Origin of the sequence: Arthrobacter sp. 131MFCol6.1, assembly GCF_000374925.1 — a bacterium.
Taxonomy (GTDB): domain Bacteria; phylum Actinomycetota; class Actinomycetes; order Actinomycetales; family Micrococcaceae; genus Arthrobacter.
Genome location: NZ_KB895547.1, coordinates 1 through 57,541 on the forward strand (window position 1 = coordinate 1; position 57,541 = coordinate 57,541).

The following is a 57,541-nucleotide window of genomic DNA, read 5'->3' on the forward strand; positions in this document are numbered from 1 at the left end:
CAAGAATCTCGGCATAATCCGGGGACATCCGGTGCGGAATGATCTCGCCGGTCTGCGCGTCCAGGGCGCATCCGGCAACAGAACGGGCATGGACATCCAGGCCGACGCTTGTACGCTCAAACATAGCTGGAACCTCCAATTTCAAATGTGGCTCTACCTGTTCGCCAAGTGTGGCAGGCAACCCACGTCCCGCTTTGAAAAGGAGGTTCCAGCCCGAAAAACCCGGCTACCTCATATCGTCTAGCAGCGCTTTAGTCGCGCTGCCAGGGGCGCGTTGGCTTGGTTCAGCCTTCGGTGTCGCTGCCCTCGTCCGGTGTGAGGCGGCGTTTGGCCATCAGGCCCAGGGCCACCAGGATGCCGACCCCGACGGCGACGAAGACCATGACGCTCCAGGGAAACTGCTGCGACCCGGCCGGCGCAGGGGCGGGCGCCGGTGTGGTGCCCGGCTGGGCGGTGCCCATCGTGGGGACGCTGGCAGCCGCCGTCGGGCCCGCTGCCGCCGCCGTCGCGGTGAAGGTGAAGCTGCCCTCGATCGGGTGGCCGTCGGAACTGGCCACCCGCCAGTGCACGGTGTACTGCCCTTTAGGGGCGCCGGACTTCAGCTTCTGCGCAGCGACGTTGTCCACGATCTGCACCGGGCCGTCCGACCAGTTGGCGCCCGTGGCGTCGTTGACCAGGATCTGCGAGCCCAGGGCGAGCGGATTATGGTTGAACGTGACCGAGACCTGCTCCGGCGGTGCCGCGACGGTTGCTCCGGCGGCCGGGCTGGTGGACTCCGCAGTGTCGTGCGCCGACGCCGGGCTCACTGCTCCGAGCAGGACTGCCACGAGGACGACGGCGCCCAGCAGGGCACTGCGAAGCTGGCGGATACGGCGCATGGGCAGGCTACTCCTAGTGTTGGCTTCCTTACAGACTAGGCGAAAACGCAGGGTTGGCCGTTGGACGCCAAATAGGATTAAGGCAACACACATCACTCCCGGAGGACTAATGCAAGACCTAATGCTCAAGCAAGGCTCCGCACTCGACCGGTATTTCAAGATATCCGAGCGGGGGTCGAACGTCTCGCGCGAGATCCGCGGAGGGTTCGCCACGTTCTTCGCCATGAGCTACATCGTGGTGCTGAATCCCCTCATCCTCTCCGGGCCTGATTCCACGGGCGCAACGCTCGGTTTCCCCGCCGTCGCTGCCGTCACGGCCTTCGTGGCCGGCATCCTCACCATCCTCATGGGCGCGTGGGCCAAGCATCCCTTCGCCCTGGCCACCGGGCTCGGCGTCAACGCGTTCGTCGCCGTCACGGTGGCCACGAACCCCGGCCTGACCTGGCCGGACATGATGGGCCTGGTGGTGCTCTCGGGCATCACCATGCTGATCCTGGTCCTCACCGGCTTCCGGACGGCTGTGTTCAAGGCCGTTCCCGAGGGACTGAAGACCGCGATCGTGGTGGGCATCGGCCTGTTCATCGCCCTGATCGGTCTCGTCAACGCGGGCTTCGTGCGCCGCATCCCGGATGTCGCCGGCACCACCGTCCCGGTCGGCCTGGGCTTCGACGGCAAACTCCTGGGCTGGCCCACGTTCGTGTTCGTCTTCGGCCTGGTCCTGACCATCGCGCTGGTGGTCCGCAAGGTCAAGGGCGCCATCCTGATCGGCATCGTCGCCTCGACCGTCCTGTCCGTGATCCTGGAATCCATCCTGCACATCGGGCCCAGCTTTGACGGCAAGAACCACAACCCGCAGGGCTGGTCCCTCGTGGCCCCGACGTTCTCCGAGTGGGCGGCCCCGGACCTGTCCCTGATCGGCAAGGCCAACCCCTTTGGCGCCTTTGAGCACCTCGGCTTCGTCGCCGCAACCCTGCTGGCGTTCGTGATCCTGCTCAGCATCTTCTTCGATGCCATGGGCACGATGGTGGGCTTGGCCACCGAGGCCGGCACCATCGACAAGGACGGCAACATCCCGAACGTCGACCGCGTGCTGCAGGTCGACGCCCTGGGCGCGATCATCGGCGGCGGCGCCTCCGTCTCCTCGAACCAGATCTACGTCGAATCCGGTGCCGGCATCGGCGAAGGCGCACGCACCGGCCTGGCATCCGTCGTCACCGGCCTGCTGTTCCTCGTGGCCATGTTCTTCACCCCGCTGATCAACCTCGTGCCGTTCGAGGCCGTGGCCCCCGCGCTGGTGATCGTCGGCTTCATGATGGTCTCCCAGGTGGGCAAGATCGACTGGCAGGACTGGGGCATCGCGATCCCGGCCTTCCTGACCTTCACCCTCATGCCGTTTACCTACTCGATCGCCAACGGCCTGGGCGCCGGCTTCATCAGCTTCGTGCTGATCCGGCTGTTCCAGGGCCGGGCCCGCGAGGTGCACCCGCTCATGTGGGCCGTGGCCGCCGCGTTCCTGCTGTTCTTCGCGATCGGACCGATCGAGGCCGCCCTCGGGATCCACTAACGCCGCTCCCCCGGTCCGGCGGCGTTTAAGCCCAGTTTCCGGGATTCCGGACAGTCCGACGGCTGCGCCGCTGGTTTTCCGGCCCGGGCTGCGGTGAGCTAGGGGCATGGTTTCTCCCGCGCTCCCCGTTGATGTCACGCCCCTGCCCTGGACCGGCAGGTTCGACGGCGACGGCGACGAGCACCGGCGCTGGTGGCAGGCGGTGACCCCCTACGCTCCCCGCACGGTTCCGGCAGGTTCCCCCGCTGCCCGCTCCGCCGTCATCCTCGGCTTCGGCAGCGACGCCGGAGTGCGGCGCAACAAGGGCCGGACCGGCGCCGCGGCCGCCCCCGCCGCCATCCGGGCCGCGCTCGGGCCGCTCGCGTTCCACCTGACGCGGGCCGTGCACGACGCCGGTGACGTCACCGTGGCCGGGGACTCGCTGGAGGCGGGGCAGGCACGTGCCGGGCTCGCGATCACCGGGCTGCTCGACGCCGGCCGGCTTCCCGTGGTGCTGGGCGGCGGCCACGAGACCGCCTTTGCCAGCTATCTCGGCGTGGCGGGGTCGGCGGCCGTGCGCGAGGGCCTGAGCGTCGGCGTGCTGAACCTCGACGCGCACTTCGACCTCCGCGATGAGCCGGTGCCCAGTTCCGGCACGCCGTTCCTCCAGATGGCCCGCGCGGAAGCCGCCGCCGGCCGCGAACTGCGCTACGCCGTCGTCGGGATCTCCGAGCCGAACAACACCCGTACGCTGTTCCGGACGGCAGAGGAGCTCGGCGTGGACTACCTGCTCGACGAGGACTGCTCGGCGGACGCCGCGCAGTCGTTTGTGGCGGCCTTCCTGGCCCAGGTGGACGCGGTGTACCTGACCATCGATCTGGACGTGCTGCCGGCCTCTGTGGCCCCCGGGGTGAGCGCGCCTGCGGCCTTTGGTGTGCCGCTGCCGGTGATCAGCGCCGTGTGCCGTCAGGTGGCTGCGAGCGGGAAGCTCCTGCATCTGGATATCGCCGAGCTGAACCCGGAGTTCGATATCGACGGCCGCACCGCCAAAGTGGCCGCCCGGCTGGTCAATACGCTGCTGGGATAGGTGGCGGTGGCGGGCAAGGCACGCTGCCGACTCAGATAGGCGTTTTCGGCGCCTTACCCTCGTCGCCATGCTGCTGCGCAGCCTTCCGTTCGCGGAGCCGGTCCAGCCGGTTCATGACGGGAGCGGTCGTCGCCCCGTGCAGCACGATGGACATTCCCACCACCAGGCCGATGAACGCCCACAATTCCTCGGCCTGGGCGTTGAAGTCGCCCTTGCTGAGCGCGTAGGCGAGATAGTAGAGCGAGCCGATGCCGCGGATGCCAAAAAAGGCAATGGCGATCCGTTCCCGCGGGCCGGTCTTACCCCGGGCCAGGCCAATCCAGCCGGCCAGCGGACGGACGAGCAGCAGGAACGCCAGCGCCACGAGGACCTCGGCCCAGCCAATGCCTGCCAGCAGGCCCCGCGCAATCGCGCCGCCCAGCAGCACCAGGATGATCACGGTCATGAGGCGTTCGAGCTGCTCCACGTAGGAGTGCATGACGCGGTGAAACCCATGCGTGCGTTCAGCGGCCCGAATGGTCACGGCGCATACAAAGACGGCGATGAACCCGTAGCCTTCCAGCATTTCCGTCACCCCGTATGCGAGGAACGTCGCCGCCAGCGCCACGAAGCCCTCGGAGTGGTTGGACAGCCGGACGCTGTCACGGGCGGAGAAGAACAGCCGGCTCAACGCTTTCCCTGCCAGCCATCCGACGAGCAGCCCCATGCCGATCCGCCACAGGACATCGGTGAGGAACCAGGGAAGCAACCACTCGGACGGCGCAGAACCGAACAGGCTGATGGCGATGGCCAGGTAGACAAACGGGAAGGCCAGCCCGTCATTCAGCCCTGCCTCGGAGGTGAGCCCGAAACGGATCTCGTCTTCGCCGCGCTCGGTTTCTTGCTCGTCGTCGGCTGGCTCGCCCACCTGCACCTCAGAGGCCAGCACCGGGTCGGTCGGTGCGAGCGCGGCTGCGACCAGCAGCGCCGCTCCGAGACCTAGCCCCAGCGCCCAGAGTCCCAGCAGTGTCAGGGCAACAATGCAGACCGGCATGGCGATCCCCAACATCCGCCAGGTGGTGGACCATTCGCGTCGTCCTACGGGACGGTCGAGTGCGAGGCCGGCGCCCATCAACGAGATGATGACGCAAACTTCCGTCAGGTGGGTGGTGAACTCCCCGTATTGCAGGGGGTCCGGGTCCGGCAGTCCGGGGATGAAGGAAAAGGCAAGCATGCCGGCTGCCAGGAAGACCATCGGCATGGACAGCGGCGCGTTGCGCAGCAGCTTGGGTAAGAGTGCGGCGGCAAAGACGGCAATGCCTGCCGCCGCAAAGACGATGCTGGGAGCCTCGAACATTGCTTATTCCTCCCGCCGGGGCCCCGATGCCCGGGGATGAAGAGGGGCGCCGTCCCTGCGGAACGGCGCCCCTCTCACCAAGATACTCGCGTGCGGCGTGAAAACGGTCAGCCTAGCTGCGGCGGACCTGCACGCCGTCGGACTGCAGGAAGAGCTGCGTCTCGGACGGCCCGGCGGGGACCAGCCAGAGCACATTTCCGCTCACTGAGACTTCTTCGACCTCACCGGCCGCAATGACCTGTGCGTGCTTGACAATTTCGACTCGTTCGCCGACCCGGAGGCCGCTCCAGTCGGAAACCGTAGCTGCGGATGCAAGGCGCCTGGACAGTACCGTGCCGCGTGCTTTCATAGAACTTTTACCCCTTTGTATGTGTTCTTTGCCACAACTTCGTTGGTGTGGACTCTCCATTTGTACTACAGTTCCCGGGCCCCCGCCGTCCGTGTCGCCAAAGATTTCGGGGACGCCGGGAATTGTTCAGCCGCCGTGCATTTTGTTTCTTCTCAGGCGAGATTTCCGACGGCCGATTCGGCCGCCGCCCGGACCCTGCCCGACGCCACCAGGGCATCCGCCGCTTCGAGCTCCGGCGACAGGAACCTGTCGGTGCCCGGACCGTCGACGACGTCGCGCAGCGCGGCGATCACGGCCGCGCCCGCAGGTCCCGGCGTGAGTTCGCCGCCGGAAAGCTGGGTGCGGATGTCCAGTGCCCGGGCCGAGGTCACCAGTTCGATCGCCAGGACCCGGCGCAGGTTCTCCACCGCGCGGCGGAGCTTGCGGGCAGCGTGCCATCCCATGGAGACGTGGTCCTCCTGCATCGCCGAGCTCGGGATCGAGTCCACCGACGCCGGGACGGCCAGCCGCTTGTTGTCCGAGACCAGGCCGGCCTGCGTGTACTGGGCGATCATGAGGCCCGAGTCGACGCCGGGGTCCGAGGCCAGGAAGGCGGGCAGCCCGTGCGAGCGGGCCGGGTCCAGCATCCGGTCGGTCCGGCGCTCGGCGATGGAGCTCAGGTCCGCGACGGCGATCGCGAGGAAGTCCAGCACGTAGGCCACCGGGGCGCCGTGGAAGTTGCCGTTGGAGCTGACCCGGCCGTCGGGCAGGACCACCGGGTTGTCGATCGCGGCGGCCAGTTCGCGGGAGGCGACCAGGGCGGCATGGTCCACGGTGTCGCGGACGGCGCCGGCCACCTGGGGGGCGCAGCGCAGCGAGTAGGCGTCCTGGACCTTGGTGTCGTTGATCCGGTGCGAGGCCACGATCGGGGAGTTGGACAGCACGCGGAGCATGTTGTCCGCGGCGGCGGCCTGGCCCGGGTGCGGGCGCAGCGCCGCGTGCAGCTCCGGCAGGAACACCTGGTCCGTGCCGAGCAGCGCCTCGACGCTGAGCGCGGCGGTGATGTCCGCCGTCGTGAGCAGCTGGCGGATGTCCGCGATGGCCATCAGCAGCATGCCGAGCATGCCCTCGGTGCCATTGACGAGGGCCAGGCCCTCCTTTTCGGCCAGCGTGACGGGCTCGATGCCGTGCGCGGCGAGGAGCTCAGCCACCGGGCGGGCATCCTTGCCCCCGTACAGTGTGCCGTCGGGGCCTGTCGCTTCGCCTTCGCCCATCAGGACCAGGGCGCAGTGGGACAGCGGCGCGAGGTCGCCCGAGCAGCCGAGCGAGCCGAATTCGCGGACCACCGGGGTGATGCCGGCGTTGAGCACGTCCACCATGGTCTGCAGCACCACCGGGCGGACGCCGGTGCGGCCGGAGGCCAGGGTCTTGGCGCGCAGGAACATGATGCCGCGGACCACTTCGCGTTCCACGGCCGGGCCCATGCCGGCGGCGTGGCTGCGGATCAGGGATTTCTGCAGCTGGGTGCGCAGCTCGTTGGGGATGTGCCGGTTGGCCAGCGCCCCGAAGCCGGTGGAGATCCCGTAGGCCGGGACCTCGCTGTGGGCGAGGTCGTCGATGTGGGCGCGGACCTTGGCGACGGCGTCCAGGGCGTCCTGGGAAATGGTGACGTGGGCGTCATGGCGGGCGACGGCGACGACGTCCTCGGGGGTGACACCGCTGGAGCCGAGGGTGACGGTGAGCGGCGAGTGGGTGGTGGTGGTCATGGTGTTCCTTCAATCTCATCGACTGCTCCGTAAGCGCCCTTTTGGTGGCTCAAAACGGCAGTTACGGAGCAATCGATGTGGGGTTGGGACCTTGGTTAGCGGGTTTCTGACATGGGGATGCGGACGCCGCGTTCCTTGGCGACCTCGACGGCGCGGTCGTAGCCGGCGTCGGCGTGGCGGATGACGCCCATGCCGGGATCGGTGGTCAGGAGGCGCGCGAGCTTTTCCGCGGCGAGGTCGGTGCCGTCGGCGACGGAGACCTGGCCGGCGTGGATGGAGCGGCCGATGCCGACGCCGCCGCCGTGGTGGATGGAGACCCAGGTGGCGCCGGAGGCGGTGTTGAGCAGGGCGTTGAGCAGCGGCCAGTCGGCGATCGCGTCGGAGCCGTCGGCCATGGCCTCGGTCTCGCGGTACGGGGAGGCGACGGAGCCGGAGTCGAGGTGGTCGCGGCCGATCACGATGGGCGCCTTGACCTTGCCCTCCTTGACGAGCTGGTTGAACAGCAGGCCGGCCTTGGCGCGTTCGCCGTAGCCGAGCCAGCAGATGCGGGCCGGCAGGCCCTCGAACTCGACCCGTTCCTGCGCGGCGTCGATCCAGCGGTGCAGGTGCTTGTTCTCGGGGAAGAGCTCTTTGATGGCGGCATCCGTGACCGCGATGTCCTCGGGGTCGCCGGAGAGGGCCACCCAGCGGAACGGGCCGAGGCCCTCGCAGAACAGCGGCCGGATGTAGGCCGGGACGAAGCCGGGGAATTCGAAGGCGCGGTTGTAGCCGCCCTTGCGGGCCTCGTCGCGGATGGAGTTGCCGTAGTCGAAGACCTCGGCGCCGGCGTCCTGGAACTCGACCATGGCCTGGACGTGCTTGGCCATCGAGGCCTGGGCCTTCTTGGTGAAGCCTTCGGGATCCGCGGCGGCCTCGGTGTGCCATTCCTCGACCGTGATGCCCTCGGGCAGGTAGCTCAGGGGGTCGTGCGCGGAGGTCTGGTCCGTGACGATGTCGACGGTGAGCTCGCCGGCGTTGTGGCGGCGCAGGATCTCGGGGAAGACGGCGGCGGCGTTGCCGACGTAGCCCACGGACCAGCCGCGGCGTTCTTCCTTGGCCTTGAGGACCTTGGCGATCGCGGTGTCGAGGTCCGTTTCGACCTCGTCGAGGTAGCGCTTGCCGGCGCGGCGGCGCAGGCGGGTCTCGTCGACGTCGACAATCAGGCAGGCGCCGTCGTTCAGGGTGACGGCGAGCGGCTGGGCGCCGCCCATGCCGCCGCAGCCGCCGGTGAGGGTCAGGGTGCCGGCGAGGGTGCCGTTCTCGTCCCCGGTGAGCTTGCGGGCGATCGCGGCGAAGGTCTCGAAGGTGCCCTGCAGGATGCCCTGGGTGCCGATGTAGATCCAGGACCCGGCGGTCATCTGGCCGTACATCATCAGGCCCTCGGCCTCGAGCCGGCGGAACTCGGGCCAGTTCGCCCAGTCGCCGACGAGGTTGGAGTTGGCCAGCAGCACGCGCGGCGCCCATTCGTTGGTGCGGAAGACGCCGACCGGCTTGCCGGACTGGACCAGCAAGGTCTCGTCCTTTTCCATGGTTTCCAGGGTGCGGGTGATGGCGTCGAACGCGGCCCACGACCGGACGGCGCGGCCGGTGCCGCCGTAGACCACCAGGTCATCGGGGCGCTCGGCCACCTCGGGGTCGAGGTTGTTCATGAGCATGCGCAGCGGGGCTTCCGTCTGCCAGCTCTTGGCGGTGAGCTCGGTGCCGCGGGCTGCTTTGACCGGGCGGGCACCGGTGGTGAAATCGGCGGGTGCCATGAGGGTCTCCTTTGTCGCTGGATATGTGGCCGGATGATGCCTGTTCGGACTGGTGTCCAGGTGTATCCGGAGGAATGAGGTTCTGTATCAACTAAAGCCCCTTCGCGGCCGCGGAAACAGACCCAGCGGAGGGGTGCTGTCCGGGATTCCAGACCCTACCCCTCCCCCGTTGCGCTATCACTTTCGGTTGCCAAAAGGGCCGGATGGCAGCCGTAAGTGATAGCGCAACCTGGGGGTTATGGGGGGGTGCGGGTGGTGGGGGCAACCGGTCAGGCGGGGCGGCCGTGGATCCGGACCGAGAGTTCGTCGGCGACCTTCTGGACCCGGGCGGCCAGGACCGGCCACTGGTCCGCGGGCAGCTTGTCCTCGAGGAAGGTCACGGCGACGGCGGCGGTGGGCCACCCCACGTGGTCGGTCACGGCGGCAGCGATCGATCCGAATCCGGGTGTAACCTCGCCGTGTTCGGTGGCGTAGCCGCGCTGCCGGACCTGGTCCAGATGCGAGGACAGCGCGGAGTACTTCATGATGGGCGATTCGGTTTCATGCCGGGCCGTGAAGGCGGCAGCGTTCGGGTACAGCGCCCGCACCTGCGACTTCGGCAGCGCGGCCAGGATGGCCCGCCCGCTGGCGGTGAGATGGCTGGGCAACCGGACGCCGACGTCGGTCACCAGGGACGGCCGGTTCTTGGCCCGCTCCTCCACGATGTAGAGCACGTCCCGGCCGTGCAGCACCGCCAGGTGCGCGCTTTCGCCGATCACGTCCACGAGCGAGGCGAGCATCGGCCGGCCCAGCCGGGACAGCGGCTCCTGCCGGGAATAGGCCGAGCTGAGTTCGAAGGCGCTGATGCCCAGGCCGTAGCGCTGCTCCTCGTGCAGGTGGAGCACGAAGCCGTTCGCCTCCATCACCCCGAGCAGGTGGTAGACGCTGGAGCGCGGCAGTCCCAGCGCGGTGGCAATGTTCGACGCCGCCATCGGCCCCCGCCGGGAGGCCAGCAGCTTGAGGATGCGCAGGGTGTTCTCGGCGGCCGGCACCTTCGACGCCGCCTTGGTGCCGGCGGTCCTGTGGACGGTCTTGGGCGCGGGCGCGTCAGGCGCTGCGGACAAAGTCGCGGCGGCGGGGCTCACGGCGGTGCTGGTGGGTGGCATCTATCCTCTTCAGGGTCGGGCGGTGTCCGGTATCCCGTACTTAAGCATGCGCCCCGCGACGGTCAACCGACAGACTCCCGCAGGAACGGCTGTCTGGAATGCCGGACAACTTCCGGAAGGCGGTGCCGGGCCTTCCCCCTGGCCCGGCACTGCCCCCGGTGTGCCGATGAACATGGGCGCCGGCTTCCCGGCGGGTCCCCGGCCACCGGCACCAGCCCGTCGCCGCCTGCAGCGGCGGACATCCGGCAGCTCCGGTTCACGGACAACGGGCGGCAGGACGGACTACGATCGGGTTCATGAAGCACACGTGGGAAGCTTCCGCGGAGGGCATCATGGCCCTTCCGTCCGGCCGGCTCATCCGTGGCCGCGGCCTGCACTACCCGCTTCCGGCCGGGCCGTTTCCCGAGTTCGGCGTGTACCTGCTGGGCAAGCAGCCGCCGCCCGTGGGGTGGGAGTCCCGCTGGGTGCCCTGGCCCGACCTTCGGCTGCCGATCGACCAGCCGGATGCCCTCGAGGCGTTCCGGGAGGTGTGGCGCCGGGCCGAGGCGGAACGGGTTGAAGTGGCCTGCTGGCGCGGCATCGGCAGGACCGGCACCGCGCTGGCCTGCATCGCGATCCTCGACGGAGTCCCGCCCGGCCAGGCGGTGTCCTACGTCCGCCGCCAATACCGGCGCCGGACAGTGGAAACCCCGTGGCAGCGGCAGTACGTCGCCCGCTTCCCGGCCGGGGCACCGTAGGCGGCGCAGGCCAGACCGCGACGGCGCACAAACGGCCCAGGCTCAAATGGTGACGACGGCCTTCCCGCGGAGTTGGCCTGCGCGCAGGTCACGGATGGCCGCCGGCGCGTCCGCCAGGGCATAGCTCTTGCCGATGACGGGGGTCACCGCGCCGGCCTCGATCAGCCCGGTCAGGAACCGGAGGTCCTCCGCCCGTTCTGCGGACATGACGCCCGTGAGCCGCTGGCCGACAAACACGGAGAGCAGCCCGGCGCCGAGCGAGCGTCCAATGCCCCCGGCCAGCCGCCCGCCACCTTCCCCGCCGACGATCGCGAGCGTTCCCTTCGGCTTGAGCGCCCGCCGCAGCACGGTGAGCGGGCGGTTGCCGGCGGTGTCCACAATGAGGTCGAAGTGCCGGGATCCGTCCGCGAAATCGTCATGTTTGTAGTCGATGACGTGGTCCGCGCCGATCGAGCGGACCAGATCGGTTTTCGCGGTGCTGCACACCCCCGTCACCTGCGCCCCGAACGCCTTGGCGAGCTGCACCGCGTACGTGCCGACACCGCCGGCCGCGCCGATGACGAGGACCTCCTGCCCGGCCTGGACCCTGCCGGCGTCCCGGAGTGCCTGCAGGGCCGTGACGGCCGAGATCGGGACGGCGGCGGCCTGCTCGAAGCTGAGGTTTTTCGGCTTCAGCGCGAGCCGGCCTTCCTTCGCGCACGCGTATTCGGCGAAGGATCCCTCGCAGGTGCCGTACACCTCATCCCCGGTCCGGAAGCCGACGACATTCCGGCCGACAGCCTCCACCAGGCCGGCCACGGCCCGGCCCCGGATGCGGGTCTTCGGCTTCCTGAGCCCGTAGCCAACCACACGGGTCAGGTACGGAAGGCCCGTCATGAGGTGCCAGACGCCCTGGTCGACGCCGGCGGCCCGGACCCGGATCAGCACGTCGTCGTCGCCGGGCACGGGGGCGTCGACGTCGCTCAGTGCCAGCACCTCAACGGAACCGTAAACATCCTGGACGATCGCTTTCATGGTGCGTCTCCTCTGGGTCAGCTCGCCATTGTGTAACCGCAGGCGCCGGACGACACCTCGAATGTGAGGAAATCCTGACATGTTGTCAAGCTCTTTCGCCGCTCCCCCGCCGGTCGGAGTTTGACGACGGCGGCGGCCGGCGCCCCGCGCGGGGCGCCGCACAGTCTGAAATCAAAGACACCAAGTTCCCGTGAAACTCATCACAGCAAGGCCGGACATGGTCTGCTGGATAGCGATCCCCCTCCCAATGACGAGAAGGTATTCGCATGCAACAAGCCCAAACCGCCACGAAACCGGCGCCCGCCGAAGCAGGCACCGGCAACGCCGTCACCGCCGTCGGCGCAGCAGTCGACTCCGTACTCAGCCGGGGACTCAACGTCCGCCACATCCGTTTCATGGCGCTGGGCTCGGCGATCGGCACGGGGCTGTTCTACGGCTCCGCCTCCGCCATCCAGAAGGCCGGGCCGGCCGTCCTGCTGGCCTACATGATCGGCGGCGCCGCGGTCTTCATGGTGATGCGCGCCCTCGGCGAAATGGCGGTGCGGCATCCGGTGTCCGGTTCCTTCGGCCAATACGCGAGCCGCTACCTGGGCCCGCTGGCAGGGTTCGTGACGGGCTGGACCTATGTCTTCGAGATGGCGATCGTGGCCATCGCGGATGTCACGGCGTTCAGCATCTACATGGGATTCTGGTTCCCCGGCGTGGAACGCTGGGTCTGGATCCTGGCCATCATCTTCTTCCTGGCGGCACTGAACCTGCTCAGCGTCAAGGTCTTCGGCGAGCTGGAATTCTGGTTCTCCCTGATCAAGGTTGCGGCCATCATCGCCATGATCGCGGGCGGGGCGGCGATCATCGTCTTCGGCTTCCAGGCCGGCGGCGCCACCGTGGCGCCAGGGCTCGGCAACCTCGTGGACCACGGGGGCCTGTTCCCCAACGGGTTCGAAGGGCTCCTCGCTTCCTTCGCCGTGGTGATGTTCGCGTTTGGCGGCGTCGAGACCCTCGGCATCACCGCCGGTGAAGCCGCCGATCCGAAAACGGTCATCCCCAAGGCCGTCAACACCGTCCCCGTCCGGGTCCTGCTGTTCTACGTGCTGACCCTCGGCGTGCTGATGAGCCTGTTCCCGTGGGACGAAATTGGCAGCAACGGCAGCCCCTTCGTGCAGATCTTCAGCGGCCTGGGGATCCCGGCCGCGCCGCACATCCTCAACGCCGTGGTGATCACGGCGGCGCTCTCGGCGGTCAACAGTGACATTTTCGGCGCCGGCCGGATCCTCTTCGGCCTGGCCCGGCAGGGCCACGCCCCGGCGAGCTTCGGCAAGGTTTCCCGTCACGGGGTGCCGTGGATGACCGTGGTGATGATGACCGGCATCCTGCTGGTGGGCGTGGTGCTGAACGCCGTGATCCCTGAGGACGTCTTCCTGCTGATCGCCTCGATCGCCACCTTCGCCACCGTGTGGGTCTGGGCCATGATCCTGGCCTCCCATGTCGCCATGAAACGCGAGATCGCCCGCAAGGGCCTGCCGGCGTCGGAGTTCCCCTCACCGTGGTGGCCCGCCGCCTCCATACTGACCATCGCATTCATGGCCCTGGTGATCGTGATTCTGGGCGCATTCGAGGACACCCGGGTGGCGCTGTACGTGGGCGCCGTTTGGCTCGGCCTCCTGGTGCTCGCCTACCGCTTCTGGGTCCGCGGCCACGGCCGGGCGCGGGCGGAACTGGTCGACGAGACCGCCCAGCTCCCCCAGGTTCCCGCCGGGCGGTAATGGTACCCGCCCCTCACAGGGCACTCCCGGGCGCGCCCTCACGGGGTTAAGATCAGGCATGGTTCCCGCCGCCAACCTCCTGGCTTTTGCCCTTGCCGCCCTCGTGCTCATCGCCGTCCCGGGGCCCAGCGTGCTGTTCGTGATCGGACGGACGTTGGCCCTGGGACGCAGGGGCGGGCTGCTGAGCGTCCTGGGCAACGCGGCCGGCGAGGTGGTGCAGATCGCCGCCGTGGCCCTGGGCGTCGGCGTGGTGCTGGCCCAGTCCCTGCTGTTGTTCAGCGTGGTGAAATTCGCCGGCGCCGCCTATCTGGTCTACCTCGGGATCCAGGCGATCCGGCACCGCGGCGGCGGGCCGGCGACGGCGTCGTCCTCGAACCCGACCTCGACTGCCCGCGTGCTCCGGGAGGGCTTCATCGTCGGCGCGACCAACCCCAAGTCGATTGTGTTCTTCGTGGCGGTGCTTCCCCAGTTCGTGGACTACTCGGCCGGAGCGATTCCCGTGCAGCTCGCTACCTTGGGGGCGGTCTTCCTGCTCATTGCCCTGGTCTCGGACAGCACGTGGTCCCTCGCGGCCGGAACGGCCCGGCACTGGTTTGCCCGCTCGCCCCGGCGGATCGCCGCTCTGAGCACCACCGGCGGCGTGATGATGATCGGACTCGGCGGCACCCTCGCGCTGGTGGGCAACTCCGCGGAGTTCCAGGCGGGCGACTAGCCGGACAGCCCGGCCGGCGGCCCGGTCAACCGACGCCGGCAGCCCGGCCAACCGACGCCGGCGGCCCGGCCGGCGGCCGGGTTACCGCGCGGACCAGCCGCCGTCCATCGTGTAGCTGGCGCCGGTGACCATGCCGGCGTCGTCGGAAGCAAGCCACGCCACCAGGGACGCCACTTCCTCGGGCTCCACGAGCCGCTTGACCGCTGATTCGGTCAGCATGATCTTGGCGAGCACCTCGGACTCCGGGATGCCATGCACCTTCGCCTGGTCCGCGATCTGCGATTCGACCAGGGGCGTGCGGACGTAGCCGGGGTTGATGCAGTTGGACGTGACGCCGTGCGCCCCGCCTTCGAGGGCCGTCACCTTGCTCAGGCCCTCGAGCCCGTGCTTGGCCGAAACGTAGGCGCTCTTGAACGGCGAGGCCCGGAGCCCGTGCACGGAGGACAAGTTGATGACGCGGCCGAAGTTGTTGGCGTACATGTGCGGCAACGCGGCCCGGATCAGCAGGAACGGCGCCTCCAGCATGAGGGTGATGATGCGGCGGAAGTCGGCCGGATCGAAGTCCTCGATGGGGCTGATGCGCTGGATTCCGGCGTTGTTCACCAGGATGTCGCAGTCCAGGCTGAGCGTCTGGAGGGATTCGACGTCGAGCAGGTTGACGGCCCACGCGGTGCCGCCGACCTCGTCGGCGAGCGCGGCCGCCGCGGACTCGTCCCTATCCGCGATCACAACTTTGGCCCCGCGTGCCGCCAGCGCCCGGACGCTGGCCGCGCCGATCCCGCCGGCGCCGCCGGTGACCAGGGCCTTGCGCCCGTTCAGCGTGTTTTCCATAACTCAGCCTTCCATGTCAAAAGTTTCGATGAGGCGGCCGGCTCCAGCATGGCTGGAGCCGGCCCAAACTCAGGCAGCTCAGCGGGTGGCTGCCACGGGGAGGCCTTCGCGTTCGGCGTCGGCCCGGTCCACGTCCTCCAGCGCGATGCCCTTGGTTTCCTTCAGGCTCAGCACTGCCACGGTGGTGATGGCGCAGGCGACCAGCAGGTAGATCGCGGTCGGCAGCCAGGAGCCGGTGTCCTTGAGCCACTGGGTGGCCAGGAGCGGCGCCAGCGAACCGGCGAAGATCGAGGTGACCTGCGAGCCGAGGGAGACGCCGGCGTAGCGCATCCGGGTCGGGAACAGCTCCGACATGAGGGCCGGCTGGCCGGCATACATGAAGGCGTGCAGGCACAGGCCGATCGTGACCGCCAGGACGATGATTACCGGGTTGCGGGTATCGAACATCGGGAAGGCGAAGAACGGCCAGGTGGCGCCGGTGACGGCACCGACGAGGTAGACCGGCTTCCGGCCCCAGCTGTCCACGAGGCGCCCGACCTGCGGGATGACGAGGAAGTGGACGACGTGGGCGATCAGCAGGGCCAGCAGCAGCGACGAGGTGTCGTACTTGTGCACGGACTTCAGGTAGACGATCGCGAAGCTGACCACGAGGTAGTACATGATGTTTTCCGCGAACCGGAGCCCCATGGCCTGCAGGATGCCCTTGGGGTATTTGCGGATGACTTCGCGGACGCCGTAGCTGGCGGACTGATCCTCTTCCAGTTGGGCCTTGGCCTCGAGGAAGATGGGCGATTCGGAGACGTGGGTGCGGATGTAGTAACCGACGAACACGATCACGGCGGAAAGCCAGAACGCCACCCGCCAGCCCCAGCTGAGGAAGTCGGCGGAGCTGAGCACGTTGGACATGATGAACAGGACCAGGGTGGCGAGCAGGTTGCCCACGGGAACGGCGGCCTGGGGCCAGCTGGACCAGAAGCCACGCGACTTGTTGGGGCTGTGCTCGGCGACGAGCAGGACCGCGCCGCCCCATTCACCGCCGAGGGCGAAGCCCTGGATGAACCGCAGGAAAACCAGCAGCGCCGGCGCCAGGTAGCCGAGGGTGGCGAAGCCCGGGAGGCAGCCCATAAGGAAGGTGGAGACACCGATGATGATGATGGTGAGCTGCAGGGTGGGCTTGCGGCCGAGCTTGTCGCCGATCTGGCCGAAGACGATGCCGCCCAGCGGGCGGGCCACGAAACCGACGGCGTAGGTCAGGAACGCCTGGATGATGCCGTCCAGTTCGTTGCCCGTGGCGGGGAAGAAGTACTTGCCGAACACCAGGGTCGCGGCGGTGGCGTAGAGGAAGAATTCGTACCACTCGACGACGGTTCCCACCATCGATGCTGCGACGATTTTCTTGAGCCCGGAACCCTTGGATGCGGGTGCTACGGGGGTTGTTGCAGAGCGTTCGTTTACGCTCATCTGGTTCTCCTTAGTGTCCACGGTGACACGCGCTGTGACGCACAGCACTGAAATGGCTCCATTGAGTATTGCCGCACATCCACGGCGATTCAATGGCCAAACCGGCACCCTATATGTGCAGAATTGCAGATATGAACGCCAATCCCGATGACCTGTTGGTCCTGCTCGCGGTGTCCCGTTCGGCGAAATTTACGACGGCGGCCCAGGCGCTCGGACTGAACCACACCACCGTCTCCCGGCGGATCGCGGCGCTGGAGAAGGCGCTGGGCGGCCGCGTGCTCTCGCGCGCCTCCGGCGGCTGGGAGCTCACCGAGCTCGGTGCCGAGGCCGTGCGGGTGGCCGAGCAGGTCGAGAGTGCCGTGCGCACCTTGGAACAGCCCGGGCACACGCCGGACCCCATCACCGGCGTCGTACGGATGACCGCGACGGACGGTTTCAGCGCCTACATCGCCGCCCCGGCCGTGGCCCGGCTCCGCCGCGACCATCCCGGCCTCAGCGTCGAGATCATCACCGTGACGCGCCGGGCGCTCCAGCAGCGGTCCGGCCTGGACATCGAGGTGGTGGTCGGCGAGCCGCAGGTGCACCGGGCAGAGGCCGCGCGGCTCGGCGAGTACATGCTGGGAATGTATGCCTCCCGCGGCTACCTCGCCGAGTACGGCACCCCCGCGACCGTGGAGGAACTGACGGCCCACTCGCTGGTCTATTTTGTCGATTCGATGCTTCAGGTGGACGATCTGGACGCCCCGCGGCGGCTGGTGCCCACCATGCGGGACGGCCTCAGCTCTACCAACGTCTTCGTCCATGTGGAGGCCACCCGGGCCGGCGCCGGGATCGGGTTCCTGCCCTGTTTCGCGGCCGACCTGCATCCGGACCTCGTCCGGCTCCTGCCGGAGGAATTCGCGGAGCTGCTCCCCTACTGGATGGTGCTCCGGCCCGATTCGATGCGCCGGCCGGCAGTGGCCGCGCTCGTGCAGGCGCTGCGGGAGCAGACCGCGGCGCACCGCGATGCCCTGCTGGGGCGGGGAGCAACCACATCGATTGCTCCGTAACCGCCGTTATGGTGCCGTAAAAGGGCCGCTATGGAGCAGTCGGCGTCCCTGCGCGGGGCCCAGCCGGGGGCTCGACGGGCGGCTCCACGAGAACGGGCGTCTTCGGGTCATGCCGGACGGCGGCGCCGGCCGCGAACGCCCGCACCTTTTCGTCGTTCCAGATGTGAGCCGGCACCGCACCGCCGAGCAGGCGCCGCGCGAGGCCGGGGTCGTCGTCGAACGGGACATCGCTGCCGGCCATGACCATGTTGCCGTAGCGCCGGCCCTTCAGCATGGCCGGATCCGCGATGATCACGGTGTACGCGAAGGCGTCGGCGATGGTGGCGGCGTCCTCGCGGGCATTCTTGAGGTCCGGGGCGTCGCCGGAGTTGACCACATATATCCCGCCCGGCGCCAGGACGCGCCTGGCGTGCCCGATGAATTCCCGGGTGGTCAGCGGCCGCGGGGTCAGCGAGCCGGCGAAGACGTCGCGGATGATCAGGTCCCGGGTCTGCGGGGTCAGGCCCTCCGTGACCTCGCGGGCCTCCCCCACGCGCAGGCGCAGCAGCGGTGCCTTGGGCAGGTCGAACCAGCCCCGGACGTAGTCGGCAAGCTTGCCGTCCAGCTCCACCACCACCTGGCGGGCGTCCGGATAGGAGGCGTGGAAATAGCGCGCCAGCGAGCATGCTCCCCCGCCGAGGTGCAGGGCGCGCAACCTGGGCCCAGGCTCCCGCGGCCAGCGCGACTCCACCAGGGCTGCGATCCAGCGCATGTACTCGAAGTCCAGGAACAACGGGTCCGCGAGGTCAATGTGCGAGCTCATGACGCCGTTGATGCGCAGGAGCCAGCCGGTGGAATTGTCCTGGTCCGGGATCAGCTCGCAGTCCCCGGTATCGATGTAATACACCCCGGCCACAGGACCGGCCGGGCGGGAACCCTTGGGCACTTCCACCACTCCCGGCCCGGCGGTTTGGGCGCCCCGCCCTTTGCCCCGCTTGGCCATCAGCTTTCCCCCGCATTGTGCATGCTTCAACCCTAGTTCACCGGCAGCCCCGCCCCGGGCCCAGGGAACCGGGGAACCGGGACCCGGGTCCGGGTCCGGGTCCGGGACCGTGCCCAGGGGCCGGGTGGCACCGCACCGCAGGCCGCGGGCAGCCCGCGGGACCAAAGCCCCTAGCCATTCCCGGGCCGCAGGGTTCTACTGGGGCTGCACAGAGTGCCGGGCGAAGGGGTGCGTCCGCCGAGCCGGGAGGGAAAATGTCGGCACCCACAGGGCAACAGGGCGGCACCGTGGCGGTCGGCTACGGCGGGTCCGGGGCCGCCCAACTCGCCGTTCGCTGGGCGGCCGAATACGCGGCCGCGGCCGGGCTGAACCTCCTGGTGGTCCATGCCTGGGTGTGGCCGGTATTCACCAAGAACCTGGGCCCCGTCAAAGGGGTGGCCGGCAGCGGGCTGCGGCACTCCGCGGAAGCCATCCTCGCCGAGGGCGTTGAACTGGCCCGCAAGGCCGTCCTCGAAGCAGCCGGAGCCGCGCCGCCGGGCCTCGAGCCAACCGTTTCCGAGAATGGGCCGGAACGCCCGGGCCCCGCCGTCGACGGGCTCATGGAGGCCGGGCTCGCGGCACCCGTGCTGCGCGACGCCGCCCGGGACGCACGGCTGCTGGTAGTCGGCAGCCGGGGCCTCGGCGCCGTCCTGGGCCAGGTGGCCGGCTCGGTCTGCATTGATCTGGCCGGCTCGGCACCCTGCCCGGTGATGATCATCCGGCGCCCGCGCCGCCGTGCCCACCCCGTCGTGGTGGGAGTCGATGCCTCGCCCCGCAGCCCGGCCACGGTGGCCGAGGCCGTCCGCCTGGCCAAAGTCCTGGGCGCCCCGCTGCACCTCGTCCACGTCGAGCCGCTGCGCGGCGGGGCGCGGGAAGAGCACGGCCGCCACGCCATGCTCCAGGGCCAAGAGCTGCTCGACCGCGCCATCGACGAGGCCCGCGGGCTGGCGCCAGGGCTGGAGGTTTCCGGCGTCCTGCGCGAGGGCCATGGCGCCCGGGAGCTCCTCGACGCCGCGGACGACGCCGACGTCCTGGTGCTCGGGACCCACAACCCCGCGGCCGGAGCCGGCAACACGGTCTCCGCCGTGCTGCACAAGGCGCGCTGCAACGTGCTGGTCACCCGCTAGCCGCCGCGAACGTAACCGATGCGGACCTGCACAGGCTGCAGAGAAGGAGGCCGCGGTGCGCGCCTGGCAAGTTGGACGTCCGGGGCCCATGTCCAGCGGGCCCCTCGTGGCCGCCGACCACCCGGACCCTGTGCCGGGACGCGGAGAGGTCCTGCTGAAAGTGCGGGTCTGCGGTGTGTGCCGCACGGACTTGCACCTGGCCGAGGGCGACCTCCCGCCGCGGCACCCCGGGATTATCCCGGGACACGAGGTAGTGGGCGAGGTGATCGGGCAGGGCCCGGGGGCCGCCAGGTTCGGCCTTGGCGAACGGGTGGGCGTGGCCTGGCTGGGCGGTACCTGCGGCGCCTGCCGGTTCTGCCTGCGCGGCCAGGAAAACCTCTGCCTGTCGCCCACGTTTACCGGCTGGGACCGCGACGGCGGGTACGCCGAGCTCATCACGGTGGCGGAGAACTTCGCCTACCGGATCCCGGAGACGTTTAGCGATGAGGAGGCCGCACCGCTCCTGTGCGCAGGCATCATCGGCTACCGTGCCCTGACCCGGGCCGAACTGCCGATCGGCGGGCGGCTGGGCATCTACGGGTTCGGCGGCTCAGCGCATCTGGCCGCCCAAATCGCCCTCTACCGCGGTGCCCGCGTGTACGTCATGACCCGGTCCGCGCAGGCGCGTGCGCTGGCCCTGGACCTGGGTGCGACGTTCGTGGGCGGGGCCGAGGAACAACCGCCCGATCCCCTGGATGCCGCGATCCTCTTCGCCCCCGCGGGCGGGCTGGTGCCGGTTGCGCTCCGTGCTCTGGACCGCGGCGGGACGCTCGCCGTCGCGGGCATCCACCTGAGCGATATTCCGTCCCTGCACTACGCCGACGAGCTCTTCGAAGAGCGCCAACTGCGCAGCGTCACCGCCAACACCAGGGCCGACGGCGAAGAGTTCTTCCGGATCGCCGCCGAGATCCCGCTCCGCCCGACCACTGTGGCGTACCCGTTCGAGGCCGCGGACCAGGCCCTGCGGGACCTGGCGGAGGACCGGATCACCGGAGCGGCCGTGCTGCACCTGGACGCGACGTAGCCCGGAACCATCGCAGGCGAGTCGCTGCAAAAACGCCCAGGTCACGCCCCGCGCGTCCAGCCCGGGGTCCCGGCATCCCGGCGGAACTCGTGCTCCTGGCCCGCCCGGAGCAGCACCTTCTCGACGCCCACCCGCACCAGCACCGGAGACGCGTCCCCCGGGGCGGCCGACACCCGCAGCCGGTCCGGGCCGAGGTGCACGGCCAGCAACTGGTCACGGTAGCGGACCTGGAACTCCACCCGGGACAGCTCGGCGGGCAGCCGCGGGGTGAAGTCCAGGGCGTCCCGGGTGATCCGTAGCCCGGCGAAGCTGCGCTGGATCACGTCGATCGAGCCTGCCATGGCGCCCAGGTGGATGCCCGCGCGCGTGGTGCCGCCCTGGGTATCGTCCAGGTCCGTGTCCAGGGCTTCCCGGAAGGTCGCCCATGCCCGCTCCGGATCGTGCTGCGCCAGCACCGAGGCATGGGTGACCCGGCTAAGGGTGGAGCCGTGCGCGGTCCGGGCCAGGTAAAAGTCAACGGTGGCCGCGATCTGCGCCGGCGCGACGTCGTAGCCCATCCGGCGCAGGAACCCCAGGAGCTGGTCCTCGCCCAGGACATACAGGAGCATGAGGACGTCCGCCTGTTTGGCCAGCCGATAGTGGTTGGTGCTGTCCCCTTCGGCTTCGAGAATCAGGTCCAGCCGTTCGATGTTGCGGTAGGCGCGTCGGTAGTGATTCCAGTCGAGTTCCCGCAGGGCGCCGTAACCGTCGAACTGGCTGATGATGCCGCCGTCGTGGAAGGGAACGAACATGCGACGGCTCAGGTGCGCCCAGGCGTCGATTTCCGCGCCCGTGATCCCCAGCCGTGCCCGGAGTTCCTCCATGTCGAAACCCCGTACTGAATGTATGATCCAGACCGCCTGGTCAAACACCCAGGCCGCCATGATGTTGGTGTAGGCGTTGTCGTCCAGCCCGCCGCCGGGGTTTCCCGGATGGCCGGTGTGGTACTCATCCGGGCCCATGACGCCTTTGATGTGGAACCGGTCCTGGGCGGCGTCGTGCTCCGCCAGGGAGACGAACAGCCTGGCGACGTCCACCACAATCTCGGCGCCGTGCCGGGTCAGCCAGGCCCGGTCCTGGGTCGCTTCGAAGTACTGCCAGGCGTTGTAGGCGACCGCCAGTCCAACATGCCGCTGCAGGCGGGAGTAGTCCGGCATCCAGTGCCCGGAAAGCTTGTTGAACAGGAACTTGGGTGTCTGCTCGGTGCCGTCGCTGCCGCTCTGCCACGGAAAAAGCGCGCCGCGCAGCCCGGCCTTCCGGGCCGCGTCCCGCGCGGTTCCCAGCCGCCGCCAGCGGTAGTCAATCAGCTCGCGGGCCACCGCGGGCAGCCGGGAGTTCAGGACGGGCAGGACGAAGAGTTCATCCCAGAAGATGTGCCCCCGGTAGCCTTCGCCGTGGAGTCCCCGGGCCGGGACCCCGGCATCGAGCTCGGCAGTGTGGGTGGTCAGTGTCTGCAGCAGATGGAAAACGTGCAGGTTCAGGATCAGCTGGGCCTGGGACGGGGCATCGGATTCGATGATGAACGGTGCCAGCAGCAGGCTCCATGCCGCGTCGTGGTCCGCCAGCAGCGCGTCGAACTCCTGGGGTGCGCGCGAGAGCACCGCGAGCGCCCCCGAGACTGGCGAGGCGACGGCGTGGTCCCGGGAGGTGGCGACGGCGGCTGTCTTGGTGACCGTGACGGGGATGCCGTCAGTGACCTGCAGCTCGAAGCGGTGGCTGTACATGCCTCCGGCCGACTCGGGAACCGCGCTGGCCCCGACAGTCCCGGGAACTCCGCCGGAAATCCGGGTCCGCAGCGCCAGGGCGATCCCGATCCTGCTCCCGGACGTCTGCACCTGAACCGTCAGCTCCGCGGCGTCCGAACCGTCCTCCGACGAAGACACCGACGAGGACACCGCCACCGCTGTCAGGTGCCGGTTGGCCAGTTGGGCGTCCTCGGGCACGTTGGAGTTGGTGACGCCGGTGTCGCAACCGCTGCAGATGCTGACGGACCCGCTCCACCCGACGGCGGTCAGCGTGGTTTCCAGTGCGGCCAGGTGGGGCTCGGCCATGGACACGAGCCGGCGCTGGAGTACCTGAAGCTGCCGTCCGGCGTCGTCCACCAAGAGCGCTTCCCGGCTCAGCAGGGCCCGCTTGAGGTCCAGGGTGCGCCGCTCGCTGCGGAGCGTCAGGCCGCCGTCGGACCACCACGCACCGTCGCCCACCCGGACATCCAGCGGCAGCCAGTCCGGGATGTTAACCATGTGCTCGTCCACGGTTTCTACGCCCTGGACGACGCTCGCGAGGCTGTTGTAGACGCCCGCAAGGTAGCTGCCGGGATAGTGGGCGTCCCCCGCGCGGTGTTCCGGGGCGGCGCCGCGGGTGGCGAGGTAGCCGTTGCCGAGCGTGGTCAGCGCCTCCCGGTGCCCTTCGTGGGCAGGATCGAAGCCCTCGTACACCAGCAGCCACGGGTGCGTAATGACCAGCCCGATGTCCAGTTCACTGACGTCTTCAACCACGACGTCGGCGCCCGCGGCTTCCAGCGCGGCCCGCCGCCCGGCCCGGTCGAGGCCGACCACGAGCGCGAATCCCCCACGCCGCCCGGCGTCCACCCCCGCCGCGGCCCCGGCGATCACCATGGCCCGGGCCGGGGTGATCTCCAGCCGGCGGGCGGCCTCCAGGGCCAGCTCCGGCGCTGGCACTCCGGCGGCGCCGTTGTCCAGGGCAGCCTGGCCGTCCACGATGTGGTCAAAGACATCGGCAAGGCCCGCTGCTGCAACGATCGCGGCGTCGTTAAGGCCGGACGTGGCGAGGACCACCGGGATCCGCCCTGCCCGGAGGCGTTCAAGAAGCGCGGCGGTGCCGGGGAAGACGGGGACGGGCCGGCCCGCGGACAGGGCTTCGAAGATCTTGTTCTGGCGCCGCGCGAGCCCGAACGCCGTCCACCCTGCCGGGCTGTCCGCGGGCGAGCCGCGGGGAATGGCGACCCCGCGCGAGGCGAGGAACCCGGCCACGCCGTCCTCCAGGGTCCGGCCCTCGATGCAGCGTGCGAATTCGTCGTCCGTGAGGGACCCGCGCCGCGCGCCGGCGGGAAGCCGGGGGTCCTTCATGAGGTCGTCCACGAGCTGTTTCCAGGCCGCGGCGCGGAGCTCGCCGGTGTCTGTCACGACTCCGTCGAGCTCGAAGATCACGGCATCGACGGGCGCCAGCGCGGCGGCAACTGTGGGCGACTCCGTCATGGCCCAGTCCTATCAGCGATCGGTGCGGGGCGACAGCGGCGTTTGGCCCGGCTGCGCTCAGCCCAGGAGTGCATCGAGGGTGGTGAAGTCGTAGCCGGCCTGGCGGATGCGGCTGATGACCTGGGGCAGCGCATCAGCGTCCAGGGTGGTCCCGTCGTCGGGATTGGAGCCGATATGCATCAGGACTATTTCCCCCGGTTTCAGGCCCGCCAGGACCCGGTCCGCCACGAGCTGCCCTGTCACGCCGCCGCTGGTGCCTTTCCAGCCCAGGGTGTCAACGCTCCAGCGCACCGGAAGATAGCCGAGGTTGTTGGCCGCGGCGATGGTCCTGGCGTCCCGGTCACCGAAGGGAAAGCGGAAGAGCGGCCGTGGGTCCGCGCCGGCCGCCCTTATGGCCTGTTCGGCCGAGCGGAGCTGGTCCGCAATGCCGGCATCCGACAGCCCGGTGAAGGCCGGGTGCGTCATGGAATGATTGCCTACCCGGTGCCCGCCGGCGACGATCGCCGCCACCCCTCCGGGGTTCGCGGCAGCCCAGCTGCCGGTGAGGAAGAACGTGCCCCGCACGCGCGCGGCGGCGAGGCTCTGCAGGATGCCGGGCAGTCCGGCCGAGTTGGCGCCGGCGTCAAAGGTCAGGGCGACGGCGGCGCCCGCACCCGGGATGGTTTCCAAGTCGCGGCCGGCGAGCGCGCCGGGGAACGGCGCCGCGGGCGGCGCCGGAGCGGGAGCTGTCGGTTCCGGGGCGGGCGGCGGGACGGGAACCGGCACGGCCGGAGCAGGCAGGCCGGTGCCCGGGGGCGGCGATGTCGCGCTCGTCAAGGCAGGGGTCTGTGTCCCGGAGGCGGAGGCAGTTGCGGGGACGGAGGCAGTTGCGGGGACGGACCCGGATGCCGTCGCGGTGACAGGCGTGGATGCGGGCGGGAACGCCGTCGGCGTCCCCGGCAACAGCAGGACCGCGGCGCCGGCGGCGAGCAGGCCCAGCGCAGCCACGACGGCCGCGATCACCATCAGCCGGCGCCGGCCGCCCGCAACCATGGACCGCATGGTTCACTGTGGCCTCGCCGGTCACGGCCGGTCCAGTGCTGAAAGGCCCGCGCGGCCGTGTCGCAGCCTAGGAGGCCGCCGGAATCAAGCGGTCCGCACGGTAGCGGTCGAACAGCTGCAGGAACGCGTCTTCCGTGCGGCGGTACCCGGTAAAGCCGGCGAGCCGGCTCTTGCTCATGTCCGTGACCACCTCGAGGTTCCTGCCCAGGTCGCCGTCCGTGTGCCACCAGGATGCCAGCCGTGCCATATCGGGTTCGGCCAGCCCGTGGCGGGCGGCGATGTCCGCCCACACGCCTTCCATGCCGCGCATTTGCTGCTCCAGGGGGCGGGGTTCGTTGAAGTAGCCCACCGGTTCGACCCCGAAGTAGCCTGCCAGCGCAGGCCACATGCGCCGCCAGCGGAAGACGTCGCCGTTGACGATGTTGTAGGCCTCGTCGCTCGCGTTGTCCGCTGTGGCCGCCCAGATCATGTGGTCCGCCAGCAGACCGCTGTCGGTCATGTCCGTGAGGCTGTTCCATTGCGTCTCGGAACCCGGGAAGATGAACGGTTGGCCCAGTTCCTTGCAGATGGATGCCTGAACGGCGAGCGTGAGTCCCATGTTCATGGTGTTCCCGACTGCATGCCCGATCACCGTATGCGCCCGGTGCACGGACCAGCCAAAGTCCTGTTTCGCGGCCGCTGCCCACAACTCGTCTTCCTGGGCGTAGTAGAAGTTCGGCGTCGGCAGCCTCGGCTCGCTCTCCCGGAAGGGGGTGTCCGGCATTTCCCCGGCCGCATACGCTTCAAAGGGGCCCAGATAATGCTTCAGCCCGGTCATGAGGGCGACGTGCCTCACAGGCTTGCCGTTGAGGCTGGCGAGGACGTTCCGCAGCATGCCCGCGTTTGTGTCGATGTTCTCTTGTTCGGTCTTCCGCCTGGACCAGGCGGTGTAGAACACATGGGTGGGTGAAACACCTGCCAGGGCCTCGCGCAGGTTCTCCACGGAGGTCAGGTCCGCGTTCACATGGCGTACGCCGCGGCGGCGGAGGGGATTGCGGGAGAGCCCCACCACGTCCCAGCCCTCCTCGGCGAGCCTGTCCACCAGGGCGGATCCGGCAATTCCGCTTGCCCCCACCACCAGGGCGGTCCGGGTGTCGACGGTCTCTGAACTGCTTTGCACGTCATTCCTCCTGGCATCGGTTGTGCTGCGCCGCGGGACGTTACATTTGTTGGGTCCGGCGCGCCGGCCCGGATTGATCGGGACGGATGTTCTTCCAGCCTCTCATGCCGGGTCCGGGGACGGTCCGGGAGGCTGCCGCGGCAAGCCGGTTGCGGCCGCGCAGTAGGATTCAGGGAGACGCCAAAACTGATACGAAGCTAAGGCGGAACCTCCGTGAAATTCGTGCTCCGGTATCCGCTCGTGGCCGGGACCCTCCTTGTCCTGCTGGCGGTGCTGGTCCTTGTGGCTGCAGGCCAGGACGGCATAGCCCGGGCCGCTGCGAGCGTCTATGCCCTGGCCGTGGCGGCCTACCTCGCCGTCGGGATGGCGCGCCGGCTCGCGGGCGGGCAGTTCGGCATCGACATCCTGGCCGTCACCGCCATCGTCAGCACCGTGCTGGTGGGCGAGTACATCGCCTCGATGATCGTCGTACTCATGCTCGCGGGCGGCACTGCCCTTGAGGACTACGCCGCCGGCCGGGCCAAGGGCGAACTCACCGCGTTGCTCGAACGCGTCCCGCAGACGGCCCACCGGGAGCGCAACGGCTCCCCCGCCGCCGGAACCCACACAGCCGGAACCCACACAGAGAGCCAGCACGAGGACGTGGCGGCCGCCGACGTCGAGATCGGGGACATCCTGCTGGTCAAGCCCGGCGAGGTGGTGCCGCTGGACGGCGTCCTGCTCTCCGAGTCCGGATCGTTCGATGAGTCCTCGCTCACCGGGGAAAGCCTGCCGGTGGAGCGGTCCGCCGGGGACGGCCTCATGAGCGGGTCGCTGAACGGTGAGGCCGCGGTCCGGATGCGGGTCACGGCGCGCATGGAGGATTCGCAGTACAGCCGGATCGTCGCCCTTGTGAAGGAGGCGGCGGAAAGCAAGGCGCCCATGGTCCGGCTCGCTGACCGCTATGCTGTGCCGTTCACGGCCCTCGCGTACGTGCTCGGCGCCGTGGGCTGGATCATCAGCGGCAGCCCGGAACGCTTTGCCGAAGTCCTTGTGGTGGCCACGCCGTGCCCCCTGCTGATTGCCGCGCCGGTGGCATTCCTCGGCGGCATGAGCCGCGCCGCGCACTCCGGCGTCATCGTCAAGTACGCCGGGGTGCTGGAACAGCTGAGCCGGATCAAGACGGCCGCCTTCGACAAGACGGGAACCCTTACGTACGGGCGCCCGTCCCTGGTGCATATCCGGACCGCCGGGCCACTCGCAGAAGACGAGGTCCTGCAGTTGGCGGCGTCCGCGGAGCAGTATTCCTCGCATGTCCTGGCCGCCTCGGTGATGGACGCCGCCCGGAACCGGGCCCTGCCCTTCGCGGCCGCCACCGAAGCCACCGAATTCGCCACCCACGGGGTGCGCGCCAGGTTCGACGGCCAGGACGTGGTGGTGGGCAAGCCCGCGTTCGTCGCGGAGTGGGCGTCCGGCGTGGTGGAGACGGGGCTGGCCAGCGGCGAGCTCGCCATCTACGTCGGTGCCAGTGGAAATTTCGTGGGTTCCCTGGTGATGAGCGATCCCATCCGCAAAGAGGCCCGCCGCACCCTCGGCGAGCTCAAGGACCTGGGCGTGCGCCGGACGGTCATGCTGACCGGGGACGCGCTCGCCACGGCACGGCACATCGCGGACGAGGCAGGGCTCACCGATGTCCGCGCCGAGTGCCTGCCGCGGGACAAGGTCGAGGCCGTCAGGTCACTGCCGGACCGTCCGGTCATGATGGTCGGCGACGGCGTCAACGATGCCCCCGTCCTGGCGGTCGCCGACGTCGGAATCGCCATGGGCGCCCGCGGCTCGACGGCGGCCGGAGAGTCGGCCGACGTCGTGATCATCCTCGATGACCTCTCCAAGGTGGCGACCGCCGTCCGGATCGGCCAACGCACCGTGCAGGTGGCGCTGCAGAGCATCTGGATCGGCATCGCCCTGAGCGTGGCCCTCATGCTGGCCGCGGCCGCGGGCTACGTGCCGGCCATCGCCGGCGCCCTGTCCCAGGAACTGGTGGATCTCGCCACGATCCTCAACGCCCTGCGCTCTCTCGGCCCCGGCCGCCACGGCGCAGCCGCCAGGGTGCGGTCCGGGGAAAGCGCGCGGCGGGCCCCGCTACCGGGATGAGTTTCCCGGCTTACGCCGTCCTGGCTGACGCTGCCTTCGCTGCTTCTGCCTCCGCTTCCGCGATCCGCGGCACGGTCTTGAGGTAGCTGTCCGGATTCAGGGAGATCGAGTCGATCCCTTCCCGCACCAGGAACGCGGCGAACTCCGGATGGTTGCTCGGTCCCTGCCCGCAAATGCCGATCTTGATGCCGCCGGCGTGGGCCTTCCGGATGGCTTCGCTGATCATCGCCATCACGGCCTCGTCCCGCTCATCGAAGAGCGCCGCGAGCTGGCCGGAGTCACGGTCCACGCCCAGGACCAGCTGTGTGAGGTCGTTGGAGCCGATCGAGAACCCGTCGAACCGCGTGGCGAACTTCTCGGCCAAGACCACGTTGGACGGGATTTCGCACATCATGTAGACCTGCAGACCGTTGCTGCCGCGGACCAAACCATGCTCGGCCATCACGGCCAGGACCTTGTCCGCCTCTTGCGGCGTGCGGCAAAACGGCACCATGACAATGACGTTGGTGAACCCGAGCTTCTCGCGGACACGCTTGAGCGCGGCGCATTCGAGCGCGAACCCCTCGCGGTAACGGGGGTCGTAGTACCGCGAAGCGCCGCGGAATCCAAGCATGGGATTCTCTTCCGGTTCCTCGAAGGCGCCCCCGCCGAGCAGGTGGGCGTATTCGTTGGTCTTGAAGTCGCTGAGCCGGACAATCACGGGGCGCGGATAATACGGTGCGGCGATCTTGGCGATGCCCTGCGACAGGGCGTCCACGAAGTACTCGGTCGGGTCCGCATAGGCCTGCGCCAGCTCCCGGATCTGCTGCGTCTCGGCGGGGTCCGTGACCCGTTCCGGGTGGACCAGTGCCATGGGATGGACGCGGATCAGGCTGCTGATGATGAATTCCATCCGGGCGAGCCCGACGCCGTCCGCCGGCAGCCGCCACCACTGGAAGGCCGCGGCCGGGCTGGCGATGTTGACCATAACCGCAGTGTGGGTTTCTGGCAGCGCGCCCAGGTCCACGTCTTCCGTTTCAAACGCCAGGGTGCCGTCGTACACGCGGCCCAGATCGCCCTCGGCGCAGGAGATCGTCACGGGCCGTCCCTCGGCCAGGACGGCCGTGGCGTTGCCGGTTCCGACGACGGCGGGCACACCCAGCTCGCGGCTGACGATCGCCGCGTGACTCGTGGGGCCGCCGTGGTCCGTGACGATCCCGGCGGCCCGTTTCATGATGGGCACCCAGTCGGGGTCGGTCATTTCGGTCACGAGGATGGCGCCGTCGCGGAACTTCGCGATGTCCGCCGCGGTCCGGATGACGCAGGCAGTGCCGTGCGCAATGGAGTCGCCGATGGCCGCGCCGGCAGCCAGCACCGTCCCCTGTTCCAGCAGGTGGTGGACCGTGAATCGGGGACCAGTCCGGAGCGACTGGACTGTCTCGGGCCGGGCCTGGACCATGAAGAGTTCCCCGGTCTCGCCGTCGCGGGCCCATTCCATGTCCATGGGCCGGCCGTAGTGGTTTTCGACCGTGACGGCCCAGCGGGCGAGGGCAAGGATCTCGGCGTCGCCCAGCACGAAGGCACGGCGCTCGGCCTCCGAGGTGTCCACCATCCGGGTGCGGGCGCTCCCGCCGCGGCTGTAGACCATTTTCCTGGCCTTGGAGCCGAGGGATTTCTCGATGATCGGGGCGATGCCCTCCGCGGCCGCGGACTCCGTCAGGAGCGGCTTGAAGACCAGGTACTTGTCCGGATTGATGGTGCCCTGGACGACGGTTTCGCCGAGGCCCCAGGCCGCGCTGATGACGGCGGCGCGGGGAAACCCCGAGTCGGTATCGATGGAAAACATCACCCCGGATGCCCCGACGTCGGAGCGCACCATCCGCTGGACGCCGATGGAGAGGGCGACGTCCATGTGGTCGAAGCCCTTGACCTCGCGGTAGCTGATGGCCCGGTCCGTAAAGAGTGAGGCGTAACAGCGGCGGCAGGCGTCCAGCAGTTCCCGCTCACCCGCGATGTTCAGGAAGGTCTCCTGCTGCCCGGCGAAGCTCGCGTCCGGGAGGTCCTCCGCCGTCGCACTGCTGCGCACCGCCACGGCGAGCCGGTCCAGGCCGGCCCGGTCCCCCAGCGTCCGGTAGTGGGCGCGGATGGCTTCGGCGATGTCGTCGGGGAACTCGCTGGCCAGGAACAGCTCCCGGACAGCCTCGCCGGTGGCGCGCAGCGTGGCGGCCCCGGAGCGGTAGGCGGCAATGCGCGATCGCATGGCGGCGTCGATCCCGTTGGCCGCGACGAACGAGCGGTACGCGGCGGCCGTGGTGGCGAACCCGTCGGGGACCCGTACCCCCTCGCTTTGGAGGGTCCGGATGAGCTCGCCGAGCGAGGCGTTCTTCCCGCCGACCCGCGGGACGTCGGCCATGCCGATCTCGTCAAACCACATCACGGGCGATTCAGCCATGTCGGAACTCCTGTGCGTTGTCGGTGGACCCATACTGCGCGGGACCGGTGTCCCGGGGTCAGGGGCTTTGGACCCGCGCGCCGCCGCCGGCTCCGGTGCCGCCTGAGGGAAAGCCGCCGGCGGGAGAGCTTCCGGGGGAACCAGCCCGGCGGTGGCGGACGATCTTATACAGCCAGTCGGCGAGCAGGACGGCGGGAACGGCGGCCAGCGCCACCGCCAGCCCGCCCGGCGTTGGCGGCGCCTGGCCCAGCAGCGCCGCCAACGGTCCGAGGAACAGGAACACGCACAGCAGCCCCAGCTCGGCCAGCACGGCCCACAGCAGCAGCCTGTTGGTGAACCAGCCCAGCCGCCAGGGCGGGACGGTGGCACTGCGGCAGGCGAAGGCGTTCGCCAGCTGGGCCAGGACAACCGTGGTGAAGGCAGCTCCGGACGCCGCCATGAGCACGTCGCTAGCCGGCAGCTCGGCGCCGGGCCGCCACCCCGCACCGAGCAGCACCACCGTGTACGCCGTCATTTCCATCAGCGCCTCCACCGGTCCCAGCAGCCCAAACACCCGGAACATGAGGGCGCGGTCCATCAGGTGCCGGCGCTCGGGCGGCCGCTTCAGCGTCCCCTTGCTGGGCGCCTCGCTTCCCAGGGCCAGGGCGGGCAGCAGGTCGGTGCCGATGTCCAGGGCCAGGATCTGCAGCACGCCCAGCGCCAGGGGGAAGTGGCCGCCGGACAAGGCCCAGATGACGAAGGGGGTGAGCTCCGCGACGTTGTCCGTCAGGTGGTACGTCAGGAAGCGCCGGATGTTCGCGTAGGTGGCACGGCCCTGCTCCACCGCGGCGATGATCGTGGCGAAGTCGTCGTCCAGCAGCACGAGGTCGGCGGCCTCACGGGCGACGTCGGTGCCGCTGCGTCCCATCGCGACCCCGATGTCGGCCTGCTGCAGCGCCGGGCCGTCGTTGACACCGTCGCCGGTCATGGCCAGGACATGCCCGCGGCCCTGCAGGAGCCGGGCCACGCGGAGCTTCTGTTCCGGCGTCACCCGGCTGACCACCACTCCGTCGCGGTCCAGCAGGGCGGCCAGGACGGCGTCATCCCCGGGCAGGTCCGGTCCCTGCAGCACGGTTTCCGTGGGGCCGAGCAGCCCTGTCTCGCGGGCGATGGCGGCGGCGGTGAAGGCGTGGTCGCCGGTCACCATCGCCACTTTGATTCCGGCGTCGCGGGCGGCTTGGAGTGCCACTTTCACCTCGGTCCGGGGAGGATCGTGCAGGCCCATCAGGCCGAGCAGCGTCAGCCCGGCCTCGACGTCTTCCAGCTTGAACGTGGCGCCGGGCGGCCCGGGCAGGCTGCGCTGGGCGACGGCGAGTACCCGCAGGCCACGGGCGGCCATCTCATCGACCATGTCCATGGCCCGGTCCGGGCCGGGATCCGAAGCCCCGCCGCCGGGGGCCAGGCACAGCGGAATCACGGACTCCGGGGCCCCCTTCACGAAGAGGGCGGTGCCGACGATTGCCGATTCCCGAAGCCGGCGGGAGTCGAACGCGTACCGGTGCGACGGCGTCGGCCATTCCGGCTGTTCGCCCGGAAGGGCGAGGCGGACGGCGAGCGCGTCGATGGCCGCCTCCATCGGGTCCCCCTCGGCTATCCAGCGGTCTTCGTGGAGGACGGCGCGCCCCACCGAGGCGGCGCGGGCAGCGACGCTGAGCCGCCGGGCTTCTTGAAGGCCGCCGCCCGTGATCTCGGCTTCGGGGCCGTAGCCCTGGCCATTGATGGTCAGCAGCCCGGACGGGGTCCAGACCTCGACGACGTTCATCCGGTTCTGCGTCAGGGTTCCGGTCTTGTCTGTGCAGATGAAGGTCGTGGAGCCGAGGGTCTCCACGGCTTGGAGGTTGCGCACGAGCGCGTTGCGCTTGGCCATCCGCTGCGCGCCGACGGCCAGGGAGAGCGTGACGGTCGGCAGCAGGCCCTCGGGGACCAGCGCGACGGCCACGCCGATGGCGAACAGGAAGGCATCGCGCCAGGAAATGCCGATGACGAGCGAGAGGACGAAGAACAGGGCGCCGATGCCCAGGGCCATGGTGGCGGTGATGCGGACGATTCTTTGCAGTTCCAGCGACAGCGGGCTGGTGGGGGGTTCGACTTTACCCGTCAGGGACGCGATCTCCGCGAGCCGGGTCTGGCCGCCCGTCACCGAGACCACGCCTTCGGCGTGCCCGTTGACCAGGAAGGTCCCGCCGAAGGCGGCGTCGCCCGGGTTTTTGGCGACTGCCTCGCTTTCGCCCGTGAGCATCGACTCGTCCACCTCGCAGCCGGTGGCCAGGGCAAGCCGGAGGTCCGCCGGAACGCGGTCGCCGGCGACCAGCACCACGACGTCGTCCGGCACCAGTTCGGTGGAGTGGACCTTGATGACGCGGTGGTCCCGGCGGACCGACACCATGGCCGGGAGCAGTTCGCGGAGCTTGGCGGCGGCGTGCTGGGCCCGTTCCTGCTGGATGTAGGCGAACACCCCGTTGATCAGGATCACCGCCACGATGGCGATGCCCAGTTCCGGCATGCCGGCAATGATCGCGAAGACGGCCGCCACCCAGAGCATGATCGCGAAGAAGTGGGTCAGCTCAGCCAGGAGCCTCCGCCAGCCGGGGACCGGACGGGGCTCGGGCAGTTTGTTGGCACCGCATTGCTTCAGCCGTCGGGCAGCTTCGTCGGTGCTGAGTCCGGCGACGGCTGACAGCGAGTCCTGCCCCGGCCCGGGATTCACCCCCGCGCTCCGCCCCTCACGGGCACTGCAGGCCGGCCGCCGCCGTCGAAATCGCCGGAAGGCTGCGTGCCCGCCGGAATTTTACGGCGGTGTGGCGCGTATCCGGCGAACTCGCGGATGCCGAGTGGCGCGTATCCGGCGAACTCGCGGCTAGGGAGCGGCGTCACGTGCGTCAGTCGTCGGCGGCGCTGAGCCCGAACTCGCTCTTCAGCCGCACGCGGGCGCCGCGCTCAACGAGTGTGGGTATGTAGGTCCTGATCCGGCCTGCGTTCAGGGCATCGAACTCCTCGCCGACAATCCCGGCGATGTGCATCCGCGGTACGTGCGGAAACCTGGCAGCCAGACGCTCGACAACCTGATCAATGCTGGGTTCTTTCGCATCGTCCGTCACTTCTTCAGTGTGGAGCGGCCCGGTCCCGGCGTCAATGAATCTTCAGCCGGCAGGCGGCAGCAGGTGGCCCAGGCTCCGGAGGTAGGTGCCAAAGCCGTGGGGTGCCCGGGCATGGGTCCGGCCGGAGGTCATGACCCTGATGCTGTCCGTTGCCGTGACCGTGAAGGCGCGGCTGCGGAGGCTGTGCACCAGGGTCCGGTCTTCTTCGGAGGTGACCCGGGAGAACCCTCCGGCGGCGAGATAGGCGGAAGCCCGGACCCCGAAATTCGCGCCATAGATGTGGGGGTGGTCCTCGCGGAAGGGGTGGCGTTCGTGCCAGCGCCGGAGCAGTTCAGGGTCCATCCCGGCGGGGTCCGGTTCCACGGAGCCCAGCACGGCGTCGGCCCCGGCGTCGGCGAACTCCAACTGGCGCACCAGCCAGTTCTCCGGCACCCGGGAGTCGGCGTCGGTGTTGGCCAGCCAGGTCCGGCCGGCCCAGGGCGGCGGCGTCCAGCGCTGGCCGGGCGGCCGCCGCCGGGTCACGCCGATGCCGGAGGCCCGGACGCCCGCGGCCCGGCTGGCGCCGGCGCTGCGGTAGCTGACCTCCAGTGCGCTGAACCGCGGGTCCGAGGCTGCGAAGCGGGCCGTGACGGCGGCGGAGCCGTCCGTGCAACTGTCCAGCACCACCGTCACACGGGTGTCGACGTCGGACCTGACCCTGCGCAGGGCGTCCGCGGACCGCTGAACGGCCTCCAGCGCCAGTTCCAGGTGGTTTTCTTCGTTGTTTGCGGGCATGACGACGGCGACCCGGTCGATGCGGTGCCCGCGCGGCAACGGCAACGCCGCCACCGGGGTCACCGCATCCGTTCGGGGCCGCCCAGGCCCGGCCCGGCACCCGGTGCAGCGTCCGGCGCAAGGAACACCTCGAGCACAAAGTCGCGCTCCTGGTAGGTCCCGCCGCCGGCCCACCCCAGGTGCCGCCGGGCCGCGGCGTGGACCGCGTCGCCGTCGAGTTCCCAGCCGGAAATGGGGTGCCGCCAGTGGCACAGTGCGAGGGTTCCGCCAGGCATGAGCGAGCCTTCAATCCGGTCGAACAGTCCGGCAAGCTCTGCCGGCGAGAGGTAGTAGCCCACCTCTGAAATCACGATCAGGTCGAACGATCCGTCCGGCCATTCGTTCGGGACGGTCAGGTGGCGCGTCGTTGCCGCGGGCAGGTGCTCGAGCCGCCTGGCAGCATGGTCCAGGGCGGTGCCGCTGGCGTCGACGGCGAGGAAGCTTCCGCACCGCGGCGCGAGTTCCACGCTCAGGGTCCCGATGGAGCAGCCGATCTCCAACCCGGCCGTGTAGCTGCTGCCGGGCAGCGCGGCGAGCGTGAGGGTACGTTTGCGCTGCTCGTACCAGCTCGAGGTGTACTGCCACGGGTCCTCCTCCCGGGCGTGGACCGCATCGAAGACGCGCTCCGCGTCGCCCGCGGCGAAGGGCCGTGGGGACCCGTCATCGCCCGGGCCGTCCGCACGGGCGACCGCCGGGATGACCGACGGCCCGTCAGCCGGGCCGTCGGCCGGGGCGGCCGCTGGGTGCCAGGCAAACGTCTCCCAGGTCCGCTCAAAATGCGCCAGGAAGGCTGGAGGCAGGAGCACCTCGTCGCCCGGCAGCCCGGAGAGCGGGCGCACCTGGGACACATGTGCCGCCATCGCGGCGGCCTTGGACTCCAGCTCCGCCGGGCGCAGCGGCAGCCGGAACCAGCCACGCCATGCCCCGCCGGCCGGGTCGTCAGGTCCGGCCGGGCCGGCCATCCCGACCGGGACGTCGCCGTCGTCCTGTCCGTCTGGTGCCGCCCACAACCAGTACCAGATGGGGTATTCGAGGAGAGCGTGGCCCGCCGCGGCGCTGAGCTCGGCGGCAACGGATCCGAGGACGTCGTGGTCGGTGTGCCCGTCGGAACGGTAGGGCGCCACGAGAACGACCTCGCCGGCCGCGCGCCCGCATGCGGCCCTCGCCTCCCGGACCGCCTCCCGGACCGCGGCCCGGATCTCTTCCCGGCGCCCGGCCAGCTGTCCGTCGGGCAGGCCCAGGCACTGCCACGCTGTGTCCCCGGCCCCGTTCCCGGAAAGGCGTTTCAGGGCGTCGCCGAACTCCTGCAGCCGGACCGCGGCGAGCTGTTCCGGCGTCGTCGTGGGCGAGTCGGGGTGGGATCCTTCCCCCGCCGTGCACAGCACCACGCGGACCGTAGCGCCGACGGAGTGCAGCCTGGCCAGCAGCCCGCCGGCCCCGAGCGATTCGTCGTCCGGGTGGGCGGCCAGGACAATGAAGGCCCGGCCGGCGAGCGCTGCGTCATCCAGCGGCAGGTCCGGCAGCCCGGCGGCACGGCTGCCGGCCCAGGCGGCCTCGGACGTCCCGGCATCGTTGTGGGTGAAAGTCACCATGGGTTGCTTTCGGCCAGCGCCAGGGCGCCCAGCTGCGCGTCGTCGCGCATCGCGTGGTGCTGGCGGATGTACAGGGCGAGATCGGCCATCCGTTTTCCGTAGCGCTCATCAAAGGCGAGCGGGGCCGGACCGAGATTTTGGCTCACGAGCGTCTGGACGCGTTCGACGGCGGTGGCAACGCTGCCGCGCACACGCAGGGCTTCCTTCCACGCACCGCGGTCCGAGAGCTCCCCGGCGTCGATCCTCGCGGCCGTGCCGGCCAGGTAGGCGGTCAGGGCGGCCAGCGTTCGGTCAATCTCACCGAGGTGGGCAAGCGCAATCTGGTCCGGTTCCCGTCCGCCGTCGGCGGCGTGCCGCAGGGAGTCAGCGAAGCTGCGCGCCACGGCGATGGCGCCGCCGAGCCAGCAGGCGGCCACGCCCATGCCGCCCCAGGCGAAACCCGGACGCTGATAATACCAGCCGGCGCCGCCGAGGGGCACGGCTGGAACGGCCTCGAAGTGGACTGTTCCGCTGGGAATCTCGCGCAACCCGCGGCTGGTCCACTCCGGATTCGCGAAGCCCACGCCGTCCGCGTGGAGGTCGACGGCGAAGGCGGCCCGGCCGCCTGCCTCCAGATGGGCCGTCAGCACGGCATGGTCCAGCTGTGCGGCGAGCGAGCACCAGGGCTTGGACCCCTGCAGGATCCAGCCGTCTGAGGATTCCTTGGCTTCAAGCCGCAAACCGGGCGCCTCGGCGGCGAACACTCCCCAAGTCCCCTCGAAGTCGGTATCGTCGGGATCCGGGCAGGCCCGGCCGTGCTGTGCGGCGTCGTCGCCGGCCTGGGCCAGGATCGCCACGGCGTCCAGTTGTGGTTCCAGCACACGTCCGGCGGCGACATCGACGGCGGTCACTGAGGCCAGAATCTCCCACAGGAACGCGGTCCGGCCGTCCCCGGGTTTGGGCGCCGCCGCCGCTGCCGACTTGGCCAGCTCCAGCAGCGCCGGGACATCGCCGACGGCGGCCTGCGCCTCGGACAGCAGGGGGCTGATCGTCTCCAGGTCTGCGGCCGCGGAGCTGATCCGGACAGGTAGGGGGTGGTGGGAGATGGGGATCCCGTTCATTTCGACTGCCTGTGTTCCTTCGGGCTGGGCTGATTCGGGCTGTGCGGATCGGGAGCGGGCCCGGCCACGTGGCTGAAGTCCTGCGCGTCCGCGGCCGCGCCGCCATCGCTGGCGCCGTCGACAAGCAATCTAAGCATACTTAGCACTTGGGGGTTACCGGGCGCTTCACGGGGTCCGCTGACGCAGGCGCCCGTGCACCCTGGCGGACATTCTGTGCCTAGCGGACGATCGCGAGGGCGAAGCCGTCCCAGCCTTTCGAACCCACGGTCTGGATCACGGTGCCGTCCAGCCGCGGGTCATCGCCCATCATCTGGAGCGTGCTGATGATTCCGGGGGCGTTGACCGGGTCCATCGACGCGTCCAGCACCGCACCTTCCCACACGACGTTGTCCACCACGATGGTGGTGCCGGGCCGGCCAAGCCGGATGGCCCAGTCCAGGTAGTGCGGGTTGTTTTCCTTGTCGGCATCGATGAACACGAAATCGAAGGGCGGTCCGGCCTCCCTTTCCAGTTCGGGCAGGGTGTCCAGCGCCGCGCCGACCCGGATGTCCACCTTGTGGCCCAGCCCGGCGTCGTCAACGTTGGCGCGCGCGACGCGGGCGTGCAGGGGGAGGTATTCGCAGGTGACCAGCCGGCCGTCGTCGGGCAGCCCCTGGGCCAGCCAGATGGTGCTGAATCCGGCCAGCGTGCCGATCTCCAGGACGCGGCGGGCGCCGGAGAGCTGGACCAGCAATTTCAGGAGTTTGCCGGCGTTGGGGGCCACTTCGATGGGCGGCATGCCTGCCTCAAGGGCGCTGGTCACGGCGCGCTTGAGGGAACGGTCCGGGCGGACCACTGCGTCCGAGAGGAAGTTCTCGACGGCGACCCAGCCGGGGGTGGACTGATGCTCGATCATGCCCCCAGTGTTCCAGCCGCCCGGGCCCGGCGGTACCCCTCCGGGCGCGGTTCTCCCGCCCGGGTTTCGGCGTGCGGTCCGGCCCTAGGTTCCGGGCCGGGCAGGAATTTGCGGCCCGGTCCCGCCGGCGCCCTGGCCGTCGATGGCGTTTTCCAGCCGTTCCACCTTGCCGGTCAGCTCACCGCTGTAGCCCGGCCGGATGTCCGCCTTGAGGACCAGCGAGACGCGGGAACCGTAGGCGCCCACCGCCTCCGTGGCCCGCTTGATGACGTCCATGACCTGGTCCCACTCGCCCTCGATCTCGGTGAACATGGAACTTGTCCGGTTGGGCAGGCCCGACTCCCGGACGATCCGCACCGCCGCCGCGACGGCGTCGTGGACCGACGCGTCGCCGGGCGCCTGCCCGTTGGCGGGGTCACCGGAGGGTGCTACGGAGAATGCGACCAGCATGTGGTGGTTCCCTTCACTCAGTCGGGACAGCCGGGGCGAAAATTTCCAAGGCTGCCCTGCACCAGTCTTTCATGTGATTCCACCCCGGCAGCGGCCGGGCGCACCCCGGCCGCCGTCACATAACTCACTACCCGCCGGTAACAGGTTCGCGCACCCTCAGCATTGCTACCCTAGGCAAATGAACCGGGCAGTAGACCGCAGGCCGCTCCGCGCAGATGCGGCGCGCAACGTGGACAAAATCATCGCCGCGGCCCGCCAGTGCTTCCGCGAGCACGGTCCCGAGGTTCCGCTGCAGACCATTGCCGTCACCGCCGGGGTGGGTCCTGCCACCCTTTTCCGGAATTTCGCCGACAAGGAAGAGCTGGTGCTCGCTGCCCTGAACCAGCAGCTCCGGCTGCAGGTGGATCCGGCCATCGATGAGGCCCTGGCCGATCCTGACGCCGCTGCGGGGCTCTTCCGGGTCATCGATGCCACGATGCGTGTTGCCAGCGAAGAGGCCAACCTGCTGGGAGCCGTCGCGGGCCGGCGCGGGCTGCTGACCGGCATCACGGGCGGCCTGATTGAATCCATCGCCGTGCTGCTGGGCCGGGGCCAGGGGCAGGGCACCCTGCGCAGCGACATTTCCATGACGGACATGATCCGCCTGCTGGCCATGCTGATCGGCGTCGTGGACACCATGGAGCCGGGCTCCGACGCGTGGCGGCGGCCCGTGGCGCTGGTTGAGGACGCCATCCGGACGGAGCGGCCGGACCGGGCGTTGCCGCCGCAGGCCCCGCTGACGGGCACCGCGTTCGACGCCGTTCTCGGCTAGGGCCATATGATCTAGCCATGGGATGGGAAACTGTTGCCGGGGTCATCGGCGGCGTACTGGCGGTCTATGCCGTCCTGCTGTTGCTGCTGTGGGCCTATGCCCGGCGGCACCCCGAGACCGTCACTATGAAAGACGCCTTGCGGCTGTTGCCGGACCTGCTTCGGCTGATCCGCCGCCTGCTGGCGGACCGGTCGGTGGCGGTGGGGGTCCGGGTCCGGCTGGCACTCCTGCTCGTCTACCTGGCCTCCCCGATCGATCTCGTTCCGGACTTCATTCCCGTGATCGGGTACGCAGACGACGTCGTGATCGTGGCGCTGGTGCTGCGCTCGGTGGTCTCCCGCGCCGGGGCCGACGCCGTCCGGCGCCACTGGCCGGGCACCCCGGAAGGCCTGGCCGTCATGCTGCGGCTCGCCGGACTCGGGACGCCGGTCTAAGCGCCGGAACCTGCAGGTGCCCCGGCGGCCTGGTGCCCGGCGCTAGTCTTCGGCCGGCTTTTCCTTGGCCTCGAGAAGGTGCTGCTGAAGCTTCTCTTCGGCTTCCCGACGGCGGCGGGACATTTCGCGCATTTCCCGGGTGGACTCAGCCCCGCCGGAAACATACGGCTCGTGCTGCTTGGAGCGCTGGTCCTTGCGCGGCTCCGCAGCCTGCCCGTCGGCGGCCTGCTGCTCCGCGGCCTGCGGCTCGGCGGGCTGCCCGTCGGCGGCCTCGTTTTCGGCAGCGGGCAGCTCGCCGTCGTGTTCAGTCATGTTCGAATGCTCCCACGCGATCCCGGCACCAAGTAGGGACTAAAGACCGTTCCGGCCGCGCCCAGCCGGCCGGCGGTCCAGCGCGGTCAGCCGTCCCACGGGCGGGTCAGTCCCAGCCCAGCGCCCGGAGCCCGGCGGCTGCGGCCGCGCCGGCTATCACCACCACCAGGAACGGCGCGCGGAACCACAAGGCGATGCCCGCCGCCGCCAGTGCGCCCAGCCGGGCGTCCAGGACGAGCGACTGGCCGGAGGCGACGGCATTGACCACCGTCAGGGACGCCAGCAGCCCGATCGTCATGGTCCCGGCAATCCTGGACATCCGCGGGTTGCGGAGCAGGCTGGCCGGCACCAGGTAGCCGAGCAGCTTCCAGGCGTAGGCGAGCAGGCAGGAGAGCAGCAGCCACATCCAAAGGTTCATGCGTCGTCTCCGGTGCGGTCGCCGCGGGGATCGCGGGCAGGGTCGTGGTGGAGGTGCGCGTGGTCCTCAGCGTAGGGATCGACGTCCGGTTCCAGGCCCTCGTCGCTGCGGCCGTGGCTGAACCAGCCGATCCCTGCCGCGACCACGGCAGCAACGAGGATCGGCACTCCCGGGGGCACGAACGGCACGGCGAGCACGGTGGCCAGCGCGCAGACCACCGCGATTGCCACAGGTTCCCGGCCTTTCAGTCGCGGCCAGAGCAGTCCCAGGAAGGCCGCCACGGCTGCCCCGTCGAGTCCCCACTGCTTGGGATCCCCAAGTGCCCCGCCGGCCAGGGCGCCGAGGGCGGTGAACAGGTTCCAGAGGACGAAGACTCCGATTCCGGCGGTCCAGAAGCCGCGCTTCTGCTCGTCGGGGTCCGTCTGCCCGGTGCTGGTGGCGGTCGACTCGTCGATGGTCAGCTGGGCAGCGGCAAACTTCCGCCACCCACGCGGCTGCAGCAGGGCATTGATCTGCATGCCGTAGATGCCATTGCGCATGCCCAGCAGCGTCGCGGCGCCCATCGCGGCGACGCCGGACCCGCCTCCGGCCACCACGCCGATGAAGGCGAACTGCGAGCCGCCACTGAACAGCAGCAGGCTCAGGGCCATGGTCTGCCAGAAATCCAGGCCGGAGGTTACGGACAGCGCGCCGAAGGAGACGCCGTAGAGACCGGTGGCGATGCTGATCGACAAACCGATCCGCACCGCCGGTGACTGCAGGATTTTCACGGGCGCCGGTTCCGCCGCGTCAGGGTCCAGGCCCATGCGATGAGGGGCGCCTGGAGCGGGAGCCGCAGGGTGTGCACGCGTCGCCGGCGCGGCGAGCCCTCCGGCCCGTAGGCCTTGCGCAGGGCGTCCACGTGGCCGGAGAGGAAGGCGGCGAACAGCGCCGTGACGCAGCCGGCGGCGGCCCTCCGGGTGGCCGGGACCAGGAGCCCGACGGCGGCGGCGGCTTCCAGCAACCCGCTCACTGCCACCCATTCCTCACGGGACAGGACGGCCAGGGGCCCGTTCGGCTGCTCGCCGGAGTCATCCCGGCACAGGAGGTCAGGAACCACCGGGTGGAAAAATTCAGGCTCGCGGAAGTGCTTGGCGGCGCTGGTGAGCAGCAGCGCGCTCATCGCTGCCGCGGACAGCGTCTGGAGGTCCAGGACGGGCCGGCGAAATGGCATGCAACAACTCAACCACAGCGGCCACGCCGGCCGTAATCCGCCGGGGACGCAAGGGAGGTGAAGGTGTCCGCCAGGATCCGCGGAGCGGCCAGGCGGCTACCGCGGGGGCCGGCTGTCCGCCATGAGCTGGGACAGGACCTGGGCCGGCCAGTTGGTGGTGACCTCCTGGATCCCGAGTCTCCGGCACCGTTCGACGTCGTCCTCGGTGTCGACCGTCCACACCCGGCACCGCAACCCCGAGGCGAGCCAGCGCTGAACGGCCGGGCCGTGCGCGCGGACGTACCCGATTCCGGGCCCGGCAATGCCCGCCTCGGCCGCCCCCAGGATCCGTTCACCCTCAGCCTGGGCGGCCTTCATCACATTGGCCAACGCACCGCCGGTCAGGGCACCGAGGCCCAGTTCCTCCCGGATGTCCGCCACATTGACGTCGTCCACGAGCTGGCAGACGGCCGCCGCCGGGACGGACTCCAGGAGGTGTTTTACGGAGTCGGGGCTAAAGCTCATGAAGGAAACCGTGATGTTGTCCAGCATCGACGTCCGCGGATCCCAGCCGTGGGCCCGCAGGACCTCGAGGGCCCGGTCCTCGAGTCTGAGCTGGTACGGGCTCGGGTGTTTGAACTCGATCGCCAGGCCGATCCCGCGGCCCGCCGCGCGCAGGATGTCGAGCAGGTCCGGCAGGGTCAGGAACTGCCCGGACTTGGCACCGTAGGCCTCCGGGATCCGCACTCCCTTCCAGGAGGAGAAGTCGAGTTCCTGGAGCTCTTGCAGGGTCCGGTCGGCCACCTGGCCGGTGCCGTCCGAGGTGCGGTCCAGGGTGGCATCGTGCAGGAGCACCACATGCTGGTCCCGGGTCAGGTGTACATCGCATTCCACACCGTCGGCGCCGTCGGCGATTGCCTGCAGGTACGCGGCCCGGGTGTGCTCGGCGAAGGTTCCGCTGGAGCCGCGGTGGGCATAGACCAAAGGCCGGGCGGCGGCAGGCTCGTCAGTCGTCATGGTGCCACGTTAGCGGACCGTCCGTTTCCGTGGCGGGCTAGGCTGGGCTCATGCAGGTGAATACTGAGTCAACTTCCGTGACCGGCGCCGCGGGACGTCCGGGCGGAGCCCGGCCGGACGGTCCCCCCGGCCAGCGTCCCGCTGCCTCCAGCGACGTCGAGAAGGCCGCGGCGCTGCGCCGGATGAAGCTCCTGGCCCTCTCGCTCCTGGTCGTCATGGCGGTGATCTTCATCATCGCGTTCGCCCTGCAGAAGCAGTATCCCGGGCTCGAATACGTCCGCGCCGCGGCCGAGGGCGGCATGGTCGGGGCCCTCGCGGACTGGTTCGCCGTCACGGCCCTGTTCAAGTACCCCATGGGCATCAAGATCCCCCACACCGCGATCATCCCGCGCCGTAAAGACCAGATCGGCGCCTCGCTGGGCGAATTCGTGGAAACCAATTTCCTCTCCGAACAGGTGGTCCAGGAGAAGCTGGCGTCCGCAGACATCGCCCGCAAGGCCGGCGCCTGGCTCTCCAGCCCGGGCGGCCCGGACCGGGTCGCCAAGGAGGGTGCCGCCGTCATCCGTGGCGCGTTCAAGGTCCTCAACGACGACGACGTCCAGGCCGTGATCGAGTCCATGGTCCGCAAACACCTGCTCACCCCGCCGTGGGGCCCGCCGGTGGGCCGGCTCGCCGAGCGGATCTTCGACGACGGGCACCACCATGCACTGGTGGACCTGCTGGTGGACCGCACCGTGGACTGGGTGCGCGACAACCAGGAGACGGTCAACCGGCTGGTCACCGACCGGTCCCCGACGTGGGTGCCGTCGTTCGTGGACGGGCTGGTGGGCGACAAGGTGTACGTGGAGATCCTCAAGTTCACCCGCGCCGTGCAGTCCGATCCGCGGCACCAGGTCCGCCTCTCGATCGACAAGTACCTCAAGGAACTCGCGCAGGACCTGCAGCATGATCCGGTCATGATCGCCCGCGCCGAGGGCATCAAGGCACAAGTGCTCGGTGACCCGGAGGTCCGCGAGCTCGCCTCCCGCACCTGGGACACCATCAAGACGGCCCTGCTCACCGCCGTCGATGACCCGCACAGCGAACTGACCGTCAAATTCAAGGCGGCCGTGCATGACTTCGGCACCCGGCTGCTGGTCGATCCCGAGCTCGCCGGCAAGGTGAACGCCTGGATCGGCGACGCGGCCGGCTACCTCGTGAAGACCTACCGCTCGGACATCGCGGGGGTCATCACGGACACCGTGGCCCGCTGGGACGCCGAGGAGACGTCCCAGAAGATCGAACTGCAGGTCGGCAGGGACCTGCAGTTCATTCGGATCAACGGCACGGTGGTGGGTGCCCTGGCCGGGCTGGCCATCTTCACGCTGGCCACCCTGCTGTTCGGCTAGCCATCCTCCGCGGACCGGCGCCGGCTAGGCGGCGACGACCTTCGCCTTGGGCCGGCCCTGCATGGCGAACACGGTGAAGGCCAGGGCCGCGAGCGCGGTGACGACGAGCAGCAGCAGCCCGATCGAGTAGCTGTGCGTTGCGGCGTCATAGGTGGCACCCATGATCAGCGGCGGGAAGTAGCCGCCCAGGCCTCCGGCCGCGCTCACCACCCCGCTGATGCTGCCGACCTTCCCCTGCGGCGCGAGCACGCCCACCCAGGCGAACACCCCGCCCGTGCCCAGGCCCAGCGCCGCCGCCATGGCGACGAACGTCAGGCCGGCGGGGACGTCGCCGTCGGGCTGCAGGTTCACCACCCAGGCGAGCACGGCGACGCCGGCGAGCGCGACGATCACCACGGGCTTGGGACCGATCTTGTCGGCGAGCACGCCGCCCACCGGCCGCGCCAGCACGGCGGCGAGCGCAAACCCCGCCGTTCGGGCGCCGGCCGCGCTGGGATCGAAGCTGTAGACATCCCGGAGGTACGTGGGCAGATACGTGGCGAAGGAAACGAAACCACCGAAGAGGACCGCGTAGAGGAAGCACAACTTCCACGTGACCGGGGTCTTCACGGCGTCGATCAGCTTGGGCATCACGGGCGCGTTGCTGCGGGTCCAGCCCGGTGCCTCCTTCAGTCGGAACCAGATGATGGCGGCCATGACCGCCAGGATCGCGGCGATCAGCAGATGGGTGGGAAAGTAGCCGATTGCGGCGACAAGCCGGGGGTTCAGGAAGGCCGCCAGGGCCGTTCCGCCCATGCCCGCGCCGAAGACGCCGGTGGCGAAACCCCGCCGGGCAGGCTCGTACCAAGCGCTGACGAAGGGGATCCCGACGGCGAAGACGGTTCCGGCGACCCCCAGCAGCACGCCGGCACCCAGCACCAGGGCGAAGGAGTCGAGGCTGCCGCCGACGGCCACCAGCAGGATCGGGACGATGGAGGCCAGCAGGACAAAAGTGAACATGGCGCGGCCGCCATACTTGTCCGTCAAGGTGCCGACGACGATCCGCCCCAGGGAGCCGACGAAGACGGGCATGGCCACGAGCACGCCAGTGGTGGCCGGATTGAGGTGCAAGTGCTGGGTGTAGTACGCGCTCAGCGTGGCGATGGAGTTCCAGGCCCAGAAGCACACCACGGAGGTCGAGGTGGCGAGCGTCAGGTTGAGCGCCCGGCCCGCAGGGGCGGCGACGGGCGGGGACACTGCTCCGGCCACGGTGGTCTCCTTCCTCGTTTCAGCAACGCAGTTCAGTAACGCTCCTTCGGCTATGGCACGGAGTCACCGGTTCCTGGTGTCCCGGTCACGGGTTCCGACGGCGGACCAGCCCCGCCGCGCGCCGGCCGTGGAGCTCCGGGCGCCGGCAGCGCCGGCTGTGCCTTTGGCCCCGGCACCGCCGGTGTCCCGGTCCCGGGAGCGGTAGACGATGTAGGGGCGGAAGAGGTAGTGGAACGGGGCCGTAAAGGCGTGGACCAGCCGGGTGAACGGCCAGATCACGAACAGTGCCATGCCCACGAGGGTGTGCAGGTGGAAGGAAAAGGGCGCCGCGGCCATGTCGGCGATGTCGGGCTGGAAAATGAACAGGGATCTGAACCACGGGGCCACGGTCTCGCGGTAGTTGTGCCCGTGCTCGCCCTCGAAGACACTGGCAAGCGTGGTCCACAGCCCGAACACAATGGCCGCGGTGAGCACCACGTACATGGTCTTGTCATTCCCGGTGGTGGCCATGAAGACCGGTCCGGTGGTCCGGCGGCGGTAGATCAGCAGGAGGATCCCGCCCAGCGTTCCCACCCCGGCGATCCCGCCGACCAGCAGGGCGTTGAAGTGGTAGAACTCCTGGCTCATCCCGGCCGCCTGGGTCCATGCCATCGGGATGACCAGGCCAAAGAAGTGACCCGCGATCACGGCGAGCAGGCCGAAATGGAATAACGGGGACGCGATCCTCAGCAGTTTGGACTCATAGAGCTGGGAGGACCTCGTGGTCCAGCCGAACTGGTCGTATTTGTAGCGCCAGACGAGTCCGCCGACAAGGACCACCACCATGACGTACGGCAGCACGCCCCACAGCACGATGTCCAGTGCAGAGAGTCCGACGGCGGATCCGGGTTCCGCTTCGAATGCCAGCATGGTCAGGCCCCCTTCACCGGCAGCAGGCGCGGATCGTAGGGGTCCAGGCCCACGGCCTCGGTGGGCGGGCCGTAGCCGGCCATCCGCATGACGGCCTGCTCGTCCGCCGGGGATTTCCCGGGCAGTGTGGCGCAGACGGCCTGCAGGATCCGGGCGTGCGGCAGCCCGTCCCGGAGCAGCCCGAAGCGGAGCATCTCCAGGCTGGCCCGGAAGCGCGTCAGCAGCCCGCGGCCGGCGGCGAGGTCCACCAGCGCGGCGTATTCGAGGACCATCGGGAGGTAGTCGGGCAGTTCGCCGTGGGTGTCCACCAGGATGTCGCTTTGCCGGTAGGTCTTCTTGAAGTTGCCCAGAACCTCGCCGCGGCGCCGGGTGTCCCCGTCCGTCCAGTAGGACAGGTGCAGGGCGTGGCGCTTTCCGAGGTCGAACTCGCGCACATACTGGGACTGGAGCTGGATCGGCGGCGTGGACTCCAGCTGGTCCAGGACCTCCACGAAGTCCGCCGTGGCGCCGGGGAACTCGGCCAGCGCCGCCCGCATCAGCGGGACCCGGCCGGTCAGTTCCTCGTCCGGGTAGGACAGGCACCAGGCCGCGGCGAGGTAGAGGACCTGCTGGCGGCGGGTCATGGCTGCTCCCCCGCCGGAGGGGAGTCCACGGACCCCGCCGGTTTCGGCGGCGGCGGTTTTTCCGGAGGCGCCTTCTCCGGAAAGATCCCGGAGGGTGCGCCCGTGCCGTCCCAGTTCAGCAGGTTCACCCTGCCGCGCAGGGTGGTTTCGCCGGGTGCGGAGCCGGAGGTCTGCCGGTCCCGGAGGGCGTTGAAGGTTTCCACCGCCACGGGGACGGGCCGGCCGCTGGCTTCGCCGAAGTGGGCCGTATCCTGCATGCCCGGCCCGCCCTCGAAATCGAGCGAACAGCCCATCTCCTCGAGATCGTGCGCCTGCTCCACGTGGGCCTTCGGGATGACATAGCGCTCCTCGTACTTCGCGATCGCCATCAGCCGGTACATCTCGTACATGCTCTGGCTGTCCATCCCCACGGCCTCCGGGATGGCGTCGTCCGGGTCGTTGCCGAGGCTGATGCCGCGCATGAAGGAGCGCATGGCCGCGAGCTTCTTCAGCACCGCGGTGACCCGGTCCGCGTCGCCGGCGGTGAAGAGTTCCGCGAGGTACTCCACCGGGATGCGCAGCGCGTCGATGGCGCCGAAGAGGTTGCCGGCGTCCTCGCCGTCGTGCCCCTGGTCGCGCAGCAGGTCCACCACGGGTGAGAGCGGCGGCACGTACCAGACCATCGGCATGGTCCGGTATTCCGGGTGCAGCGGCAGCGCCACCTTGTAGACCTTGGCCAGGGCGTAGACCGGCGAGCGCCCGGCGGCGTCGATCCAGTCCTCCGGGATGCCCTGGGCCCGGGCCTCTGCCTGGACGGCGGGGTCGTGCGGGTCCAGCAGGACGTCCATCTGGGCGTCGTAGAGTTCCTGCGGGTCCGTGACCGAGGCCGCCGCGGTGACGGCGTCGGCGTCGTACAGAAACAGCCCCAGGTACCGCAACCGGCCCACGCAGGTCTCCGAGCAGACGGTCGGGAGCCCCACCTCCACCCGCGGGTAGCAGAAGGTGCACTTCTCGGCTTTGCCGGTCTTGTGGTTGAAGTAGATCTTCTTGTAGGGGCAGCCGGTGACGCACTGGCGCCAGCCGCGGCACTTGTCCTGGTCCACCAGCACAATCCCGTCCTCCACCCGCTTGTAGATCGCGCCGGAAGGGCAGGAAGCCATGCAGGACGGGTTCAGGCAGTGCTCGCAGATCCGCGGCAGGTAGAACATGAAGGTTTGTTCGTAGGCGAACTTGATCTTGTCCTCGGATTCCCGCCGGACCTTCTCCACGATCGGGTCCAGGTGGCCGTTCTCGGTGGAGCCGCCGAGGTCGTCATCCCAGTTCGCGGACCAGGTGATCTTGGTGTCCTCACCGGTGATCAGGGACTTGGGCCGGGCCACCGGGAAGTCATCACCCAGGGGCGCGTCAACGAGGGTTTTGTAGTCGTAGGTCCAGGGCTCGTAGTAGTCCTTGAGCTCGGGCTGGACCGGGCTGGCGAAGATCCCGCAGAGCTTCTTGACCCGGCCGCCGGCTTTGAGCACCAGTTTGCCGTGCTTGTTCAGCGCCCAGCCGCCGTGCCACTTCTCCTGGTCTTCGTAGCGGCGCGGATAGCCCTGGCCGGGGCGGGTTTCGACGTTGTTGAACCAGACGTATTCGGTGCCCGCACGGTTGGTCCAGGCCTGCTTGCAGGTCACGGAACAGGTGTGGCAGCCGATGCATTTGTCCAGGTTCATGACCATGCCCATTTGAGCCATGACACGCATCAGTACTGCACCTCCTGGGAACGACGCCGGACGGTTGCCACCATGTCGCGCTGGTTTCCGGTGGGGCCGAGGTAGTTGAACGCGTAGGACAGCTGGGCGTAGCCGCCGATCAGGTGCGAGGGTTTGACCAGCAGCCGGGTCACGGAGTTGTGGATGCCGCCGCGCCGCCCGGTGGCCTCGGACTTCGGCACGTCGATGGTGCGTTCCTGCGCGTGGTGGACGTAGACCACGCCGGCCGGCATCCGGTGGCTGACAATCGCCCGGGCCACCAGGACGCCGTTGATGTTCAGGCACTCCACCCAGTCGTTGTCCTGCACTTCGATGGCCGCCGCGTCGGCGGGGCTCATCCAGACCGTCGGCCCGCCGCGGGAGAGCGAGAGCATTAGCAGGTTGTCCTGGTATTCGGAGTGGATGGACCATTTGGAGTGCGGGGTCAGGTAGCGGACCACCACCTCCATGGCCCCGTCCTGGCCGAGTCGGGGTTCGCCGAAGAGCTTGTGCATGTCCAGCGGCGGCCGGTAGATCGGCAGCGCCTCGCCGATGTCCCGGATCCAGTCGTGGTCGAGGAAGAAGTGCATCCGGCCGGTCAGGGTGTGGAAGGGCTTGAGCCTTTCGACGTTGATGGTGAACGGGGCGTAGCGCCGCCCGCCCGTTTCGGAGCCGGACCATTCCGGGGAGGTGATCACCGGGACCGGTCCCGCCTGGGTCTGGGCGAAGGTGATGAATTTTTCCTCGGACCCCTCGGCCAGGTCCGCCAGTTTCCGCCCGGTGCGGAGTTCCAGGTCCTTGAAGCCCTGCACCGACAGCGCGCCGTTGGTGGTGCCGGAGAACGCCAGGATGGCCTCGGCCATTTTCGCGTCGGTGTCGATCGCGGGGCGTCCGTCCGCGGCTCCGCCCAGCATCACCCCGTTGGAGCGGCCGAGCCGGTCCAACGCTCCAGCGAGTTTGTAGGTGACGTTCTTGACCGTGAAGCCCAGTTTGTCGGCCAGCGGCCCGACGGCGGCGAGCTTGTCCGCGATGGCGGTGTAGTCCCGCTCCACGACGGAAAAGATGGGCATGTTCTGCCCGGGGACCGCGGGGATGGACGTGTCCCGCCAGTCGCGGACGATCCCGCCGGGCTGGGCGAGCTGGCCGGGGGTGTCGTGCTGCAGCGGCACGCTCACGAGGTCCCGGCGCACGCCGAGGTGGGTTTTGGCCTGCCGGGAGAACTCCTGGGCCAGCAGGTGGAACATGTCGAAGTCCGTTTTGGTCTCCCAGGGCGGGTCGATCGCCGGGGTGAAGGCGTGCACGAACGGGTGCATGTCGGTGGAGGACAGGTCGTGCTTCTCGTACCAGGTGGCGGCCGGGAAGACGACGTCGGACAGGAGCGTGGTGGAGGTCATCCGGAAGTCCGCGGAGACCAGCAGGTCCAGTTTCCCTTCGGGCGCCTGGTCGTGCCATTTCACGTCCCGGGGTTTGAGGCCTTCGGCGTGGTCCTCGCCGAGGACATTGTTGTGGGTTCCCAGCAGGTTCCGCAGGAAGTATTCGTTGCCCTTGGCGGAGGAGCCGAACAGGTTCGAGCGCCACAGCACGAGGGTCCGCGGCCAGTTTTCCGGGGCGTCCACGTCCTCGATCGCCGGGTTCAGGGTGCGGCTCTTCAGGGCATCGGCGATGTAGCCGGCGGCGTTCGTCGCGGTGCCGGCGGCGACGGCCGCCTCGGCCTCGTCCGCGAGGTCCAGCGGGTTCCGGTCGAACTGCGGGTAAAACGGCATCCAGCCGAGCCGGGCGGACTGGGCGAGCGCGTCCGCGGTGTGCATGCCGTCCAGGGCCCCGGTGGAGAGCGGGGACTTCAGCGCATCCGCGGAGTAACCGTCCTGCCGCCACTGGTCCGTGTGCATGTACCAGTAGCCGGTGCCGATCATGGTCCGCGGCGGCCGGGACCAGTCCAGGGCATTGGCCAGCGACAGCCAGCCGGTGACCGGCCGGGTCTTTTCCTGGCCGACGTAGTGCGCCCAGCCGCCGCCGTTGCGGCCCATGCAGCCGGTCAGCATCACCAGGGCCAGCACCGCCCGGTAGGTGGTGTCGCCATGGAACCACTGGCAGATCCCGGCACCCATGATGATCATGGACCGGCCCTTGGACTGTTCGGCGTTGCGGGCGAATTCGCGGGCCACCCGGATGCAGGCCTGCGCCGGGACGGAGGTGATCTCCTCCTGCCAGGCCGGCGTGTAGGGTGTCGCGGCGTCCTGGTAGCCGGCGGCCCAGTCCCCCGGGAGCCCGTCGCGGCCGACGCCGTACTGGGCCAGCATCAGGTCGAAGACGGTGGTGACCAGCTGGCCTTCCACCTCCAGGACGGGCACGCCGCGCCGGAGCACGCTGCCGTCCCCGCCGGCGTCCTCGAAGCACGGCAGCAGGATCTCCGCGCTTTCCCCGGAAACCTCGCGGAGCGACAGGGCCGGTTCAATCCCCTCGAGGTCCAGGTTCCACTTGCCCTCGCCGCTGTCTGAGTAGCGAAAGCCCAGGGAGCCGTTGGGGACCGCCGGCAGCCCGGTCTTCTTGTCGAACAGGACGGTGCGGAACGCCGCATCCTCGGCCCCGGCAGCGGCCGGGAGGTCCCGGGCGGTGAGGAACTTGGCCGGGGTCAGGGAGCCGTCGTCGCGCCGTTCGAGCCGGACCAGGAACGGCAGGTCGGTGTACTGGCGGACGTAGTCGGCGAAGAACGGCACCTCACGCTCGACAAAGAATTCCCTGAGCATGACGTGCCCCATCGCCATGGCCAGGGCGGCGTCGGTTCCGGCCTGTGCGGGGAGCCATTCGTCGGCGAATTTTGTGTTGTCCGCGTAGTCCGGGCTGACCGTGACCACCTTGGTGCCGCGGTAGCGCACCTCGGCCATCCAGTGCGCGTCCGGCGTGCGGGTCACGGGGACGTTGGAGCCCCACATCATCAGATACCGGGCGTCCCACCAGTCCCCCGATTCCGGGACGTCGGTCTGGTCCCCGAAAACCTGCGGGCTGGCCACGGGGAGGTCGGCGTACCAGTCGTAGAAGGACGTCATCACCCCGCCGATCAGCTGGATGAAGCGGGTCCCCACGGCGTGCGAGACCATGGACATCGCGGGGATGGGCGAGAAACCGGCACAGCGGTCCGGGCCGTAGGCCTTGATGGTGTTCACGTGCGCGGCGGCGGCGATTTCGATCGCCTCCTGCCAGGAGATACGCACCAGGCCGCCCTTGCCGCGGGCCTGCTGGTAGCGGCGGCGCCGCTCAGGGTCGCCCACGACGTCGGCAAAGGCCAGCACCGGGTCACCCAGCCGGGCCTTGGCCTCGCGGTACATCTCGACGAGGACGCCCCGCGCATACGGAAAACGCACCCGGGTGGGCGAATAGGTGTACCAGGAGAAGGCCGCGCCGCGCGGGCAGCCCCGCGGCTCGTATTCCGGGCTGTCCGGGCCCACGGAGGGGTAGTCGGTCTGCTGGGATTCCCATGTGATGATGCCGTCCTTGACGTACACCTTCCAGGAGCAGGAGCCGGTGCAGTTCACCCCGTGCGTGGACCGGACCACCTTGTCGTGGCTCCAGCGGTCCCGGTAAAAGATGTCGCCCTTGCGGCCACCCTCGCGGAACACCGCCCTGCCGTCCTCGGTCTGGTCCCATTTCGTAAAGAATCGGCCCAGCTTCAACATTGCATCCGAGGCGGGTCCGTCCAACCCCGCGGCGCCTCCGGCAGTCATGCCCTCAAGCTAAGGGGCACATTCCGGGCCGGATAGGGCCTTAGGACACTGGGGCCGCCCCGGGCCCGCGGTTGCCGGGGCGGCCCGGCCGGCACGGCTGTTCAGTGCCCGCGGTTCAGGCGAAGCTCTCCAGCTCGACGCCGGCGGCCTCCAGCGCCACACGGATTGCCGCCGCCGTGGCAACGGAGCCGGGCGTGTCCGCCCGCAGGCACAGCGAGTGCGGCTCGATCCGGAGCACGGTGCCGTCGACGGCCTCGATTTCGCCCTTCGTGGCGAGCCTGACCGCCCGCTCGGCAACCTGTCCGGCGTCGAGGATCACGGCCCCTTCCTCCGTGCGCGGCACGAGAGTGCCGTCGGGGAAGTAGGCGCGGTCCGCGAAGGCCTCGGAGAAAACGGGGTGCCCGGCTTCCTTGGCGATTTCCAGCAGGGCTGAGCCGGGGAAGCCGAGGACGGGCAGTCCGGGATCGTAGGCCTGGATGGCGGCGATCACGGCGGAGGCCTGCTCGGCGTCATGCACGGTCCGGTCGTAGAGCGCCCCGTGCAGCTTGACGTAGTCCACCGAGGCGCCCACGGCATGGGCGACGCCGTCGAGCGCTCCGAGCTGGTAGAGGACGGCGCCGAAGAGATCGTCAAAGGTCATGTCCAGCGAGCGCAGGCCGAAGCCGGCCAGGTCCGGGTAACCGATGTGGGCGCCGACGTTGACGTCGAGTTCGTACGCCGCCCGGCAGGTGTCCAGCATGGTCACGGGGTCGCCGGCGTGCATTCCGCAGGCCACGCTGGCGCTTGTGACCAGCGGAAACATCGCGGCGTCGTCGCCCTTGGTCCAGGTCCCGAAGGACTCCCCCAGGTCAGTGTTCAGATCCAAAACGTGCCGCCGTCCTTCCTTGAAGTCTTCGGCGCGCCGCTGCCTGGGGTGCCGCCGCCCTGAGTGCCGCTGTCCGGGGCTGAATCCGGCTGCGCGTCCAGGGACGTGTCGTAGAGCGCGGCCGGCCCGGTGGTGTCCGCCAGGGCCTGCAGTTCGCCCGGGATCGTGTCCGGGAGGGGCCCGAACGCTTCCTTGGCGTTCGCGACGACGGCGCGGCCCATCACACGGTTGCCGACTCCGCCGACGACCGCGCCGACGCCGAAGGGCAGGGCACGGCCAAGCAGGGCAGTGCCCTGGGTCTTGAGCAGGGAGCGCAGGAACATCGTCTGGATCTTGGCCCGCACGGTACCGAAGCCGGCGAGGGGCATGCTCCGGGTGAAGGCCGTAGTCCAGGCCTGCGACGGCCCCCTGCCCCGTCCCGCCGCTTGCCCGCTCAGCGAGCTCAGCAGCTGTGTGCCTTCCTCGCCCAGCATGATCGCCATCACCAGGGTGCTGGCCCTGTCCGGATCCACCATCCGGACGCCGTGCAGTTCAGCAAGCGCCGTGGAATACAGGGCGGTGGCTTCGAGGAACCCGACGGCCGCGGCGGCCGAAAGACCGAGTGCCGCCGCTGTTCCGACGCCCGGAATCACCGCCGCCCCGCCGACCAGCGCACCGCCGCCGGTGACGGCGAGCAGGTAGTCGCGCTCCAGGATGGCGGCGAGCTGGGCCGCCGTGGCCTGCGGGTTCCTGCGCTGGAGCCTGCGGATATTGGCCAGCACCAGGGGCCGCTGGACTTCGACCGCCCGCAGGAGCACCTTGTGGAGTCCGGGCCGGGGCCGGCCGGCGGCGTCGAACATCGCACTGTGGGCTGTTTGCTGGGCAACCTTCATTGCCGGGTTGCTGCGCTTGGCCATGATCGCCTCTCGTCGGAACCAAAAAAGTAAGTTCACTTAACACTAGGGCACGGCCCGGCAGGCGGGTCGCCGATGGACCCCGGAGTGTTCCAGCCCGGCCGCGCGGCTGGCTACTAGACTGGGCCCATGCCCGCCCTGCGAGCCCTCCGCCCCTTCGCGCACCGGGAGTACCGCGTGCTGATCACGGCGCTGGCCATCTCCATCTTCGGTTCCGGGATGTGGGCCGTCGCGATGGTCTACGAGGTGATCCACCTGGGCGGCGGACCGCTGGAGCTCTCGGTCGTGGCCGCGGCGGGCAGCGTCGGGCTGGTGACGTTTCTGCTGGCCGGGGGCATCGCCGCGGACCGCGTACCCCAGCGGCTCCTGATCATCGCGGTCGAGGGCGCCAACCTCGCCGTCGTTGCCACTGTCAGCGGGCTTGCCATGGCCGGCTTGCTCGAGCTGTGGCATCTGGCGCTGGGGGCCTTCGTGCTCGGCGTCGGGGCCGCGTTCTTCTTCCCCGCCTACTCCGCCATCCTGCCGCGGATCCTGCCGCCCGAGGACCTGCTCGCGGCCAACGGCCTGGAGGGGACCATGCGGCCGCTGTTGCAGCAGGCCGCCGGACCGGCCGTGGCGGGCATCCTGGTGGCGGCCCTGTCCCCTGCCTACGCCGTCACCGGTGTTGCGGCCTGCCACCTGCTGGCCTTCGCCATTTTGAACCTCCTCCACCGCCAGCCCGCGGCAGGGGCGGAAGTCCAGGATGGACAAAGCCAACGGGCCAAGACGTCCCTGCGCCACGACCTCCGCGAGGGCGTCAGCTACACCGTCCGGACGCCCTGGCTGCTGTGGACCCTGCTCTGGGCGTGCATTTCGGTGCTGTTCCTGATCGGCCCCATCGAGGTCCTGGTCCCGTTCGTGGTCCGGGACCAGCTCGGCGGGGACGCGCGCATGTTCGGCTTCCTGCTCGCCATCATGGGCGTGGGCGGCGCCGCAGCCTCGCTGGCCACGGCTTCTTTTCCCCTTCCGCGCCGCTACCTCACCGTGATGATGGTGTCTTGGGGCGCGGGAAGCCTGCCGATCGCCGCCGTCGGAATCATGGACAGTTTCTGGGCCGTGGCGGCCGCCCTTTTCATCTTCGGCGCCACCGGCGGCGTGGGCATGGTGATCTGGGGAACCTTGCTCCAGCGCCGGGTGCCGCCGCATCTGCTCGGCCGCGTCTCGAGCCTGGACTTCTTCGTGTCCCTGGCCCTCATGCCGGTCTCCATGGCACTGGCCGGCCCGGCCGCCGAGGTGTTGCCGCTGTGGCTGATCTTCCTCGTCGCCGGGACCGTGTGCCCGGTGATGGCCGTCGTCGCGATGGTGGTGGCGCGGATGCCGGCCGATGAACTGGCCCACCCGCTCGCCGACGGTGACGACTTCGCGGATGCCACGGCCCCTGGCGAATCCTCCGGGTCCGGGCAGCCCGGCCCAGAGCAACGCGGGGTCACCTAGAGCCCATGTTCGGGGGGATTTTGGGCTGTAAGTGACCCCGCGTTGCTTCGGCGGCGGCTCAGACTGCGGCGCGCACCACCGGGATCGACGACGTCGGAAGGCCGCTGGGGAAGATGGTCGGTTCCGGGGCGGTGACGGGCGCCAGCGGGACCCGGACCGGGCCGCCATCGACCGTGAGCAGTTCCCCGCGCACGTCGACCTGCAGCGGCGCGCCGTCACGGACGGTCAGGCTGATCGAATCCTGCTCGAGCCCGACGTGCAGGAGCCTGCCCTGGATCTTCAGATGGAACTCGAGTCCGTCCCATTCGGCAGGCAGCCGCGGATCGAAGTACGGTACCGCACCCTGGTCCCGCAGCCCGGCGAAGCCGCTGACCAGCGAACTCCACACCCCGCCGGTGGAGGCGATGTGGACGCCGTCGATCGTGTTGCCGTGGGTGTCGTCGAGGTCGATGAACAGGGCGTGGGTGAAGTGGTCCAGCGCGGCCTTGCCGTAGCCGACCTCGGCCGCCATGATGCCCTGGACGCAGGCGGACAGCGTGGAGTCGCCGGTGGTGATGGGGTCGTAGAAATCGAAGGCGCGGCGCTTTTCCTCGGCGGTGAAGTCCTGCCACTGCAGGAACATGGCCAGCACGGTGTCGGCCTGCTTCAGGACCTGGTGCCGGTAAATCACCAGCGGGTGGAAGTGCAGCAGGAGCGGGTACTTGGACCGGGGCGTGGTCCAGTCCCACGGTTCCAGGGTCATGAAGTCGTTGTCCTGGGAGTGGACCTGGAGGTCCTCGTCGTAGGGCAGCTGCATGCGGTTGGCGGCCTGCTCCCAGAGCTGGCGTTCTGCGTCGTCGATCTCGGGGTGGTCCAGCGCCGCCGCGGCGCGCAGGTTGAAGCGCGCCATGACGTTTGTGTACAGGTTGTCGTTGACGACGGCGGTGTACTCGTCAGGGCCTGTGACGCCGTGGATGTGGAACAACCCGTCCTTGCCGAAGAAGCCGAGCGAGACCCACATCCGGGCGGTCTCGATCAGCAGATCGGAGCCCAGGGTGGCCTGGAACTCGGTGTCCCCGCTGGCCCAGATGTACCGGTTGGTCGCGAAGGCGATCGCGGCGGCGATGTGGAACTGCGCGGTGCCGGCCGCGTAGTAGGCGCTGGCCTCGAGTCCGTTGATGGTGCGCCAGGGGAAGAGGGCGCCGTCAACGCTGAGCTCCTTGGCGCGGATCTTCGCCTCCGGCAGGAGGTCGTGCCGGAATTCCAGGACCTGGCGGGCGTTGCCCGGGTTGGTGTAGGTCAGGTAGGGCAGCAGGTACACCTCCTGGTCCCAGAAGTAGTGGCCGTCGTAGCCGGAGCCGGACACGCCCTTGGCCGGGATGCCGGCCACATCGGCGCAGGCCGTGGCCTGCGCGAGCTGGAAGAGGTTCCAGCGCACGCCCTGCTGGAGCTCGGTCTGGCCCGCCAGGACAATGTCGCTCGTGCTCCAGTAGTCGCGGTAGTGGTCCTCGCTCTGGGCGAAGATCTCGCTGACCGGTTTGAGGCTGGCTTCGGCGCTGTCGGCGAGGTCCTCGGCGGCCTGGCCCACGGCGTAGCTGACGCTCTTCTCCAGCACGAACGGTGCGTCCGCGCTGACGGCGAGCACATAGCGGACGCTGCTGTCGTCCTGGTCCACCTGGGTATCGAACGGCTGCACGCCGGCCGAGGTCCAGTGATCCACGGCCATCCCGAGCCGCTGCTTGGATTCCGAGGCTTCCCAGGACAGGCGCAGGGAGCCGTCCCCGCCGTCAAGCCGCAGGGGCAGCAGCACCCGCCCGGCGTGGCGGCCGGCGCGGCGCGGATCATGGGCGGAGTGGTCCTCCACCGGCTGGTCCTGGCGGTTGATG

General features: G+C 69.5%; 47 protein-coding genes and 1 pseudogene (1 of these 48 cut by a window edge). 13 read left to right on the forward strand and 35 right to left on the reverse strand.

Annotated features, from left to right (window positions below; all coding sequences use genetic code 11):
* Positions 1–124, reverse strand: a pseudogene (locus C566_RS23455) (IS110 family transposase); the annotation flags it as partial.
* 160 nt (positions 125–284) lie between these two features.
* Complete coding sequence (locus tag C566_RS0113150; RefSeq protein ID WP_018774810.1) at positions 285–878, reverse strand: copper resistance CopC family protein; 594 nt, start codon at positions 876–878, stop codon at positions 285–287.
* 121 nt (positions 879–999) lie between these two features.
* Between C566_RS0113150 and C566_RS0113155 the strand changes: the two genes are divergently transcribed.
* Positions 1,000–2,442, forward strand: coding sequence for an NCS2 family permease (locus C566_RS0113155; RefSeq protein ID WP_018774811.1), 1,443 nt, complete (start codon positions 1,000–1,002; stop codon positions 2,440–2,442).
* Positions 2,443–2,548: 106 nt separating this feature from the next.
* On the forward strand, positions 2,549–3,508 hold the full coding sequence (gene hutG / locus C566_RS0113160; RefSeq protein WP_018774812.1) for a formimidoylglutamase: 960 nt from the start codon (positions 2,549–2,551) through the stop codon (positions 3,506–3,508).
* Between the two features lie 31 nt (positions 3,509–3,539).
* On the opposite strand, the gene C566_RS0113165 is transcribed toward hutG, so the two are convergent.
* The 5 genes from C566_RS0113165 to C566_RS0113185 form a co-directional block, all read right to left on the reverse strand.
* Positions 3,540–4,844 carry a cation:proton antiporter gene (locus C566_RS0113165; protein ID WP_018774813.1) on the reverse strand — a complete coding sequence of 435 codons (1,305 nt, stop codon included), beginning with the start codon at positions 4,842–4,844 and terminating at the stop codon, positions 3,540–3,542.
* Positions 4,845–4,956: 112 nt separating this feature from the next.
* Positions 4,957–5,193: a hypothetical protein gene (locus C566_RS0113170; RefSeq protein ID WP_018774814.1), complete on the reverse strand. Its 237-nt coding sequence runs from the start codon at positions 5,191–5,193 to the stop codon at positions 4,957–4,959.
* A 152-nt stretch (positions 5,194–5,345) separates the two neighbouring features.
* The gene (gene hutH, locus C566_RS0113175) at positions 5,346–6,938 is read right to left on the reverse strand and encodes a histidine ammonia-lyase (RefSeq protein ID WP_018774815.1); all 1,593 of its coding nucleotides are present in this window, start codon (positions 6,936–6,938) and stop codon (positions 5,346–5,348) included.
* Between the two features lie 95 nt (positions 6,939–7,033).
* Positions 7,034–8,731, reverse strand: coding sequence for a urocanate hydratase (gene hutU, locus C566_RS0113180; RefSeq protein WP_018774816.1), 1,698 nt, complete (start codon positions 8,729–8,731; stop codon positions 7,034–7,036).
* Between the two features lie 269 nt (positions 8,732–9,000).
* Positions 9,001–9,876 carry an IclR family transcriptional regulator gene (locus C566_RS0113185; protein ID WP_018774817.1) on the reverse strand — a complete coding sequence of 292 codons (876 nt, stop codon included), beginning with the start codon at positions 9,874–9,876 and terminating at the stop codon, positions 9,001–9,003.
* Positions 9,877–10,172: 296 nt separating this feature from the next.
* On the opposite strand from C566_RS0113185, the gene C566_RS0113190 reads away from it, so the two are divergent.
* On the forward strand, positions 10,173–10,613 hold the full coding sequence (locus C566_RS0113190; protein WP_018774818.1) for a protein-tyrosine phosphatase family protein: 441 nt from the start codon (positions 10,173–10,175) through the stop codon (positions 10,611–10,613).
* 42 nt (positions 10,614–10,655) lie between these two features.
* Here C566_RS0113190 and C566_RS0113195 read toward each other — a convergent pair whose 3' ends face one another.
* On the reverse strand, positions 10,656–11,627 hold the full coding sequence (locus tag C566_RS0113195) for an NAD(P)-dependent alcohol dehydrogenase (RefSeq protein ID WP_018774819.1): 972 nt from the start codon (positions 11,625–11,627) through the stop codon (positions 10,656–10,658).
* A 266-nt stretch (positions 11,628–11,893) separates the two neighbouring features.
* On the opposite strand from C566_RS0113195, the gene C566_RS0113200 reads away from it, so the two are divergent.
* Positions 11,894–13,390: an amino acid permease gene (locus C566_RS0113200; RefSeq protein ID WP_018774820.1), complete on the forward strand. Its 1,497-nt coding sequence runs from the start codon at positions 11,894–11,896 to the stop codon at positions 13,388–13,390.
* 58 nt (positions 13,391–13,448) lie between these two features.
* Positions 13,449–14,102, forward strand: coding sequence for a LysE family translocator (locus C566_RS0113205; protein WP_018774821.1), 654 nt, complete (start codon positions 13,449–13,451; stop codon positions 14,100–14,102).
* Between the two features lie 81 nt (positions 14,103–14,183).
* Here the strand turns inward: C566_RS0113205 and C566_RS0113210 are convergent, their stop codons facing one another.
* Both C566_RS0113210 and C566_RS0113215 read right to left on the reverse strand, forming a co-directional pair.
* Positions 14,184–14,933, reverse strand: coding sequence for a 3-hydroxybutyrate dehydrogenase (locus tag C566_RS0113210; protein WP_018774822.1), 750 nt, complete (start codon positions 14,931–14,933; stop codon positions 14,184–14,186).
* Between the two features lie 78 nt (positions 14,934–15,011).
* Positions 15,012–16,394, reverse strand: coding sequence for an MFS transporter (locus C566_RS0113215; protein WP_026266668.1), 1,383 nt, complete (start codon positions 16,392–16,394; stop codon positions 15,012–15,014).
* A 131-nt stretch (positions 16,395–16,525) separates the two neighbouring features.
* On the opposite strand from C566_RS0113215, the gene C566_RS0113220 reads away from it, so the two are divergent.
* Positions 16,526–17,443: a LysR family transcriptional regulator gene (locus C566_RS0113220; RefSeq protein ID WP_018774824.1), complete on the forward strand. Its 918-nt coding sequence runs from the start codon at positions 16,526–16,528 to the stop codon at positions 17,441–17,443.
* A 28-nt stretch (positions 17,444–17,471) separates the two neighbouring features.
* Here the strand turns inward: C566_RS0113220 and C566_RS0113225 are convergent, their stop codons facing one another.
* The gene (locus C566_RS0113225) at positions 17,472–18,425 is read right to left on the reverse strand and encodes a spermidine synthase (protein ID WP_018774825.1); all 954 of its coding nucleotides are present in this window, start codon (positions 18,423–18,425) and stop codon (positions 17,472–17,474) included.
* A 254-nt stretch (positions 18,426–18,679) separates the two neighbouring features.
* Between C566_RS0113225 and C566_RS0113230 the strand changes: the two genes are divergently transcribed.
* The gene (locus C566_RS0113230; protein ID WP_018774826.1) at positions 18,680–19,591 is read left to right on the forward strand and encodes a universal stress protein; all 912 of its coding nucleotides are present in this window, start codon (positions 18,680–18,682) and stop codon (positions 19,589–19,591) included.
* A 55-nt stretch (positions 19,592–19,646) separates the two neighbouring features.
* Positions 19,647–20,654: a zinc-dependent alcohol dehydrogenase family protein gene (locus tag C566_RS0113235; protein ID WP_026266670.1), complete on the forward strand. Its 1,008-nt coding sequence runs from the start codon at positions 19,647–19,649 to the stop codon at positions 20,652–20,654.
* Positions 20,655–20,695: 41 nt separating this feature from the next.
* On the opposite strand, the gene C566_RS0113240 is transcribed toward C566_RS0113235, so the two are convergent.
* From C566_RS0113240 to C566_RS0113250, 3 genes are all read right to left on the reverse strand, one after another.
* A complete protein-coding gene (locus C566_RS0113240) occupies positions 20,696–23,911 on the reverse strand; it encodes an HAD family hydrolase (RefSeq protein ID WP_018774828.1) in 3,216 nt (1,071 codons plus the stop codon).
* Between the two features lie 57 nt (positions 23,912–23,968).
* Positions 23,969–24,943, reverse strand: a complete 975-nt coding sequence (locus tag C566_RS0113245) for a polysaccharide deacetylase family protein (protein ID WP_231386362.1) — start codon at positions 24,941–24,943, stop codon at positions 23,969–23,971.
* 76 nt (positions 24,944–25,019) lie between these two features.
* Complete coding sequence (locus C566_RS0113250; RefSeq protein ID WP_018774830.1) at positions 25,020–26,111, reverse strand: SDR family oxidoreductase; 1,092 nt, start codon at positions 26,109–26,111, stop codon at positions 25,020–25,022.
* 213 nt (positions 26,112–26,324) lie between these two features.
* Between C566_RS0113250 and C566_RS21485 the strand changes: the two genes are divergently transcribed.
* Positions 26,325–28,244, forward strand: coding sequence for a heavy metal translocating P-type ATPase (locus C566_RS21485; RefSeq protein ID WP_018774831.1), 1,920 nt, complete (start codon positions 26,325–26,327; stop codon positions 28,242–28,244).
* A gap of 10 nt (positions 28,245–28,254) precedes the next feature.
* On the opposite strand, the gene ppsA is transcribed toward C566_RS21485, so the two are convergent.
* From ppsA to C566_RS0113295, 8 genes are all read right to left on the reverse strand, one after another.
* Positions 28,255–30,675 carry a phosphoenolpyruvate synthase gene (gene ppsA / locus C566_RS0113260; protein ID WP_018774832.1) on the reverse strand — a complete coding sequence of 807 codons (2,421 nt, stop codon included), beginning with the start codon at positions 30,673–30,675 and terminating at the stop codon, positions 28,255–28,257.
* A gap of 58 nt (positions 30,676–30,733) precedes the next feature.
* Entirely contained in the window at positions 30,734–33,421 is a 2,688-nt protein-coding gene (locus C566_RS0113265) for a cation-translocating P-type ATPase (protein ID WP_018774833.1), read from the reverse strand.
* Between the two features lie 172 nt (positions 33,422–33,593).
* Positions 33,594–33,812, reverse strand: a complete 219-nt coding sequence (locus C566_RS0113270) for a three-helix bundle dimerization domain-containing protein (protein ID WP_018774834.1) — start codon at positions 33,810–33,812, stop codon at positions 33,594–33,596.
* Between the two features lie 42 nt (positions 33,813–33,854).
* Complete coding sequence (locus C566_RS0113275) at positions 33,855–34,649, reverse strand: glycosyltransferase (protein WP_018774835.1); 795 nt, start codon at positions 34,647–34,649, stop codon at positions 33,855–33,857.
* Positions 34,646–36,217, reverse strand: coding sequence for a bifunctional PIG-L family deacetylase/class I SAM-dependent methyltransferase (locus tag C566_RS0113280; RefSeq protein ID WP_018774836.1), 1,572 nt, complete (start codon positions 36,215–36,217; stop codon positions 34,646–34,648). The genes C566_RS0113275 and C566_RS0113280 overlap by 4 nt, the downstream gene beginning before the upstream one ends.
* Positions 36,211–37,317, reverse strand: a complete 1,107-nt coding sequence (locus C566_RS0113285; RefSeq protein WP_018774837.1) for an acyl-CoA dehydrogenase family protein — start codon at positions 37,315–37,317, stop codon at positions 36,211–36,213. The genes C566_RS0113280 and C566_RS0113285 overlap by 7 nt, the downstream gene beginning before the upstream one ends.
* Positions 37,318–37,534: 217 nt before the next feature.
* Entirely contained in the window at positions 37,535–38,212 is a 678-nt protein-coding gene (locus C566_RS0113290; RefSeq protein ID WP_018774838.1) for an O-methyltransferase, read from the reverse strand.
* A gap of 84 nt (positions 38,213–38,296) precedes the next feature.
* Positions 38,297–38,662 (reverse strand): thiamine-binding protein, encoded by a 366-nt coding sequence (locus C566_RS0113295; RefSeq protein ID WP_018774839.1) that lies wholly within the window; start codon positions 38,660–38,662, stop codon positions 38,297–38,299.
* A gap of 178 nt (positions 38,663–38,840) precedes the next feature.
* On the opposite strand from C566_RS0113295, the gene C566_RS0113300 reads away from it, so the two are divergent.
* The gene (locus C566_RS0113300) at positions 38,841–39,473 is read left to right on the forward strand and encodes a TetR/AcrR family transcriptional regulator (protein WP_018774840.1); all 633 of its coding nucleotides are present in this window, start codon (positions 38,841–38,843) and stop codon (positions 39,471–39,473) included.
* A gap of 17 nt (positions 39,474–39,490) precedes the next feature.
* On the forward strand, positions 39,491–39,907 hold the full coding sequence (locus tag C566_RS0113305; RefSeq protein ID WP_018774841.1) for a YkvA family protein: 417 nt from the start codon (positions 39,491–39,493) through the stop codon (positions 39,905–39,907).
* 42 nt (positions 39,908–39,949) lie between these two features.
* Here the strand turns inward: C566_RS0113305 and C566_RS21490 are convergent, their stop codons facing one another.
* From C566_RS21490 to C566_RS0113330, 5 genes are all read right to left on the reverse strand, one after another.
* Complete coding sequence (locus tag C566_RS21490; RefSeq protein ID WP_018774842.1) at positions 39,950–40,219, reverse strand: hypothetical protein; 270 nt, start codon at positions 40,217–40,219, stop codon at positions 39,950–39,952.
* Positions 40,220–40,325: 106 nt separating this feature from the next.
* Entirely contained in the window at positions 40,326–40,637 is a 312-nt protein-coding gene (locus C566_RS0113315; RefSeq protein ID WP_026266674.1) for an AzlD domain-containing protein, read from the reverse strand.
* Entirely contained in the window at positions 40,634–41,443 is an 810-nt protein-coding gene (locus C566_RS0113320) for an AzlC family ABC transporter permease (RefSeq protein WP_018774844.1), read from the reverse strand. Before C566_RS0113320 ends, C566_RS0113315 begins: the two co-directional genes overlap by 4 nt.
* A complete protein-coding gene (locus C566_RS0113325) occupies positions 41,404–41,850 on the reverse strand; it encodes a DoxX family protein (protein WP_018774845.1) in 447 nt (148 codons plus the stop codon). The genes C566_RS0113320 and C566_RS0113325 overlap by 40 nt, the downstream gene beginning before the upstream one ends.
* A gap of 96 nt (positions 41,851–41,946) precedes the next feature.
* Positions 41,947–42,846 carry a glycerophosphodiester phosphodiesterase gene (locus C566_RS0113330; RefSeq protein ID WP_018774846.1) on the reverse strand — a complete coding sequence of 300 codons (900 nt, stop codon included), beginning with the start codon at positions 42,844–42,846 and terminating at the stop codon, positions 41,947–41,949.
* Between the two features lie 50 nt (positions 42,847–42,896).
* Between C566_RS0113330 and C566_RS0113335 the strand changes: the two genes are divergently transcribed.
* On the forward strand, positions 42,897–44,234 hold the full coding sequence (locus tag C566_RS0113335; protein WP_018774847.1) for a DUF445 domain-containing protein: 1,338 nt from the start codon (positions 42,897–42,899) through the stop codon (positions 44,232–44,234).
* Between the two features lie 24 nt (positions 44,235–44,258).
* Here C566_RS0113335 and C566_RS0113340 read toward each other — a convergent pair whose 3' ends face one another.
* The 7 genes from C566_RS0113340 to C566_RS0113370 form a co-directional block, all read right to left on the reverse strand.
* Entirely contained in the window at positions 44,259–45,482 is a 1,224-nt protein-coding gene (locus C566_RS0113340) for an MFS transporter (RefSeq protein WP_018774848.1), read from the reverse strand.
* 63 nt (positions 45,483–45,545) lie between these two features.
* A complete protein-coding gene (gene narI / locus C566_RS0113345) occupies positions 45,546–46,391 on the reverse strand; it encodes a respiratory nitrate reductase subunit gamma (protein WP_018774849.1) in 846 nt (281 codons plus the stop codon).
* 2 nt (positions 46,392–46,393) lie between these two features.
* A complete protein-coding gene (gene narJ / locus C566_RS0113350) occupies positions 46,394–47,014 on the reverse strand; it encodes a nitrate reductase molybdenum cofactor assembly chaperone (RefSeq protein ID WP_018774850.1) in 621 nt (206 codons plus the stop codon).
* Positions 47,011–48,735, reverse strand: coding sequence for a nitrate reductase subunit beta (narH, locus tag C566_RS0113355; RefSeq protein WP_051082320.1), 1,725 nt, complete (start codon positions 48,733–48,735; stop codon positions 47,011–47,013). The genes narJ and narH overlap by 4 nt, the downstream gene beginning before the upstream one ends.
* Positions 48,735–52,445 (reverse strand): nitrate reductase subunit alpha, encoded by a 3,711-nt coding sequence (locus C566_RS0113360; RefSeq protein WP_026266675.1) that lies wholly within the window; start codon positions 52,443–52,445, stop codon positions 48,735–48,737. Before C566_RS0113360 ends, narH begins: the two co-directional genes overlap by 1 nt.
* A gap of 115 nt (positions 52,446–52,560) precedes the next feature.
* Positions 52,561–53,310: a LamB/YcsF family protein gene (locus C566_RS0113365; RefSeq protein WP_018774853.1), complete on the reverse strand. Its 750-nt coding sequence runs from the start codon at positions 53,308–53,310 to the stop codon at positions 52,561–52,563.
* Positions 53,301–54,206, reverse strand: a complete 906-nt coding sequence (locus C566_RS0113370) for a hypothetical protein (protein WP_018774854.1) — start codon at positions 54,204–54,206, stop codon at positions 53,301–53,303. The genes C566_RS0113365 and C566_RS0113370 overlap by 10 nt, the downstream gene beginning before the upstream one ends.
* 126 nt (positions 54,207–54,332) lie before the next feature.
* Here C566_RS0113370 and C566_RS0113375 point away from each other — a divergent pair, with 126 nt between their 5' ends.
* Positions 54,333–55,676: an MFS transporter gene (locus C566_RS0113375; protein WP_018774855.1), complete on the forward strand. Its 1,344-nt coding sequence runs from the start codon at positions 54,333–54,335 to the stop codon at positions 55,674–55,676.
* A gap of 58 nt (positions 55,677–55,734) precedes the next feature.
* Here C566_RS0113375 and C566_RS0113380 read toward each other — a convergent pair whose 3' ends face one another.
* Positions 55,735–57,541: the 3' portion of a glycoside hydrolase family 65 protein gene (locus C566_RS0113380; RefSeq protein ID WP_018774856.1), read on the reverse strand. It continues 524 nt past the right edge of the window; 1,807 of the gene's 2,331 nt are visible here — the last part of the coding sequence; its start codon lies beyond the right edge, outside the window; the stop codon is at positions 55,735–55,737.

Excerpts from the sequence above, each read along its gene's own strand:
- C566_RS0113225 (WP_018774825.1), bottom strand. The coding sequence starts at position 18,425 with ATGGCCAAGCGGGGCAAAGGGCGGGGCGCCCAAACCGCCGGGCCGGGA.
- C566_RS0113170 (WP_018774814.1), bottom strand. The coding sequence starts at position 5,193 with ATGAAAGCACGCGGCACGGTACTGTCCAGGCGCCTTGCATCCGCAGCT.
- C566_RS0113165 (WP_018774813.1), bottom strand. The coding sequence starts at position 4,844 with ATGTTCGAGGCTCCCAGCATCGTCTTTGCGGCGGCAGGCATTGCCGTC.
- C566_RS0113220 (WP_018774824.1), top strand. The coding sequence starts at position 16,526 with ATGAACGCCAATCCCGATGACCTGTTGGTCCTGCTCGCGGTGTCCCGT.
- C566_RS0113375 (WP_018774855.1), top strand. The coding sequence starts at position 54,333 with ATGCCCGCCCTGCGAGCCCTCCGCCCCTTCGCGCACCGGGAGTACCGC.
- C566_RS0113205 (WP_018774821.1), top strand. The coding sequence starts at position 13,449 with ATGGTTCCCGCCGCCAACCTCCTGGCTTTTGCCCTTGCCGCCCTCGTG.
- C566_RS21490 (WP_018774842.1), bottom strand. The coding sequence starts at position 40,219 with ATGACTGAACACGACGGCGAGCTGCCCGCTGCCGAAAACGAGGCCGCC.
- C566_RS0113300 (WP_018774840.1), top strand. The coding sequence starts at position 38,841 with ATGAACCGGGCAGTAGACCGCAGGCCGCTCCGCGCAGATGCGGCGCGC.
- C566_RS0113210 (WP_018774822.1), bottom strand. The coding sequence starts at position 14,933 with ATGGAAAACACGCTGAACGGGCGCAAGGCCCTGGTCACCGGCGGCGCC.
- C566_RS0113325 (WP_018774845.1), bottom strand. The coding sequence starts at position 41,850 with ATGCCATTTCGCCGGCCCGTCCTGGACCTCCAGACGCTGTCCGCGGCA.
- C566_RS0113190 (WP_018774818.1), top strand. The coding sequence starts at position 10,173 with ATGAAGCACACGTGGGAAGCTTCCGCGGAGGGCATCATGGCCCTTCCG.
- narH (WP_051082320.1), bottom strand. The coding sequence starts at position 48,735 with ATGCGTGTCATGGCTCAAATGGGCATGGTCATGAACCTGGACAAATGC.
- hutG (WP_018774812.1), top strand. The coding sequence starts at position 2,549 with ATGGTTTCTCCCGCGCTCCCCGTTGATGTCACGCCCCTGCCCTGGACC.
- hutU (WP_018774816.1), bottom strand. The coding sequence starts at position 8,731 with ATGGCACCCGCCGATTTCACCACCGGTGCCCGCCCGGTCAAAGCAGCC.
- C566_RS0113290 (WP_018774838.1), bottom strand. The coding sequence starts at position 38,212 with ATGATCGAGCATCAGTCCACCCCCGGCTGGGTCGCCGTCGAGAACTTC.
- C566_RS0113200 (WP_018774820.1), top strand. The coding sequence starts at position 11,894 with ATGCAACAAGCCCAAACCGCCACGAAACCGGCGCCCGCCGAAGCAGGC.
- C566_RS0113315 (WP_026266674.1), bottom strand. The coding sequence starts at position 40,637 with ATGAACCTTTGGATGTGGCTGCTGCTCTCCTGCCTGCTCGCCTACGCC.
- C566_RS0113195 (WP_018774819.1), bottom strand. The coding sequence starts at position 11,627 with ATGAAAGCGATCGTCCAGGATGTTTACGGTTCCGTTGAGGTGCTGGCA.
- C566_RS0113150 (WP_018774810.1), bottom strand. The coding sequence starts at position 878 with ATGCGCCGTATCCGCCAGCTTCGCAGTGCCCTGCTGGGCGCCGTCGTC.
- C566_RS0113280 (WP_018774836.1), bottom strand. The coding sequence starts at position 36,217 with ATGGTGACTTTCACCCACAACGATGCCGGGACGTCCGAGGCCGCCTGG.
- C566_RS0113335 (WP_018774847.1), top strand. The coding sequence starts at position 42,897 with ATGCAGGTGAATACTGAGTCAACTTCCGTGACCGGCGCCGCGGGACGT.
- C566_RS0113240 (WP_018774828.1), bottom strand. The coding sequence starts at position 23,911 with ATGACGGAGTCGCCCACAGTTGCCGCCGCGCTGGCGCCCGTCGATGCC.
- C566_RS0113155 (WP_018774811.1), top strand. The coding sequence starts at position 1,000 with ATGCTCAAGCAAGGCTCCGCACTCGACCGGTATTTCAAGATATCCGAG.
- C566_RS0113320 (WP_018774844.1), bottom strand. The coding sequence starts at position 41,443 with ATGGGCCTGGACCCTGACGCGGCGGAACCGGCGCCCGTGAAAATCCTG.
- narJ (WP_018774850.1), bottom strand. The coding sequence starts at position 47,014 with ATGACCCGCCGCCAGCAGGTCCTCTACCTCGCCGCGGCCTGGTGCCTG.
- hutH (WP_018774815.1), bottom strand. The coding sequence starts at position 6,938 with ATGACCACCACCACCCACTCGCCGCTCACCGTCACCCTCGGCTCCAGC.
- C566_RS0113360 (WP_026266675.1), bottom strand. The coding sequence starts at position 52,445 with ATGACTGCCGGAGGCGCCGCGGGGTTGGACGGACCCGCCTCGGATGCA.
- C566_RS0113305 (WP_018774841.1), top strand. The coding sequence starts at position 39,491 with ATGGGATGGGAAACTGTTGCCGGGGTCATCGGCGGCGTACTGGCGGTC.
- C566_RS0113330 (WP_018774846.1), bottom strand. The coding sequence starts at position 42,846 with ATGACGACTGACGAGCCTGCCGCCGCCCGGCCTTTGGTCTATGCCCAC.
- C566_RS0113185 (WP_018774817.1), bottom strand. The coding sequence starts at position 9,876 with ATGCCACCCACCAGCACCGCCGTGAGCCCCGCCGCCGCGACTTTGTCC.
- C566_RS0113245 (WP_231386362.1), bottom strand. The coding sequence starts at position 24,943 with ATGGTTGCGGGCGGCCGGCGCCGGCTGATGGTGATCGCGGCCGTCGTG.
- C566_RS0113230 (WP_018774826.1), top strand. The coding sequence starts at position 18,680 with ATGTCGGCACCCACAGGGCAACAGGGCGGCACCGTGGCGGTCGGCTAC.
- C566_RS0113285 (WP_018774837.1), bottom strand. The coding sequence starts at position 37,317 with ATGAACGGGATCCCCATCTCCCACCACCCCCTACCTGTCCGGATCAGC.
- C566_RS0113370 (WP_018774854.1), bottom strand. The coding sequence starts at position 54,206 with ATGGCCAAGCGCAGCAACCCGGCAATGAAGGTTGCCCAGCAAACAGCC.
- ppsA (WP_018774832.1), bottom strand. The coding sequence starts at position 30,675 with ATGGCTGAATCGCCCGTGATGTGGTTTGACGAGATCGGCATGGCCGAC.
- C566_RS0113295 (WP_018774839.1), bottom strand. The coding sequence starts at position 38,662 with ATGCTGGTCGCATTCTCCGTAGCACCCTCCGGTGACCCCGCCAACGGG.
- C566_RS0113215 (WP_026266668.1), bottom strand. The coding sequence starts at position 16,394 with ATGAGCGTAAACGAACGCTCTGCAACAACCCCCGTAGCACCCGCATCC.
- narI (WP_018774849.1), bottom strand. The coding sequence starts at position 46,391 with ATGCTGGCATTCGAAGCGGAACCCGGATCCGCCGTCGGACTCTCTGCA.